Genomic DNA, 49683 nt, shown 5'->3' with positions numbered 1-49683 from the left:
CAAACCGTAGGCGATGCCCCCGGATCAATCCCGGAGCGAAGGAACCCCGAGCCTCAGCGAGGGGCCGTACGTCAGGGCAGAGACCTTTTGGTTACTTTTGGGGCGTTTGCCAAAAGTGACCCGCCGTAAGGGCGGAACCCCAAGAAGCCGTTACCGCAGCAACGGATATACACCCACCTCCCAAGAACACCCGATAACCGCCCACAAAAAAAATGCCCCAATCTCTCGACCAGGGCATTTTCAATTCAAATCAACCTACACAAAAAGCCTCAGTGCGAAACCGCCCCACTAGCCCCCAACCCAGTCTGCGAACGCACAAACTGCGGGAAGAACGCCGCACGCTCGTTCTCTGCCGCCACCGACTTATCGGTGATCGAGAAGAACCAGATCCCGATAAACGCAATGATCATCGAGAACAACGCCGGATACTCATAAGGGAAGATCGCCTTCTCATGATGCAGAATCTGCACCCAGATGGTCGGGCCAAGAATCATCAGACCCACCGCACTCACCAGACCCAGCCAGCCGCCAATCATGGCGCCACGGGTGGTCAGCTTCTTCCAGTACATCGAAAGCAGCAGCACCGGGAAGTTGCAGCTCGCCGCGATGGAGAACGCCAGACCAACCATGAACGCAATGTTCTGGCTTTCGAACAGGATGCCCAGGCCGATGGCCAGAACGCCCAGCGCGATGGTGGTGATCTTCGAAACGCGGATTTCATCCTTCTCGTTGGCCTTGCCCTTCTTGATCACGCTGGCGTACAGGTCGTGAGACACCGCCGAAGCACCGGCCAGGGTCAGGCCGGCCACTACTGCCAGAATGGTCGCGAACGCCACCGCCGAGATGAAGCCGAGGAACACGCTGCCGCCCACGGCGTTGGCCAGGTGCACCGCCGCCATGTTGTTGCCCCCGAGCAGAGCGCCCGCTGCATCTTTAAAGGCCGGATTGGTGCTGACCAGCAGGATCGCGCCGAAGCCGATGATGAAGGTCAGGATGTAGAAGTAGCCAATGAAACCGGTCGCGTACAGCACGCTCTTGCGGGCTTCTTTCGCGTCGCTGACAGTGAAGAAGCGCATCAGGATGTGCGGCAGGCCGGCGGTACCGAACATCAGTGCCAGACCCAGGGAGAACGCCGAGATCGGATCTTTGACCAGACCGCCCGGGCTCATGATCGCTTCGCCCTTGGCGTGAACCTTGATCGCTTCGGAGAACAGGGTGTTGAAGTCGAAGTTGACGTGCTTCATCACCATCAGCGCCATGAACGAAGCACCGGACAGCAACAGCACCGCCTTGATGATCTGTACCCAGGTGGTCGCCAGCATGCCGCCGAACAGCACGTACATGCACATCAGGATACCGACCAGAATCACCGCAACGTGGTAGTCGAGACCGAACAGCAACTGGATCAGCTTGCCGGCACCGACCATTTGCGCGATCAGGTAGAACGCCACCACCACCAGCGAACCGCAGGCAGACAGCGTGCGGATCTGGGTTTGCCCGAGGCGGTAGGACGCCACGTCGGCAAAGGTGTATTTGCCCAGGTTACGCAGACGCTCGGCGATCAGGAACAGAATGATCGGCCAGCCCACCAGGAAGCCGATCGAGTAGATCAGGCCGTCGTAGCCGGAGGTGAACACCAGCGCGGAAATCCCCAGGAAGGACGCCGCCGACATGTAGTCACCGGCAATCGCCAGACCGTTCTGGAACCCGGTGATCTTGCCGCCCGCCGCGTAGTAGTCGGCCGCCGAGTTGTTGCGCTTGGACGCCCAGTAAGTGATGCACAGGGTTGCGCCAACGAACGCCACGAACATGACGATCGCGGAAACGTTGAGCGGTTGTTTGTGGACTTCGCCGGTCAGGGCGTCAGCGGCCCAGACGGCTGGAGCAAACGCTGCGATGCTCAAAAGAGCCAGTAGACGCCGGATCATTGCTGAGCCTCCTTGAGAATCGCGTTGTTCAGGTCGTCGAACTCGCCATTGGCGCGGCGCACATAAATGCCGGTCAGGATGAAGGCCGAGACAATCAGTCCGACACCGATCGGGATGCCCCAGGTGATGGATGATTCGGGGCTGATTTTCGTCCCGAGCACTTGCGGCCCGTACGCGATCAGAAGGATGAAGCCGGAGTAGAGCCCGAGCATGATCGCCGAGAGTATCCAGGCGAACCTTTCTCTTTTCTTGACCAGCTCCTTGAAGCGCGGGCTGTTCTGAATCGAGAGGTAAATGCTGTCGTTCATTGTTTTTATCCTCGCAGCACAGATTTTTATTTTTGGAACGTATCCACTGTATGCGGCTGCGAGCCGGGTTCCAGACGACCTTAGTAGTAGAACGCCATGACGTTTTTGCCAATTTCCAGACCAGCCGAAAACGCCCACGCCTGCCTATTAATAGAGGACAAACAAAAAAGGCCGCCCGACGGTCATGTCGGGCGGCCCTGGGAAGCGCAGATTAGACGCTTCGGCTTAAATCACTTGGTCCAGTCGGCAACACGCTCAGGGTGCTTGGCAACCCAATCCTTGGCCGCTGCGTCAGGTTTTGCACCGTCCTGAATCGCCAGCATGACTTCGCCGATTTCGTCTTTCGAAGCCCACTGGAAGTTCTTCAGGAACTTGGCCACTTCCGGCGCCTTGGTCGCCAGTTCCTTGCTGCCGATGCTGTTCACGGTTTCAGCCGCGCCGTACACGCCTTTCGGGTCGTCGAGGAAGCGCAGTTTCCACTTGGCGAACATCCAGTGCGGCACCCAGCCGGTAACGGCGATGGATTCGTTTTTCTTCTCGGCACGGGTCAGCTCGGCAATCATGCCGGCGCCGGAACTGGCCTTGAGTTGATAACCCGTCAGGTCGTAATCCTTGATCGCCTGATCGGTCTTGAGCATAACGCCTGAACCGGCGTCGATGCCGACGATGCGCTTCTTGAAGGAGTCGTCGGTTTTCAGGTCTTCGATGGTCTTGGCCTTGACGTACTCCGGCACGATCAGACCGATTTTCGCGTCCTTGAAGTTCGGGCCGTAATCGACGACCTGATCCTTGTTCTTGGTCCAGTATTCGCCGTGAGTCACGGGCAGCCAGGCCGAGAGCATGGCGTCGAGTTTGCCGGTGGCAACGCCCTGCCACATGATGCCGGTGGCGACGGCCTGCAGTTTCACGTCGTAGCCGAGTTTCTGCTTGATCACTTCGGCCGCCACGTGGGTGGTCGCGACGCTGTCGGACCAGCCGTCAACGTAACCGATGTTCAGGGTCTGTTTTTCAGCGCTGGCGAAAGTGGAGCCCATCGCAAATACCAGAGCGGCACCTGCGCCTAAAAGTCGTCGCATCTTCATCGTTACTTCCCCGAAATGCTGCGCCCGACGGATGCCGGGCATCGTCAACGTGTTGTTATGGTGCTCGGCGCCCCCATCACGCCCGTTCGCGAACTCGTTCGAACATCAGCGGAGTACTGATGAGTCCGATCATCAACCTGACGCCCGTTAAGACCTGCTCTGCCAGCGACCTCGAAGCAACGAGAAACGACATCAGAAAGCCATTAACTGCCTCCGGATATTTGGCGCCAGACAATCCGCCCGAACTTTGCATGTCAAAATCGTGCGGGCCACCAACCTGCTTATAAATGCAGGTAACATGCGTCGCTTTGCAGCCACTCGGCCTGACCATGTCCGCAACTTCCCGTTTCCCCTTTCTTCCCTATCTGTTCGCCTGCCTGCTCGGGCTGTTTGCCCTGTGCGGCTTCTGGTACGGCCTCGGCAAACCGGTGATCCTGCCGGACGTCGCCACCCCGACCCACAAGCTGCAATGCGCCTCCTACACCCCGTTCGACAAAGACCAGTCGCCGTTCGACGTGCCGTTCAAACTGCGCCCGGAGCGCATGGACGCCGACCTCGCCCTGCTCGCCACCCGCTTCGAATGCATTCGCACCTACTCGATGACCGGCCTCGAAGCGCTGCCGGAACTGGCGCGCAAACATGGTTTGAAGTTGATGATCGGCGCGTGGGTCAACAGCAATCCGGTCGACACCGAGAAGGAAGTCGACTTGCTGATCGCCTCGGCCAACGCCAACCCGGATGTGGTCAGCGCGGTGATCGTCGGCAACGAAGCCTTGCTCCGTAAAGAGGTCACCGCGACCCAATTGGTGAAGCTGATCAACAAGGTCAAGAGCCACATCAAGCAGCCGGTGACCTACGCCGATGTCTGGGAGTTCTGGCTCAAGCACCCGGAAGTCGCGCCGGCGGTGGATTTCCTGACCATTCACTTGCTGCCGTACTGGGAAGACGATCCGTCGAACATCGACGCCGCGCTGCATCATGTGGCGCAAGTGCGTCAGGTGTTCGGCAACAAGTTCGCTCCAAAAGACGTGATGATCGGCGAAACCGGCTGGCCGAGCGAAGGCCGCCAGCGTGAGACCGCCCTGCCGAGCCGGGTCAACGAGGCCAAGTTCATTCGTGGATTTGTCACCCTCGCCGAACAGGAAGGTTGGCGTTACAACCTGATCGAAGCGTTTGATCAGCCGTGGAAGCGCGGCAGCGAAGGCGCGGTCGGCGGTTACTGGGGGCTGTTCGATGCGGATCGCCAGGACAAGGGCGTGTTGGCCGGGCCGGTGTCGAATGTGCCGTACTGGTCCCAGTGGCTGGCGGTCGGCGGAGTGATCTTCCTCGGCACATTGCTGCTGGGCGGTCGGGTTCGTACGACGCGCTCGGCGCTGATCCTGCCGTTGCTCGGCGCCCTCGCCGCCTGCTCCATCGGCGCCTGGGGCGATCTGGCGCGGGTGACCACGCGGTTTGCCAGCGAATGGCTGTGGGTCGGTTTGCTGACGATCCTGAATCTGTTGGTGCTGGCCCATGCCGCGCTGACCTTGAGCGCCCGCAATGGCTGGCGTGAACAGGCGTTCAACGCTTTCGAGCGACGGGCCGGCTGGCTGGTGGCGGCAGCCGGTTTCGCCGCTGCCGTGATGATGCTCGAACTGGTGTTCGATCCGCGTTATCGCAGTTTTCCGAGCATGGCCTTCATTCTGCCGGCGCTGGTTTACCTGTGCCGCCCGGTCAGCGTGGCCCGTCGGGAGATCGCCCTGCTGACCTTCATCATCGGCGCAGGCATTGCGCCGCAGCTGTTCCGTGAAGGATTGCAGAATCAGCAGGCGTGGGGCTGGGCGCTGGTCAGCGTGTTGATGGTGGCTGCACTTTGGCGCTGCCTGCGGGTTCGCAAAGCCTGATTCACAGAGAATACCCGCGATGACTGACGATCAGGCCTCGCGGGATTCCCGGACCAGTCGCAACCCGGCAATCACCACCGCAAACACCGCCAGCGTCGTGTTGTACAGCGCCAGCGCCGGCAACCCGAACACCAGCGCCAGCACCGCCAGCCACCACCCTGCCCGGCCCGGCACGACAAAACCGAGCACGGCTGCAGCGACCGCCGCCCAGCCCAGCAGCTGGAAATGAATCAGCAGGCCCAGGTTCGAGCGCACCGAGCATTCCCAGCGGCTCGCCTCATCCACGCAGATGCCCACCCACTGCGCATCCTCCATGAAGCCATAACGCGCGCCATAACTGGCAGCCAGCCACAACGGCAACAGAACGAGCAGCAGAATCACGGGCAAGCGGCGGGACATGGAACACTCCAATCGACGAAATCGGCGGCCAGCTTAATCTGCCGCCGCGCATACGCAAGGACTAACAACTCTTAACTGGTCATTCCTTCCTTGCAAAGTGTATCGTCCGGCTACTATTACTCCGAATTCTGTCAGTTTGGTGCCGTGGCATGGCACTTTGACGCAAACCCGGTGGTCATAGCCTGCGAACTTCATTCGGCACCTTCCTCTAAGGGATCCAGTCATGCTCCGTTCCTTGCGCTTCGCCGCCCTGTTTGGCGGCCTTATTCTGAGTGCGTCCGCGCTGGCGGTGGATATCGACGCCGCCAGCTATGGCTATCCCCTGACCAATCCGTTCGAGGCGACCATCGCCACCACGCCGCCGGACTTGCGCCCGGAACTGCCACTGGACGACGACATCGATCAGGCCGATCGCAGCATCACCCTGCGTCCCGAGCGCGAATTCATCCTGCCGGACAATTTCTGGCCGGTGAAAAAACTCACCTACCGCATCGCCACTCAGGACAAGGCCGCGCCGCTGATCTTCCTGATCGCCGGCACCGGCGCGCGCTACGACAGCACGCTCAACGAGTACCTGAAGAAGCTTTATTACAAGGCCGGCTACCACGTCGTGCAGCTGTCATCGCCGACCAGCTTCGACTTCATGAGCGCCGCCTCGCGTTTCGCCACCCCCGGCGTGACCAAGGAAGACGCCGAAGACATGTACCGGGTGATGCAGGCCGTACGGGCGCAAAACCCGAAACTGCCGGTCACCGACTATTACCTCAGCGGCTACAGCCTCGGCGCCCTGGACGCGGCCTTCGTGGCGCATCTGGATGAAACCCGGCGCAGCTTCAACTTCAAGAAAGTCCTGCTGCTGAATCCGCCGGTCAACCTCTACACCTCGATCACCAACCTCGACAAGCTGGTGCAGACCGAGGTCAAGGGCATCAACAACAGCACCACCTTCTATGAACTGGTGCTGAACAAACTGACCCGCTACTTCCAGCAGAAGGGCTACATCGACCTCAACGATGCGCTGCTCTACGACTTCCAGCAGTCCAAGCAGCACCTGAGCAACGAGCAGATGGCGATGCTGATCGGCACGTCATTCCGTTTCTCGGCGGCCGATATCGCGTTCACTTCGGACCTGATCAACCGTCGCGGCCTGATCACCCCGCCGAAATTCCCGATCACCGAAGGCACCAGCCTCACGCCGTTCCTCAAGCGTGCGCTGCAATGCGACTTCGACTGCTACCTCACCGAACAGGTGATCCCGATGTGGCGCGCCCGCACCGACGGCGGCAGCCTGCTGCAACTGATCGATCAGGTCAGCCTGTATGCGTTGAAGGATTACCTGCACGACAGCCCGAAAATCGCCGTCATGCACAACGCCGATGACGTGATCCTCGGCCCGGGCGACCTCGGTTTCCTGCGCCGGACCTTCGGCGATCGCCTGACCGTTTACCCGCTGGGCGGCCATTGCGGCAACCTTAACTACCGCGTCAACAGCGACGCCATGCTGGAGTTCTTCCGTGGCTAAATATCTCCTGCTGATTGCAGCGCTCCTCAGTGCAGGTATGGCCCAGGCCGACAACAGCAAAGCCAATGCACCGGTGGTCATCGACAGCGACGGTTTCAAGGAGCCGCTGTCTAAACTCAAGTTCAACCCGGGGCTGGATCAGCGCGAGTTCGAGCGTTCGACCCTCAGCGCGCTGAACGTCTATGACCCGCTGGAAGAGTGGAACCGCCGCGTCTACCACTTCAACTACCGCTTCGACCAATGGGTGTTCCTGCCGGTGGTCGATGGCTATCGCTACATCACCCCGAGCTTCGTGCGCACCGGCGTGAGCAACTTCTTCAACAACATTGGCGACGTGCCGAACCTGGTCAACAGCCTGTTGCAGTTCAAGGGCAAGCGCTCGATGGAAACCACCGCGCGCCTGCTGCTCAATACCACCATCGGCATCGCCGGACTCTGGGACCCGGCTACCGCCATGGGCCTGCCGCGCCAGAGCGAAGACTTCGGCCAGACCCTGGGCTTCTACGGCGTACCGGGCGGCGCCTACTTCGTGCTGCCGATCCTCGGCCCGTCGAACCTGCGCGACACCGCAGGCCTGGCCGTGGACTACACCGCCGAGTCCGCGATCAACTTCCTCAACGTCTCGGAAGTCAGCTCCAACCACCCGGAAGTGTGGGTACTGCGTGGCGTCGACAAGCGTTACCAGACCAGCTTCCGCTACGGTCAGCTGAACTCGCCGTTCGAGTACGAAAAGGTGCGCTACGTCTACACCGAGTCGCGCAAGTTGCAGATCGCCGAGTAAAAACGCCAGCCACAAAAAAGGCCATTCGATGCGAGTCGAATGGCCTTTTTGTTTGCCTCAGGATTTAGCCTTTCAGGGCTTTCCAGACTTTACCGATCACGGACACGCCCGCCAGCACCACCGCACCCGCGATGATCCCCGCCACGCCGTTCAACAGCATCGGCACCACAAACCCGGCGCCACCGGCCGCTGCCCCGACGCTTTCGATCCAGTGATGCACCACCGGCACGCCGTGGGTCAGGATGCCGCCACCGACCAGGAACATCGCAGCCGTGCCGATCACCGACAGGCTTTTCATCATGTACGGAGCAGCGCGCAGGATACCGTTGCCGATACTTTTGGCCATCTGCCCGGGCTTCTGAGTCAGCCACAGACCGAGATCATCGAGTTTGACGATACCGGCCACCAATCCGTAAACGCCCACGGTCATGACAATGGCGATGCCCGACATCACGATCACTTGCTGGGTCAGCGAAGCATCGGCCACGGTGCCGAGGGTGATGGCGATGATTTCCGCCGAGAGGATGAAGTCGGTGCGGATCGCGCCCTTGATCTTATCCTTCTCGTAGGCCACCAGATCGGTTGCCGGATCAGCCACGGCCTCAACCAACTGGGCGTGCTCGGCTTCATCTTCGGCCTTGCTGTGCAGGAACTTGTGCGCGAGTTTTTCGAAACCTTCGAAACACAGGTAGGCGCCACCGACCATCAACAGCGGTGTCACCAGCCACGGCACGAACGCACTGATCGCCAGCGCCGACGGCACCAGGATCAGTTTGTTGACGAACGAGCCCTTGGCCACCGCCCAGACCACCGGGATTTCCCGCTCCGCGCGTACGCCGGAGACTTGCTGGGCGTTGAGCGCCAAGTCGTCGCCGAGCACGCCGGCGGTCTTCTTGGCAGCCATTTTGGTCATCAACGCAACGTCGTCCAGAACGGTAGCGATGTCGTCGATCAGCACCAGCAAACTGCTTCCTGCCATGAATCATGTTTCCTTATGTGAATAATGCCGCGCAGCATACCGCGACTGTGGGCCACACGGGGCATTGTTGAGCGCCGCGCGAGGCCGGTGCTACCATGCGCAACCGCCAGAACAGGCAAGGAACCACCGGGTTTATGAGCACAATCCGCGAGCGCAACAAAGAACTGATCCTGCGTGCAGCCAGTGAAGAGTTTGCCGACAAGGGCTTCGCTGCGACCAAAACCAGCGACATCGCCGCCAAGGCAGGACTGCCCAAGCCCAACGTCTATTACTACTTCAAGTCCAAGGAAAACCTCTACCGCGAGGTGCTGGAAAGTATCATCGTGCCGATCCTGCAGGCCTCGACCCCGTTCAACCCGGACGGCGTACCGAGCGAAGTGCTGAGCGGTTACATCCGCTCGAAGATCCGCATCTCCCGCGACCTGCCTTTCGCCTCCAAGGTGTTCGCCAGCGAAATCATGCACGGCGCCCCGCACCTGAGCGCCGACCTGGTCGAGCAGCTCAACGGCCAGGCCAAGCACAACATCGACTGCATCCAGACCTGGATCGACCGCGGCCAGATCGCCCCGATCGACCCCAACCACCTGATGTTCAGCATCTGGGCCGCGACCCAGACCTACGCCGACTTCGACTGGCAGATCTCCGCCGTCACCGGCAAGGACAAGCTCGACGAAGCCGACTATGAAGCCGCAGCACAAACCATCATCCGGTTGGTGCTCAAGGGCTGCGAGCCGGACTGAAGTCCGCACCTCCAGACACAAACAAGCCCGCCTTCACATCATCCTGTGAGGGCGGGCTTGTGCGTTTCAGCGGCTATCCGGTTTTAGCCACTCAGGCCGCCACCCCCGCATCCGCCCGCAGATCCAGGGCCTCCACGGCCTTGATCGCGACCTGCTCATCGATGTCCGACAGATCGCCGCTGATGCCGATCGCACCCAGCACGTTCCCCGTCTGATCACGAATCAACACACCACCCGGTGCCGGCACGACACTGCCCTGCCCCATGCTGTTGAGCGCGGCGATGAACGCCGGGCGTTGTTGCGCGTCCAGCGCCAGCAGGCGTGAGCCCTTGCCCAGGGCGATGGCGCCCCAGGCTTTGCCGATGGCGATGTTCGGGCGCAGCAGGCTGGCGCCGTCTTCGCGCTGCAAGGTGACCAGATGGCCGCCGGTATCCAGTACCGCGATGGTCAGCGGCGCGGCGGAGATGGCCCGCCCTGCATTGATGGCTTCGTTGACCAGCTTGACTGCGACTTTCAAGGTTAAAGCGCTCATGGTGCCGTCCTCATTTTGTTATTGGGAAAGTCGTTGAACTGCGCGCAAGTGCCGCAGCCCGATGCAACAAATAGAACACAATGAGTTATTTTTTTGTATACAATAATTCTCGAAAAGCGCCTCATGCGACGAAAAGCCACAGCAGAACAGGCTTCCGACGAATGAAACAGGCGCTTGAGAAAATGGATTGACCTGCGCCGTCCGCCGTGAATACACTCTGCGCAAAGCCACTTGTATACAATTACAAAACGTAAAGAGGCACAAAACCATGAGCAAAATGAGAGCAATCGAAGCCGCCGTTCTGGTGATGCGCCGTGAAGGGGTTGATACCGCTTTTGGCATTCCAGGCGCTGCAATCAACCCGCTGTACTCCGCCCTGCAGAAAGTCGGTGGCATCGATCACGTCCTCGCTCGCCACGTTGAAGGCGCCTCGCACATGGCCGAGGGCTACACCCGCACCAAGGCCGGCAACATCGGCGTGTGCATCGGTACTTCCGGCCCGGCCGGTACTGACATGGTCACCGGTCTGTACAGCGCCTCCGCGGACTCGATCCCGATCCTCTGCATCACCGGGCAAGCCCCCCGCGCCCGTATGCACAAGGAAGACTTCCAGGCCGTCGACATCACCAGCATCGTCAAGCCGGTGACCAAGTGGGCGACCACCGTTCTGGAGCCGGGCCAGGTGCCTTACGCCTTCCAGAAAGCCTTCTACGAAATGCGCTCCGGCCGTCCGGGCCCGGTGCTGATCGACCTGCCGTTCGACGTGCAGATGGCTGAAATCGAATTCGACATCGACGCCTACCAGCCACTGCCGCTGGCCAAGCCGAGCGCGACCCGCGTGCAAGTCGAAAAAGCCCTGGCGATGCTCGATCAGGCCGAGCGTCCATTGCTGGTCGCCGGCGGCGGCATCATCAACGCCGATGCCAGCGAATTGCTGGTCGAGTTCGCCGAGCTGACCGGCATTCCAGTGATCCCGACCCTAATGGGCTGGGGCACCATCCCGGACGATCACCCGCTGATGGTCGGCATGGTCGGTCTGCAGACTTCGCACCGTTACGGCAACGCCACGATGCTGAAATCCGACGTGGTCCTGGGCGTCGGCAACCGCTGGGCCAACCGTCACACCGGTTCGGTCGACGTCTACACCGAAGGCCGCAAATTCATTCACGTTGACATCGAACCGACCCAGATCGGCCGCGTGTTCACCCCGGACCTGGGCATCGTTTCCGACGCCGCTGCCGCGCTGACCGTGTTCATCGAAGTCGCCCGTGAATGGCAAGCCGCCGGCAAGCTGAAAAACCGCAGTGCCTGGCTGCAGGACTGCCAGCAGCGCAAGGCCAGCCTGCAACGCAAGACCCACTTCGACAATGTGCCGGTCAAACCGCAGCGCGTTTACGAAGAAATGAACCAGGTGTTCGGCAAGGACACCTGCTACGTCAGCACCATTGGTCTGTCGCAGATTGCCGGCGCGCAGTTCCTGCACGTCTACAAGCCGCGTCACTGGATCAACTGCGGCCAGGCAGGCCCGTTGGGCTGGACCATTCCGGCAGCGCTGGGCGTGGTGAAGGCCGATCCGAACCGTAAAGTCGTGGCCCTGTCGGGGGACTATGACTTCCAGTTCATGATCGAAGAACTGGCGGTCGGCGCTCAGTTCAAACTGCCGTACATCCACGTCGTGGTGAACAACTCGTATCTGGGACTGATCCGTCAGGCCCAGCGCGGGTTCGATATGGACTACTGCGTGCAGCTGTCCTTCGATAATCTGAACGCGCCGGAACTCAACGGTTATGGTGTCGACCACGTCGCAGTCGCCGAAGGCCTCGGCTGCAAGGCACTGCGCGTGTTCGAACCGGCTGACATCGCCCCTGCCCTGCGCAAGGCCGAACAGCTGATCGAAGAGTTCAAGGTGCCGGTGATCGTCGAGATCATTCTGGAGCGTGTGACCAACATCTCCATGGGGACCGAGATCAACGCCGTCAACGAATTCGAAGACCTGGCGCTGGTCGGCAACGATGCGCCTACCGCGATTTCGTTGCTCGATTAACTGCTTTTGCTTGATCGTTCCCACGTCGAGGCGTCGAACCGTCTGCGTGGGAATGCAGCCGGGGACGCTCTGCGTCCCAAAGCGGACGCAGAGCGTCCATAGAGGCATTCCCACGCAGAGCGTGGGAACGAGAATCTAGAACGGGAGACCACCATGCCGCGTTTCGCAGCCAACCTGTCCATGCTGTTCACCGAACAGGATTTCCTTGCCCGTTTCGACGCCGCCGCCAAGGCTGGCTTCAGCGGTGTCGAGTATCTGTTCCCGTACGATTTCAGTTCTGCCGAAATCAAGGCCAGACTCGACGCCAACGGTCTGACCCAAGTGCTTTTCAACCTGCCGGCCGGTGACTGGGCCAAGGGCGAGCGCGGTATCGCGTGCCTGCCGGACCGGGTCGAAGAGTTCCGCGCCGGGGTTGATCTGGCCATCGCTTACGCACAGGTTCTGGGCAACACCCAGGTCAACTGCCTGGCCGGCATCCGTCCGCAGGGCGTGGACGATGCCACCGTTGAAAAGACCTTCGTCGCCAATCTCAAGTACGCCGCCGACAAGCTGCAAGCCGTCGGCATCAAACTGGTGATGGAAGCGATCAACACCCGCGACATCCCGGGCTTCTACCTGAACAACACGGCGCAGGCCCTGTCGATTCGCGAGCAGGTCGGCAGCGCCAATCTGTTCCTGCAATACGACATCTATCACATGCAAATCATGGAAGGCGATCTGGCCCGCACCCTGCAATCGCACCTGGCCGAGATCAACCATGTGCAGTTGGCCGACAACCCGGGCCGCAACGAGCCTGGCACTGGCGAGATCAACTACCGCTTCCTGTTCGAACACCTTGATCGCATCGGTTATCAGGGCTGGGTCGGCTGTGAGTACAAACCGCTGACCACCACGGAAGCAGGCCTCGGCTGGCTGAAGACCCACAACGCGATCTGACCCCCTATTTGCTTGAGCAAGACAAAAACAAGAGGATTTTCTCATGGCTAAAATCGGATTCATCGGCACCGGCATCATGGGCCACCCAATGGCGGCGAACCTGCAGAAAGCCGGTCACAGCCTGTTCCTGTCGGCGCACCACGACACCGCCCCTGCCGACCTGGTCGCCGCTGGCGCCGTCGCTCTGGCCAACCCACGCGAAGTGGCGCAGGAAGCTGAATTCATCATCGTCATGGTGCCGGATACTCCGCAGGTCGAAGACGTGCTGTTCCGCGCGGACGGCGTCGCTGCCGGCATCGGCAAAGGCAAAGTCGTGATCGACATGAGTTCGATCTCGCCGACCGCCACCAAGGCTTTCGCCGCGAAGATCAACGAGAAAGGCGCGCAGTACCTCGACGCCCCGGTGTCCGGTGGTGAAGTCGGTGCCAAGGCCGCGACCCTGAGCATCATGGTCGGTGGCGACGCCGATGCCTTCGAACGCGCACTGCCGCTGTTCCAGGCCATGGGCAAGAACATCACCCTGGTCGGTGGCAATGGCGACGGTCAGACCGCCAAGGTTGCGAACCAGATCATCGTTGCCCTGAACATTCAGGCCGTGGCCGAAGCCCTGCTGTTCGCTTCGAAAAACGGTGCCGATCCGGCCAAGGTGCGCGAAGCGCTGATGGGCGGTTTCGCTTCCTCGAAGATCCTCGAAGTGCACGGCGAGCGCATGATCAAGGGCACTTTCGATCCGGGCTTCCGCATCAGCCTGCACCAGAAGGACCTGAACCTGGCCCTGCAAGGCGCCAAGGAGCTGAACATCAACCTGCCGAACACCGCCAACGCCCAGCAAGTGTTCAGCACCTGCGCGGCCATCGGTGGCAGCAACTGGGACCACTCGGCGCTGATCAAGGGCCTGGAACACATGGCCAACTTCTCGATTCGCGACAAGAAGTAAGCCCTGCCCCGTCGCTCGTTCCCACGTCGAGGCGTCGAACCGTTTGCGTGGGAATGCAGCCCGGGACGCTCCGCGTCCCTGCCGAAGCGGACGCAGAGCGTCCATTGAGGCATTCCCACGCAGAGCGTGGGAACGATCACCCGCACTAACCAAGAACAATAAGAATGGGAGCCCGCCATGTCGGTCGATCCGCAACAACTGCTGCGCGAGCTGTTTGCCACAGCCATCGACGCGGCCCATCCGAATCAGGTCCTCGAAGCGCATCTGCCGGCCGATCGCACAGGTCGCGTGATCGTCATCGGCGCCGGCAAGGCTGCCGCGGCCATGGCGCAAGTGGTCGAGCGCTGCTGGGAAGGTGAAGTCTCGGGCCTTGTGGTGACCCGCTACGGTCACGGCGCCCCGTGCGAAAAAATCGAAGTGGTCGAAGCCGCGCACCCGGTGCCGGATGCTGCCGGGCTGGCGGTGGCCAAACGCGTGCTGGAACTGGTCAGCAACCTGACCGAAGACGACCGCGTGATTTTCCTGTTGTCCGGTGGCGGCTCTGCCCTGCTGGCGCTGCCGGCCGAAGGCATCACCCTGGCCGACAAACAATCGATCAACAAAGCCCTGCTCAAATCCGGCGCGACCATCGGCGAGATGAACTGCGTGCGCAAGCACCTCTCGGCGATCAAGGGCGGACGCCTGGGCAAAGCCTGCTGGCCGGCGACTGTTTATACCTACGCGATTTCCGATGTACCGGGCGACCTCGCCACGGTCATCGCCTCCGGCCCGACCGTGGCCGACCCGAGCACCAGCGCCGAAGCGCTGGCCATCATCAAGCGCTACGGCATCGAGATTCCGGCGTCCGTACGCAGCTGGCTGCAAAGCCCGGAATCGGAAACCGTCAAACCCGGTGATCCGAGCCTCGCCCGCAGTCACTTCCAGTTGATCGCCCGCCCTCAGCAATCGCTGGATGCGGCAGCGGTGAAATGCCGTCAGGCCGGTTTCAGCACGCTGATCCTCGGCGACCTGGAAGGCGAATCCCGCGAAGTGGCGAAAGTCCACGCCGGCATCGCGCGCCAGATCATCCATCACGGCCAGCCACTGGCAGCGCCGTGCGTGATCCTCTCCGGCGGCGAAACCACCGTGACCGTGCGCGGCAATGGCCGTGGCGGACGCAACGCCGAATTCCTCCTCAGCCTCACCGACAGCCTCAAGGGCCAGCCGGGCGTCTATGCGCTGGCCGGTGACACCGACGGCATCGACGGCTCGGAAGACAACGCCGGCGCGATCATGACCCCGGACAGCTACGCCCGCGCCGCTGCCCTGGGCCTGAGCGCCAGCGACGAGCTGGATAACAACAACGGCTACGGCTACTTCGCGGCGCTCGATGCGCTGATCGTCACCGAGCCGACCCGCACCAACGTCAACGACTTCCGCGCCATCCTGATCCTCGAGAGCTCTAAATCATGACGCCTGATAAAAAGGTCAAAATCCTCGCCACCCTCGGGCCTGCCGTCGACGGCATCGAAGACATCCGCGAGCTGGTCGAGGCCGGGGTCAACATCTTCCGCCTCAACTTCAGCCACGGCGATCACGCCGACCACGCCAAGCGCTATCAGTGGATCCGCGAAGTCGAGCGCCAGCTCAACTACCCGCTCGGGATCCTGATGGACCTGCAGGGGCCGAAACTGCGGGTCGGCAAGTTCGCTGACGGCAAGGTTCAGTTGCATCGCGGTCAGGCGTTCCGCCTCGATCTGGACGCAACGCCGGGCGATGAGCGCCGGGTGAACCTGCCGCATCCGGAGATCATCGCGGCGCTGGAAGCCGGGATGGATCTGCTGCTCGATGACGGCAAACTGCGTCTGCGGGTCGTCACCAAATACACCGACGCAATCGACACCACCGTGCTCAATGGCGGTGAATTGTCGGACCGCAAAGGCGTGAACGTGCCGCAAGCGGTGCTCGACCTGAGCCCGCTGACCACCAAGGATCGCCGCGACCTGAGCTTCGGTCTGGAGCTGGGTGTGGACTGGGTCGCGCTGTCGTTCGTGCAGCGTCCGCAAGACATCCTCGAGGCCCGCACGCTGATCGGCGACAAGGCGTTTCTGATGGCGAAAATCGAGAAGCCGTCGGCCGTCGAGCAACTGCGCGAGATCGCCGAACTGAGCGACGCGATCATGGTGGCTCGCGGTGACCTGGGCGTGGAAGTGCCGGCCGAGAGCGTGCCGCAAATCCAGAAGAACATCATCACCACTTGCCGCCAGCTCGGCAAACCAGTGGTGGTGGCGACGCAGATGCTCGAGTCGATGCGCTTCTCCCCGGCGCCGACCCGCGCCGAAGTCACCGACGTGGCCAACGCCGTGGCCGAAGGCGCCGATGCGGTGATGCTGTCGGCAGAAACCGCGTCCGGCGAGTACCCGCTGGAGGCCGTGCAGATGATGAGCAAGATCATCCGCCAGGTGGAGAACGGTCCGGACTACCAAACCCAGCTCGACGTCAGCCGGCCGAAAGCCGAAGCGACCGTGTCCGATGCGATCAGTTGTGCGATCCGCCGGATCAGCAACGTGCTGCCGGTGGCGGTGCTGGTCAACTACAGCGAGTCCGGCGCATCGAGTCTGCGTGCGGCACGGGAGCGGCCAAAGGCACCGATCCTCAACCTGACGCCGAACCTGCAGACCGCCCGCCGGCTGAGCGTGGCGTGGGGCATTCATTCGGTGGTCAATGATCGCCTGCGTCAAGTGGATGAGGTGTGCTCGACCGCGCTGGAAATCGCTCAGGCGCAAGGAATGGCCGAGCGTGGCGATACGTTGCTGATTACCGCGGGTGTGCCGTTCGGGCAGCCGGGATCGACTAATTCGCTGCGGATCGAAACATTGATTTAACCACTGACCAAGATCGTTCCCACGCTCCGCGTGGGAATGCGGCCCGGGACGCTCCGCGTCCCAAGAGCAGACGCAGAGCGTCCTTTGAGGCATTCCCACGCAGACGGTTCGACGTGGGAACGATCAGTACTGACTTTTTAGAACTGCCATGCCTGCCAATCATTTCAACACCCACTGCCCTGACTGGGCCGAGGCTTTGCTCAACGGCTTCAGTCAAATCTTCCTCCAGCGCCATCCGCTGTGTGGACTCCTGTGCCTTTTGGCCATTTTATTTACCGCGCCGGTGCTGTTCGCCGGCGCGCTGCTGGGCGCGGTCGCCGGATTGCTCACCGCGCAACGGCGCAACTACGCCAAGGCGGATCGTCAGGCCGGACTGTTCAGCTACAACGGCGTGCTGGTCGGCCTGTTGCTGAGCCTGTATTTCCCCTGGTCGCCGATGCTGCCGCCGCTGATTCTGGCGGCCGGTGGCCTGAGCGCGATGATCACGCAGCAGTGGCTCAAACGTGCACGCCTCACCGAATACCTGCCCGCCTACACTGCGCCGTTCGTATTGTTGAGCTGGGTGTTCCTGTGTTTCGCCGAGCCTTTATCCGCCGCACCGGCGCTTGAACTCAATACCGTGAACCTGCTCGGTGCCGCCCTGAAAGGCTTCGGTCAGGTGATGTTCCTCGACCATCCGTTGGCCGGTGGATTGATCGCCGCCGGTTTGCTGATCGCCGATCGCCGGGCCTTTGCCTGGGCGCTGCTGGCTTCGGTAATCGGTCTGGGTTCCAGCCTGTTGCACCACGACAGCCAGATCGCGTTGTTGGGCCTGGGCGGCTACAACGCCGTCCTCGCCGCCCTCGCCTTCAGCGCCCAGCGCCAACAACCGTGGCTGCCGCTGTTCGGCATCGGTCTGGCGCTGCTGCTGACGCCGCTGTTCAGTGCCCTGGGTCTGGCAACCCTCACGGCACCGTTCATTCTCGCCTGCTGGCTGCTGCGCACCGGCATTCGCCTGATGCAACAACCGCAGATCAGCGGCGCGCCTTGCGCTCGCGGGGAGAATCAACCTAGGCTGCGCTGATCTTTGATTCAGGCGTGATCCATGGACAGTAACCAGCACTGGCGTGAACAGCTTTACGTCATGATTTTCCAGAGCGACACCCCCGCCGGGCGACGTTTCGACGGCATCCTGCTGTTGATCATTCTCGCCAGCCTGGTGATCGTGATGCTCGACAGCATCGACAGCGTTCACCGCAATTACGCCGATGTGCTGGCGTATATCGAGTGGGGGTTCACCATCATCTTTGCCGGCGAGTACATCCTGCGTCTGTACTGCTCACCCAAACCGTTGCGCTATGCCTTCAGTTTTTACGGATTGGTGGATCTGCTGGCGATCGTGCCGGGCATCCTCGCGCTGTACTACAGCGATGCGCAGTACTTGCTGATTATCCGGATCATCCGGATGCTGCGAATTTTCCGCGTCCTCAAACTCAGTCCGTACCTCAAGCAAGCCAACTACCTGATGTCGGCGCTGCGTGGCAGCAAGCAGAAGATCGTGGTGTTTCTGGTGAGCGTCTGCACACTGGTGACGGTCTTCGGCACGTTGATGTACGTGATCGAAGGCCCGGAACACGGTTTCACCAGCATTCCCAAGGGTATCTATTGGGCTATCGTGACCCTGACCACCGTCGGCTTTGGCGACATCGTGCCGAAGACTCCGTTGGGCCAGGTGATTTCGTCGCTGGTGATGATCACCGGTTACTCGATCATCGCGGTGCCCACCGGGATCTTCACCGCCGAACTGGCCAATGCGATGCGTGGTGAACAGTTGCAACACGACTGCCCGGTTTGCCAGAAAAAAAGCCATGAAAGCGGCGCCGCATTCTGTTCGCGATGCGGTAATCCGTTATTCAAGAAAATGGAATAAGCAAAGTTCTTTTTAATCTTTAAGCGACTATGCGCGCCCCGCTATAGTCGCTGGCAAATGGCCTTATCATTGTCAAAAACACCCCCACAGAACAAGGAATGCGCAGTGAAAAAACTCTTTGGCACCTCACTTCTCGCCGCAGGTCTTGCCTTCGGCAGCGTGGCTCAGGCCGCACCGACCCTGCTCAACGTGTCCTACGACGTGATGCGCGATTTCTACAAGGACTACAACACTGCGTTCCAGAAACACTGGCAGGCCGAACACAACGAAAACATCACCGTGCAGATGTCTTTCGGCGGTTCGAGCAAGCAAGCCCGTTCGGTGATCGACGGCCTGCCGGCTGACGTCATTACCATGAACATGGCCACCGACATCAACGCCCTGGCCGACAACGGTCAACTGGTGCCGAAGGACTGGGTCACCCGCCTGCCAAACAACAGTGCGCCATTCACCTCGGCCACCGTGTTCATCGTGCGCAAAGGCAACCCGAAAGCCCTGAAAGACTGGCCGGACCTGCTCAAGGACGGCGTGCAGGTGATCGTGCCGAACCCGAAAACTTCGGGCAACGGCCGCTACACCTACCTGTCCGCCTGGGGCTACGTGCTGAAAAACGGCGGTGACGAGAACAAGGCCAAAGACTTCGTCGGCAAGCTGTTCAAACAGGCGCCGGTGCTGGATACCGGTGGCCGCGCCGCGACCACCACGTTCATGACCAACCAGATCGGCGACGTGCTGGTGACATTCGAAAACGAAGCCGAAATGATCGCCCGCGAGTTCGGCCGCGACCAGTTCGAAGTCATCTACCCAAGCGTCTCCGCCGAAGCCGAGCCGCCGGTGTCGGTGGTCGACAAAGTGGTCGAGAAGAAAGGCTCCCGCGCCGCTGCCGAGGAATACCTGAAGTTCCTGTGGTCACCACAAGGTCAGGAAATCGCGGCCGCCAACTACCTGCGTCCACGTGACCCGGCGGTATTGGCCAAGTACACCGACCGCTTCCCGAAAGTCGATTTCCTGTCGGTCGAGAAGACCTTCGGCGACTGGCGCACCGTGCAGAAGACCCACTTCAACGATGGCGGAGTCTTCGACCAGATCTACAACGGCCAGTAAGGCGTGAGCTGACATGAAAAAGGCGACCTGCAGAGGTCGCCTTTTTTGTGGGCGTTTACATCGGTGGCTTGACGCCGTCCTTGCCCGCCGAGATCGATTGCGCGGTCAGCGTGCCGTCCGCGCTCTGGGTCACGAAGGTGACGATCTTCACCCCGACCTTGAGCAGGCTGCGATCACCCGGCGTCAGGTTGACGATCGGCACATCCTCCGGCACCAGGATCTTCTGCTGGCCGCCCTTGTAGTTGACGGTCAGCACCCGGCCGTTGCTCACCACCAGATCGCCGACGCTGCCATTGGTCATGCTGGTGCCCTTGGCCAGGTCGAACGGCCGATGACCATCGCCGCTGCCGGCCAGCTCCGGCGGGAACACGTGAACCTCCAGCGCCTTGAGCGTGCCATCCTCCTGGGGAATGGCGGCCGAGCCGATGTAGCTGCCGGGCTTGATGTCTTCGATATTGGCCAGGGTGACCGCGCGGACCTTGGTGTCCGGGGTCAATTGGATCACGACGTTTTCACCGCTGTTGACGTGAACCTTGAGCGAGTCGGCACTGACCCCGGTGATCTCGCCGCGCACGCCCATGCGCATGCCGGGCGCTTCGGCGGCCTGCACAGCAGTGGCGCCGAGCAGACTGATCAGGACAATGGTTGTGGTGTGGCGAAGCAACTGACGAAACATCGCAATCCTCCGTTGATGAATGTTGAAACCCGGTCACAACATAAGCACGCTATCGAACAAGATGTAAGTGAATGTATCATCGACGCTCAACGGTCGGACGCAAGGTTCGCCGATGAACAATGGATTGTTCGGCGCCACCTGTTCCGCAACGGAATAACTGATATCGATCAGAAGCCTCTACTGCCGGCTCGGCCCGTCCCTTAGCCTCACCGCATTCCTTTTCGCTGGATCGAGAAACCCTATGACCGCCACAACTCACACAATGACCCGAGGCATGGTGCTGCTGTTCGCTTTCTGCTGCGGCGCCATCGTTGCCAACATCTACTACGCCCAGCCGATCATCGGCCTGATCGCGCCGGATATCGGTCTGAGCGACACCATGGCCAGTTTCATCGTGTCGCTGACCCAGATCGGCTATGCGCTGGGCCTGTTCTTCCTGGTGCCGCTGGCGGATCTGCTGGAAAACCGCCGCCTGATGATCATCACCACCGTGGTGGCGATTGCCAGCCTGCTCGGCGCGGCGTTTACCGATCAACCGAATGTGTTCCTGCTGATTTCGTTGCTGGTGGGGTTCAGCTCGGTGTCGGTGCAGGTGTTGATTCCATTGGCGGCGCATCTGGCGCCGGAAGAATCCCGTGGCCGGGTGGTCGGCGGGATCATGGGTGGTTTGCTGCTGGGGATTCTGCTGGCGCGTCCGGTGTCCAGCGTGGTCGCCGACCACCTCGGCTGGCGGGCGATGTTCATGATCGCCGCAGCCTTGATGGCGGCGATCAGCGTGGTGCTGGCGTTGACCGTGCCCAAGCGCCAGCCGGATCACAGCGCCTCCTACGGCCAGTTGCTGGGTTCGTTGTGGACGCTGCTGCGCAAACAACCGGTGCTGCGTCAGCGGGCGTTTTACCAGGCTTGCATGTTCGCCACGTTCAGCCTGTTCTGGACCGCCGTGCCGCTGGAACTGGCGCGCAACCATGGCCTGTCCCAGAGTGAAATCGCGATCTTCGCCCTGGTCGGCGCGATCGGTGCCATTGCCGCGCCGATCAGCGGACGCCTGGCCGATGCCGGCCACACCCGCATCGCCTCGTTGCTGGCCATGCTGTTCGCCAGCCTGAGCTTCCTGCCCGCCTTCATCCACCCGGCCTACAGCGTGATCGGCCTGGCCGTGACCGGTGTGGTGCTCGACTTCTGCGTACAGATGAACATGGTGCTCGGCCAGCGCGCGGTCTACTCCCTCGACGCCAAAAGCCGCGGCCGCCTCAACGCGCTGTACATGACCAGCATCTTCGTCGGCGGCGCCTTCGGCTCGTCGGTTGCCAGTGCGGTGTACGAGCATGGCGGCTGGTTGTGGATCGTGATTGTCGGCAGCGCGTTCCCGCTGCTGGCGCTGGTGCGGTTTTTGAGTGCTTCGCAGAAGACCGTTCTGGCAACGGCCTAGAACCTGAAAAGCCCTGTCGGATCGCTGATCCGACAGGGCTCGAGGTTCAATGCCGGACCAGCTTTTCCATGGCGGCATCCGCCAGAAAAGAAGAGCGGCTTTTGACATTGTGCTCACGCACATAGCGGTCAATGCGCTGGATGACATAGCCCGGCAACGTCACGTTGACCTTTTCGGTCTTGCCCATGTACGGCGAGATGTCCAGCTCCAGCATGCCCCAGCCCATGTCGGCGAATTCCGGGTTGTTGCGATGGGTCGCCGCCGAGGTCGGCATCGGAATCGAATCCCCATCCGCCGCGATTTCCTGCAGCATGATATGGGCAATCTCGACGGCCGCGTTGTAGGCATCCTCAAACGTATCCCCGGCAGTAATCGCGCCGGGAATATCGGGGATCTGAATCCCGATGGCGGTGTTCTCGTCACCCCACTCGATGCCGATTGGGTATTGCATTGTGAAATTGCCTCGCCCATTAAAGTAACTCTAGAGATACCTTTAGTAGCCTGCGGAAGGTTGTGACACAACGTTGGTGGTTTTGCAGGATGTTTTGACTACCTGTCGGCGGTGTTTCCGACGGGTAGGCTGGCCAGTGTCAAGGCGCGGGCGTTCGTTGAATATGTGCAGGGGTTGTTGGCGAAAAGCCATAAAACTCCTACTCGTTTCGTTTATTGCGATTTTCGCTTATTTCGAATAACGTTCCGGCATTCCTCATTTCCAAAGCCGGACTCGCCATGTCGACCGTTATTCATCCCTCCATCAGCCTCCCCGTAGAACGCGAAGTAAAAGCCGCCATTGAAGGGCAGCGTGCCCTGGCGGCATACCTCGCGACCCATTTCGAGACTCAGCACATCCAGATTTTCGACGAGCAGAACGAAGCTCATCGCGTCGAACTGCCCACCTCGGCCCTGCGCTTGCTGATCGACATTCTGGCGGAACTGGCAGCCGGCAACGCGGTGCAGGTCGTACCGGTGCATGCCGAATTGACGACCCAGGAAGCCGCCGACCTCCTCAACGTCTCACGTCCACACCTCATAAAACTGCTGGAAAGCGGCGAGTTGTCCTACCACAAAACAGGCAAGCACCGACGTGTGCGTTTTGCCGATCTGATGGACTATAAGACCCGGCGCACCACCGCCAGCGAGCAGGCAATGGCGCTTCTCGCAGAGCAAGCTCAGGCGTTAAGGACAGGATACGAGTGAGGCATTCCTCTTTTACCGCTTTATATGATGCATGCGTCTTGTACCCTGCCCCCTTGAGAGACTTCCTCATGTGGCTTGCCCTCTCGGGGCGATTTCGGGCGCGATGGACCCAGGAGATTCACTGCGAATGGAAACGCAATCTGTTGAAGAACCGTCCTGACCTGACGATGGAACAGCTGGATCGTACGTCCGGCCTGATGGATCAAGCGATACCCGACGCCTGTGTCCATGACTATGAAGACCTGATTGCCGGCCTCACCTTGCCCGACTGCGATGATCGCCATGTTCTGGCGGCGGCCATCCGCTGCGGCGCAAGTGTGATAGTGACCTTCAACCAGAAAGACTTTCCCTGCAAAACGCTAGAGCCTTTCGGCATCGAGGCGCAGCATCCGGACGAGTTCGTCGACAACCTCTTGGGGCTTGATCCGGCAGCAGTGGTTGCTGCGGCCCAAAAGCAGCGTCGGCAGCTGAAAATGCCTGCCATGGACGTCGAACCTTTTCTTGATCTACTGCAACGACAAGACCTGGTTAAATCAGTCCAGGCACTCCGCGGCTATCACGCAATCCTTTGAAAGCTCATTACCCCCACACAGCAAAACGGCGATCCAAAGATCGCCGTTTTTCATTACTGCCCGAACTGCTTGCCCAGTCCCGCCGGTACGCCGTGGATGTTGGTTTCTTCCCACGGGCCGTTGGGGCTGATCGAGCGGCTCCAGCCGTTGTTCCAGCGGTAGTAGGTGCGCTGACGGTAGAAGGTGTTGGTCTGGTCGTCGAGCACGTAAACGCCCAGTTTCTGGTCCCAGTGGCTGTTGCCGCCCGGTGGTGGGGCGAAGCTGGCGGAGGTGCGCGGGACAGGTTTGGCGGGTTTGGCCGGGATGCCCGGCTTGCTCGGCGTCGGGCTGGTCGACGGGGTCGGGCTGGGTTGTGACGGTGGGATCGGCGGCAGCCGTGTGGTGGGCTCCGGTCGTTGCACCGCACATGCGCTCAAGCCCAGGGCCAGTGTGAGGACTGTGATACGGGCGATGGCGTTCATGGCGGTGCGTTCCTGTTGTGTCCGGCTATTTGTCCGGGCTGTCGATGGTCAGTGTCTGCGGCGCGGTGGTGCTGCTGGCCAGAGGCCCGCTGCGACCGACCCACTCACCGGCGGTCGGCTGACCGGCACGGGAGATGCGCGCAACCAGTTGGACTTCGGGGAAGTTCGACAGTTTCAATTGCGGCATCATCGCGTCGGCATCACCCAGTTCGACGGTCACCGGCAGATCGGCGACGGTCAGGCGCTTGGCCGCCAGCGGTGCCGGCGGGCCCGAGGTGGCGCGGGCAAAAATGAATACGCTGTCACCCGGTTGCACTTTGGCTTTGAGCTCGCTGGCCAGATCCACACGCACTTTCAACAACGCCGCCGCTTTCGCCGCCGGTGCCTGGGCGACCTTGCCGCCGCTGGCCTGCAGTTTTTCGGTGGCGCGGGTGATACCACCCTGCAGAGCCTCGCGGGATTTGTCCTGTGGTGGCAGTTGCGCCAGCAGACGGTTCCAGTAGTCGATGGCCTCCTGATAACGCTCGCCTTCGAACGCGGCGATGCCCAGCAGGCCGAGACTGGTGACTTCTTTCGGATCGGCTTTCAGCGCTTCATCGGTCAGAGCCTGAACCTTGTCCGACCATTTTTTGTTGTCGGCGAAGTATTGGGCCTGCGCCCACTGGCCGAGCAGTTCCGGCTGACGACCGGCCAGATTGACGGCACGCTCGAACATCTTCGCCGCATCAGCCGGACGATCCTGGGCCATGTAAGTGCGACCGAGGAAATACACGCCTTCAGCCGAATCCGGCTGCGCAGCGACTGCGCGTTCCAGACGCTGAGTCATCTCTTCCATCGACTGCGGCGCCTGGGCGAATTCCCGGGTCAGTTCGACCTTGTCGCTCGCGCCAAAGTGCAGGTACAGACCGAGGCCCAACACCGGCACCAGCACGGCTGCCAGCAATGGCAACGGCTTGCCCAGACGCGAAACCCGCGCCGGCGCCACACCTTCGGTGTCGGCCAACAGTTCCCGGGCCGCTTCGGCGCGGCCGCTGTCCATTTGCGCGGCGTCGAGCACGCCTTCCGCCTGCTGCGATTGCAGCTCGGCGACGCGTTCCTGATACAGCGCGACGTTGAGAGCGGTTCGATCCTCTTCACGCTGGGCGCGACGTTCGCGCAGAACGGGGATCAACAGAAAACTCAGGGCGACCAGAAGCAACAGCCCTGCGGCAAGCCAGAAATCAATCATTCTTGGTTTTTATCCAACAGTTGGTCGAGGCGCTGACGCTCTTCAGGAGACAGCGATTGCGGCGTCTCGGCGCGTTGCCCGCGACGGCGGCGGACGATCACGGCAATCACCACGAACCCACCCAGCAACAGGCCGGCCGGGCCGAACCAGAGCAAAGCGGTCTTGGCATTGAGCGCCGGTTTGTAGCGGACGAAATCACCGTAGCGGTCGACCATGAAGTCGATGATCTGCTGATTGTCCTTGCCCTCGCCGAGCATGCGGAAAATCTCTTTGCGCAGGTCGGCGGCAATCGGCGCGTTGGAGTCGGCGATGTCCTGGTTCTGGCACTTGGGGCAGCGCAGTTCCTTGGTCAGCTCGCGGAAACGCTCGCGATCGCCTTCTTTGGCGAACTCGTAGGTGTCGATGGCGGCGTGGGCCACGCCGGCCAGGCTCAAGCCCAGCACCATGGCGGCTAAAAAGCGCTTCATGGCTTGGCCTCATCGACCAGCGCCTGATACTTGGCCGCCAGTTTTTCCCGCCAGACCTGCTCGTCGATCACCCCGACGTACTTGTCGCGGATGATGCCCTTGGCGTCGATGAAGAAGGTTTCCGGCGCACCGTAGACACCGAGGTTCAGGCCCAGCGAGCCTTCGTCGTCGCGGATGTCCAGTTGATACGGATTGTGGAATTCGGCCAGCCACTTCAACGCATCGGCGTTGGTGTCCTTGTAGTTGATGCCGTAGATCACCACGCCGCGCTCGGCGAGCTTGTTCAGCACCGGGTGCTCGACCCGGCAGGAAATGCACCAGGTGCCCCAGACGTTGACCAGTGCCGGTTTGCCGAGAATGTCAGCGCGGGTCAGGGTCTTGTCGCCCTGCACTGCCGGCAGCGAAAACTCCGGAAACGGTTTGCCGATCATCGCCGACGGCAGTTCCGCCGGATCCAGGTACAGACCGCGATAAAGGAATACGGCCACCAGCAGGAAAATCGCCAATGGCACCAGCATCAACCAACGTCTCATGCAGCGGCTCCTTCCATGCCCAGCGCTTCACGCACGCGGGCTTTGACCTTCACTCGATAACGCCGATCCAGCGCCGCCAGCAGACCACCGAAACCGGTCAGCAGACCGCCGAACCAGATCCAGCGCACAAACGGTTTCACATGCACCCGCACCGCCCAGGCGCCATCGCCCAGCGGTTCGCCCAGGGCGACGTAGAGGTCGCGGGTGAAACCGGCGTCGATCCCGGCCTCGGTCATCACCGAGTTCTGCACGGTGTACAGACGTTTTTCCGGGTGCAGCACGCTGATTTCCTGACCGTTGCGGATCACCCGGACGGTGCCCTTGTCGGAGGTGAAGTTCGGGCCTTCGAAGTGCTTGGCGCCTTCGAACACGAACTGATAACCGGCCAGATCCATCGACTCGCCCGGTGCCAGACGCAGGTCGCGCTCGGCACTGTTCTGGCTCGACAACACCACGCCCAGCGCACAGACGGCGATACCGAGGTGGGCGATCTGCATGCCCCAGTAACTGCGGGTCAGGGTCGGCAGGCCTTTGATCAGACCTTTGTGGCGGGTCTTGTCGAAGATGTCGCGCACGCCGGCCAGCAACACCCAGGCCGCGAGCAGGAACGTCGCGATGACGGCCCAGTTGAAATCGCCGTAAGCGACACCGGCCACCACCGCCAGGGCAACGCTGCCCAGCAGCACCGGGGTCAGCATGCTGACCAGCCATTTAACCGGGGTGTCTTTCCAGCGCACGATCACACCGACCGCCATCACCAACATCAACAGCGCCATCAACGGAATGAACAACGCGTTGAAGTATGGCGGGCCGACCGACAGCTTGGCGCCGCTGATCGCGTCGAGAATCAGCGGATACAGCGTGCCGAGCAGGATCATCGACGCTGCCACCACCAGCACCAGGTTATTGCCCAGCAGCAGGGTTTCTCGCGACCACAGATTGAAACCGACCTGGCTCTTGACCACCGGGGCGCGCAAGGCAAACAGGGTCAGCGAACCACCGACCACGAACAGCAGGAAGATCAGGATAAACACGCCTCGCTCAGGATCGGAGGCAAACGCGTGCACCGAGGTCAGCACGCCGGAACGCACGAGGAAAGTGCCGAGCAGGCTCAGGGAGAACGCGGCAATCGCCAGCAACACCGTCCAGCTCTTGAACACGCCACGTTTCTCGGTGACCGCCAGCGAGTGAATCAACGCCGTGCCCACCAGCCATGGCATGAATGAGGCGTTTTCCACCGGGTCCCAGAACCACCAGCCGCCCCAGCCGAGTTCGTAGTAAGCCCACCACGAACCGAGGGTGATGCCGATGCCGAGGAAAGCCCAGGCGACGATGGTCCACGGACGCGACCAACGTGCCCACGCCGCATCGAGACGACCGCCGAGCAGTGCGGCGATGGCAAACGCGAAGGCCACCGAGAAACCGACGTAACCCATGTAGAGCATCGGCGGATGGACGATCAGGCCGATGTCCTGCAGCAATGGGTTGAGGTCACGACCATCGGCCGGGATCTGCGGCAGGATCCGCGAAAACGGGTTCGAGGTGAGGATCAGGAACAACAGGAAACCGGTGCTGATCATGCCCATCACCGCCAGCACGCGGGCGAGCATGACTTGCGGCAGTTGCCGGGAGAACACCGACACCGCGAAGGTCCAGCCGCCGAGGATCAACGCCCACAGCAGCAGCGACCCTTCGTGGGCGCCCCACACCGCGCTGAACTTGTAGTACCACGGCAAAGCACTGTTGGAGTTCATCGCGACGTAAGCCACGGAGAAATCGTCGGTCATGAACGCATAGGTCAGGCAACCGAAGGCGAATAGCAGGAATGCGAACTGCCCCCACGCCGCCGGTTGGGCGAGGCCCATCCACAGACGGTCGCCGCGCCAGGCACCGAGCAACGGCACCACGGCCTGCACCAGCGCGAAACACAGCGCCAGAATCATGGCCAGATGGCCCAGTTCAGGAATGAAAATGCTGGATGTCATCGATCAACCCTCCTTCGCAGGGGTTGGCGCGGATTGACCGCTGTCCTTCAGGGCCTTGGTCACTTCCGGCGGCATGTATTTTTCGTCGTGCTTGGCCAGCACTTCATCGGCAACCACCACGCCGTCGGCGTTGAGCTTGCCCAGCGCGACGATGCCCTGCCCTTCGCGGAACAGGTCCGGCAGGATCCCGCGATAGGTGATGGTCACGGACTTGTTGAAGTCGGTGACCACGAATTTGACGTCCAGCGAATCCGTGGAGCGTTGCAGCGAGCCCTTCTCGACCATGCCGCCGGCGCGGATGCGGGTGTCCTGCGGCGCTTCGCCGTTGGCGATCTGGGTCGGGGTGTAAAACAGGTTGATGTTCTGCTGCAGGGCGCTCAGGGCCAGGCCGACGGCAGCGCCGACCCCGACCAGAATTGCCAGGATGATGATCAGACGCTTTTTACGCAGCGGATTCACTTGCCGTTCTCCCGGCGCAGACGACGCGCCTCTTGTTGCAGATAGCGCTTGCGGGCCGCGATCGGCGCCGCCACGTTGAGGATCAGTACCGCCAGACAGATGCCGTAGGCCGACCAGACATACAGGCCGTGATGGCCCATGGCGAGGAAGTCGCCGAATGACGCGAAACTCATCGAGCGGCCTCCAGGCTGTTCTGCACTTCTTCTTTCACCCAACTGGCGCGGGCTTCGCGCTTGAGCACTTCAAGGCGCATGCGCAGCAACAGCACGGCGCCGAAGAAACAGTAGAAACCCAGCACCGTCAGCAGCAGCGGCAGCCACATTTCGACGGGCATCGCCGGTTTTTCGGTGAGGGTGAAGGTCGCGCCCTGGTGCAGGGTGTTCCACCACTCCACCGAGTATTTGATGATCGGGATGTTGATCACGCCGACGATGGCCAGCACCGCGCAGGCCTTGGCGGCGCTGTCGCGGTTGCTGATGGCGTTGCCCAGGGCGATCACGCCGAAATACAGGAACAGCAGAATCAGCATCGAGGTCAGACGCGCGTCCCAGACCCACCACGAACCCCAGGTCGGTTTGCCCCAGATCGCCCCGGTGACCAGCGCCACGGCGGTCATCCAGGCACCGATCGGCGCGGCGCATTGCAGGGCGACGTCGGCCAGTTTCATCTTCCACACCAGCCCGACCACACCGCACACCGCCAGCATCACGTAGATCGACTGAGCGAGCATCGCGGCGGGCACGTGGATATAGATGATGCGAAAGCTGTTGCCTTGCTGATAGTCCGGCGGCGCGAAGGCCAGGCCCCAGATGACGCCAACGCAGATCAGCAACAACGCGGCGAGGCTCAACCACGGCAAAAACTTGCTGCTGATGCCGTAGAACCACTTGGGCGAGCCGAGCTTGTGAAACCAGGTCCAGTTCATACTGTTTCCATCACGGGTGCCGCTCATCGGTGTGAGCAGTCTCAGGGTCTTTGCTGGTTAAATTTTAACCAGACCTCATTATTCGCCGACGCTGATCTTCAGGCCAGCCGCTATTGCAAAAGGTGTCAGGGTTATCGCCAGGGCGGTCAGGCTGCCAAGCCACAACAGATAACCAAGCGCCGGCATGCCCTGCAACGCCGCCTGCAAGGCGCCACTGCCGAGGATCAACACCGGGATGTACAACGGCAGAATCAGCAGCGCCAGCAACAGGCCTCCGCGTTTCAGACCGACCGTCAGCGCCGCGCCCACCGCGCCGAGCAAGCTCAGCACCGGTGTTCCCAGCAGCAACGAAAGCAGCAATACCGGCAGACACGCAGCCGGCAACCCGAGCATCAACGCCAGTAACGGCGAGAGCAAAACCAGTGCCAGCCCGGAAAAAAGCCAGTGTGCCAGCACCTTGGCCAATACCAGAAGTGGCAGGGGGTGCGGCGAAAGGACCCACTGTTCAAGGGAGCCATCTTCGAAATCACTGCGGAAAAGCCCGTCCAGCGAGAGCAGGACCGACAACAGTGCCGCCACCCAGACTAACCCCGGGGACAAGTTTTGCAATACTTGAGTTTCCGGTCCGACGGCCAGCGGGAACAGCGCGATGACGATGGCGAAGAAAATCAGCGGATTGGCCAGCTCCGCCGGGCGGCGGAACAGCAGTCGGGATTCACGGGCAACCAGCAGGCCGAACACACTCATACCGCCCAATTCCCCAGGTCGATGTCGCGATAACCGGCCGGCATCCGGCTCAGCGTGTGGTGGGTGGTGAGCACCACCAGCCCTCCCCGTTCGCAGTGCCCGGCCAGGTGTTCTTCAAGCTGAGCCACGCCCTGCTTGTCGAGGGCGGTGAACGGTTCGTCGAGAATCCACAACGGTGGGCTGTCCAGATACAACCGCGCCAACGCCACGCGGCGCTGCTGGCCGGCGGACAGGCTATGGCAGGGTACATCCTCAAAACCGCGCAATCCAACCGCCGCCAGGGCCTGCCAGATCGCGTCGCGTTCGGCGGGTTGATGCAGGGCGCAGAGCCAGGCGAGATTTTCTTCCGGGGTAAGCAAGTCCTTGATCCCGGCAGCATGGCCGATCCACAGCAGGTTGCGCGCCAGTTCGCTGCGTTGTTCGCCCAGCGGCTTGCCGTTGAGCAGCACCTGACCGTCGGTCGGCTGCATCAGACCGGCCAGCAAACGCAGCAAACTGGTCTTGCCGCTGCCGTTGGGGCCGCTGATCTGCACCATATCGCCACTGGCCAGTCTCAATTCGAGATTGTCGAAGAGCAGTCTGAGATCACGTTCACACGCGAGGGCGACGGTTTGCAGGACAGGACTGGTCAAGGGATCACGGGCCTTATACGGTTCAAGTCGGCTCTGGCGCGGCCGTTAAAGAGTTGCAGCATAAATGCAATGACGGCTCAATCCAGAGAGCTGCGTCAAACAATTGCTATGTTTTTTGAACGAATGGAAGGACGGGCGGCATTATACATGGCGTCCCCCGCTCTCCCGAGTGCATTTTCCTCAGGTTGTGTCCGCGTATGACAGGCGAAATGAACATCCTCCCGCTCCCGCCCACCGCCCCGGCGACCGTTCGCCCGCAGGTGGGTGAGCTGCTGAAGTTGCTGACGCCGGTCGACGGGCTGATTGCCGCCGGCCAGAGCGCCAAGGCCGAGGTGTTGTCGCTCAAGCAGGCGGATCAGACCTTTCAATTGCTGCTCAAGGTGACGCTGGACAGCGGCCGTCAGACCACCGTGCAGGCGACCAGCAATCTGCCGCTGCCCCAGGGAACCAGTCTGGCGATCACCCAGCCGTCGGCGGGTAATCTGGCGATCACCGTGCAACAGGCCATCGCCAGCAGCGTCGCTACCCTCACCCGCATCGACACCGCGCAATTGCCGGTTGGCACGCTGCTGCAAGGCAAGGTGCTGACGGCTCAGGCCTTGCCACAGGTGCCGGGGCAGCCGACGGTGTACCGCTCGATGGTCAGCCTGCTCAACACCGCGTTGAGCGGCAGCACCTTGAGCATCGACAGCCCGCAACCGTTGCGCATCGGCACCTTGCTGTCGGCGCTGGTGCAGGACTCGCAGACCCTGAAGTTCCTGCCGCTGAGCAATCGCCAGGAACAACTGGCGGTCAGCCAGCAGCTGGTCAGCCAGCAAAGCCGTCAGGGCTCTCTCGACGGCTTGCTGAAAATGCTCCAGAGCCTGCCCCCCGCCACCGATCAGACGTCCCAGGATTTGCGCGCGGTCGTGGACAAACTGCTCGCCAATCTGCCGGACGTGCAGCAACTGAGCACCCCGAAAGGTCTGGCCCAGGCGCTGGCCAACAGCGGCGTGTTCCTCGAAACCAAACTGCTGACCGGGCAGAACCCGACGCTGGCCCCGGACATGAAAGCCGATCTGCTCAAGCTGATCGCCCAACTCACCCCCGGCCTGCCCGGCAACACCAATCTGAACGCGATCATCGCCGCCAACACGCTGGCCCAGGCGCTGCCCAGCTTCGTGCGCAACGCCCTCGGCATGCTCGGTCAAGTCAGCGCGAAACCGGTGCCGAGCAGTTTCCCGCTGCCCGACCGGCTGCTGCAAAGTCTGGAAGGTGAAGGCGATCTGGAACATTTGCTGCGCCTCGCTGCAGCCGCCGTGTCGCGCCTGCAAAGCCATCAGCTGTCGAGCCTGGAACAGACCGGCGTCACCGATGACGGTCGTCTGCTCAGCACCTGGCAACTGGAAATCCCGATGCGCAATCTGCAGGACATCGTGCCGTTGCAGGTCAAGTTCCAGCGCGAAGAAGCACCGGAGAAACAGGAAGCCAACGAGCAGCGCCGCGATGAGCGCGAACCGAAGCAGCAACTGTGGCGCGTCGATCTGGCGTTCGACATGGAACCGCTGGGGCCGATGCAGATTCAGGCGCAATTGATCAGCGGCAGCCTGTCCAGCCAATTGTGGGCCGAGCGGCCGTACACCGCGAGCCTGATCGAAAACAACCTGAGCGCACTGCGCCAGCGTCTGTTGGATTCCGGGCTGAACGTCGGCGACCTCGACTGCCACCTCGGCACCCCGCCGCAAGGCATCCAAACCCGCCTCGAACACCGCTGGGTCGATGAAACCGCATGAATGACACCACCGCTCCACGCCAGGCCATCGCCCTCAAATACGACGGCAGCCACGCCCCGACTCTCACCGCCAAGGGCGACGAAGAACTGGCCGAAGAAATCCTGCGGATCGCTCGCGATTATGAAGTGCCGATCTACGAAAACGCCGAGCTGGTGAAGTTGCTGGCGCGGATGGAACTGGGCGACAGCATCCCCGAAGAGCTTTACCGCACCATCGCCGAAATCATCGCGTTTGCCTGGAACCTCAAGGGCAAGTTTCCGGCGGGACAGGACCCGGACGCACCGATGGTCGAGAAAGACATCACCGAACGCGGCGATGATTACTGAAGGCAAAAAAAAACGCAGCCATCGATGACTGCGATTTTTTTCGCTGATTGTTCCCACGCTCTGCGTGGGAACACCCGCCCGTGACGCTCTGCGTCACCCTTCACACGCGGAACGCGGAGCGTTCCAAGATGCATTCCCACGCAGACGGTTCGACGCCTCGACGTGGGAACGATCCAGGGGTGACGACTAGTTCTTGTGCAGCTTGCGCATCAACTCCGCCTCAGCCTGGGTCAACCCGCAGGACTGGGTCAGCTCATCGACGCTCGCGCCCATCCCCACCAGTTTCGCCGCCTGGGCGAATGACAGGCTGGAAGGATCGCGCTGTTCGAGCTGGGAGAGTTTGTCCGGGATCGGACTGACCACCGCGCGCAGCTCGTGCAGGGCTTCGCCCATGCGCACGTTGCCGTTCTGGTAATCGTCGACACGTTTGGCCAGGTCCCTGATGCGCTGATCACGCAGCGCATCGCCCTGGGCCTGTTGCGCAGCGATCACGCGCTGCGCCTTGATGTACGCCAGAAACATCGCCAGCGTGCCTGCCCAGAACAGGAACAGGACAATGACCGCTACCTCGAGAATCAATCAGATGTTCTCCAGTTCCGACCACTCTTCTTCGCTCATCATCTTGTCCAGCTCGACCAGGATCAGCAACTCGTTGTTCTTGTTGCACACGCCCTGGATGAACTTGGCCGACTCTTCGTTACCGACGTTCGGTGCAGTCTCGATTTCCGACTGACGCAGGTAAACCACTTCAGCCACGCTGTCGACCATGATGCCCACGACCTGCTTGTCGGCTTCGATGATGACGATACGGGTGTTGTCGCTGATCTCACCGCTCATCAGGCCGAAGCGCTGACGGGTGTCGATCACGGTCACCACGTTGCCGCGCAGGTTGATGATGCCCAGCACGTAGCTTGGCGCACCCGGAACCGGAGCGATCTCGGTGTAGCGCAGGACTTCCTGAACGCGCATCACGTTGATGCCGTAGGTTTCGTTATCCAGCTTGAAGGTCACCCATTGCAGGATCGGATCTTCGGAACCCTTTGCCGCCGTAGCCTTGTCGTTCATACCCTAGCCCCTCGAAAAACCGCGCCTGGCGGTGTGTGTTTCGTTCGCCGGCATTTGAATGCCGGTACTGTCTTTATGTCGGTTTGTGGTTCGGCTTACTGCCGGACATGTGCTTTGCCCCACCGCTGGCGATCAACTCGGCCAGTGCGGAAACATCAAGCAAGGCGCACATGTGTTCAATCACCGTGCCGGCGAGCCATGGCCGCTGACCTCGGTGACTTCTCCATTTGATTTCATTCGGGTCCAGACGCAACGAGCGACTGACCTGATGCACCGCCAGGCCCCACTCGTAACCCTGCACCGAAATCACGTATTGCAGGCCCTGACGGAAGTCATCGCGGTAGCGATCCGGCATGACCCAGCGTGCGGTGTCCAGCACCTTCAGATTCCCGGCCTGGCTTGGCAGGATGCCGAGGAACCATTCCGGCTGACCGAACAGCGGCGTCAGCTCATGGCCGGCCAGCGAATAGATCGAGCCGAGGCACACCAGCGGCACCGCCAGCGTCAGCCCGGCCACGTCGAACAACAGGCATTCGAACGCTTCCGAAGCCCAGGCGGGACGACCGTCGGTTTCCACCGGTGGCGGCGTGTTGCTGGGTGGCAGATGCACTTCCACCAGTGGCGCAACCAAGGTCGGTTCGACCGGGGCTGGCGCAGGCGCTACAGGCTCGGGCTCTGGCGCCGCCGGAGCCTGTGGCGTTTGCAGAAGTTGGGTTTGCAGCAGCGGTGCCAGGGTCGATACCACGCGCACCGGCTCAGGCTCTTTGATCAACGTCGCAGGTGCCTTCGCTACCTCAGCGGCAGGCGCGGCAACCGGAGCCACCGGCCTGGCGGCTTTTTGCGCATCCCGGGCCTGCTCTTCAAGCACGGCGGCCTGGAATTCATCGAGCGCCGCAGCGGTCTCGATCACCTCGACCGGCGCTGCGATTTCCTGCTCGACCTCGTCCGTCACTTCCTGCAGCAAGCCGTCCAGATAGGACTGCAACGCCAGTTGCGGCTTGGACGTCAGCTTGATCGGCCGATTCATGCTCAGGCCACCTGCGGAACAAGTTGCTGCGCCAGCAGATGCTTGAGCAGCGCGCGGTAAGCCAGCACGCCACGGCTCTTGCCGTCGAACTGCGAAGGGGTGACACCGGCACGACTGGCGTCACGCAGACGGGTATCGACCGGGATGTAACCCTGCCAGATCTCGTCGGGGAATTTGTCGCGCAGCACGCGCAAGGTGCCCATCGACGCCTGGGTGCGGCGGTCGAACAGGGTCGGCACGATGCTGAACGGCAGCGCCTGTTTGCGCGAGCGGTTGATCATCGCCAGGGTGTTGACCATGCGCTCCAGGCCTTTGACGGCCAGGTGCTCGGTCTGCACCGGGATCACCAGTTGCTGACTGGCGGCCAGCGCGTTGACCATCAGCACGCCGAGCAATGGCGGGCTGTCGATGATCGCGTAATCGAAGTCCTGCCACAGCTGCGCCAGACTCTTGGCGATCACCAGGCCCAGGCCACTCTGCCCCGGCGACTGGCGCTCGAGGGTGGCCAGCGCGGTGCTCGACGGCAACAGGGAAATGCGTTCATCGCTGGTCGACAGCAGCAGTTGGCCCGGCAGGCCTTGCGGCACGCTGCCCTTGTGCAGAAACAGGTCGTAGTTACTGTGTTCCAGGCTGTCGGGGTCGTAACCGAAATAGCTGGTCATCGAGCCGTGCGGGTCGAGATCGACCACGACCACGCGCTTGCCCGCCTCTGCCAGCAAACCGGCTAAAGCGATGGAAGAAGTGGTTTTACCTACACCACCCTTTTGATTGGCGACTGCCCAGACTCTCATTCAGATCGTTCCTCCCGGCCGGGATACTCGGCCGAGACATGGTTCAGCGTATTAATGCGGGCGACGGAGAATTGACGGCACTCTCGCGTCCCGGCGTCTTGACCGGGGTCGGTGCAGTTTGTGTGCCAGCACGCTTCAACGCGGCGTCCGGTTGCGCATGAGCGGTTCCGGTGCCGGTGAGGCTGCGGCGCACATCGAGATTGCGCGACACCACCAGTACCACACGACGGTTTTTCGCCCGGCCTTCAGCGGTGGCGTTGTTGGCCACCGGCTGGAATTCGCCGTAGCCCACCGAGGCCAGGCGGCCAGGGTTCACACCCTGCATCGCCAGCATGCGCACGATGCTCGCCGAACGCGCCGAGGACAGTTCCCAGTTGGTCGGGTACTGCGCAGTGCGGATCGGTTGATCGTCGGTGAAGCCTTCGACGTGGATCGGGTTGTCGAACGGTTTGAGGATCGCCGCGACCTTGTCGATGATGTTGAACGCGATGTCGCTCGGCATCGCATCACCGCTGCCGAACAACAGGCTGGAGTTGAGTTCGATCTCGACCCAAAGCTCGTTGCCGCGCACGGTCATCTGGTTCGAGGAGATCAGGTCGCCGAACGCAGCGCTGATGTCATCGGCGATGCTTTTCAGCGGATCGCTGGCTCCGGCGATACCTGCGTCGACCTGTTCGGCGTCCTTGACCAGCGGCTTGGCCGGGGTAACGGTCTTCGGTCGTTCTTCGCCGATCGGAATCGGCTTTAGCGCACGGTCGGAGTCGGTGAAGACCCCGATCAGCGCTTCGGAGATGATCTTGTACTTGCCTTCGTTGATCGACGAGATGGAGTACATCACCACGAAAAAGGCAAAGAGCAAGGTAATGAAGTCGGCGTAGGAAACCAGCCAGCGTTCATGGTTTACGTGCTCTTCATGCTGGCGACGACGTGCCATGAGGTCAGTCCCTTAATCCATGAAGCCCTGAAGCTTCAACTCGATGGAGCGTGGGTTTTCACCTTCAGCGATCGACAAAATACCTTCCAACAACATTTCGCGATAACGCGACTGCCGCAACGCGATTGACTTGAGCTTGGCGGCCACCGGCAACAGGATCAGGTTGGCACTGGCCACACCGTAGATGGTGGCGACGAACGCAACCGCGATACCGTTGCCCAGTTGCGACGGATCGGCCAGGTTGCCCATCACGTGGATCAGACCCATCACCGCACCGATGATGCCGATGGTCGGCGCGTAGCCGCCCATGCTTTCAAACACTTTGGCGGCCTCGATGTCGCGGGCTTCCTGAGTGTAGAAATCCACTTCGAGGATGCTGCGGATCGCTTCCGGCTCGGCGCCGTCGACCAGCAGTTGCAGGCCCTTGCGCGAGTAGGCGTCGGGCTCGGCATCCGCCACGCCTTCCAGACCCAGCAGGCCTTCCTTGCGGGCGGTGAGACTCCAGTTGACCACGCGATCGATGCCGCCGGCCAGGTCCACCCGCGGCGGGAAAAAGATCCAGGCCAGAATCTGCATGGCGCGCTTGAACGCGCTCATCGGCGATTGCAGCAGCGCGGCACCGATGGTGCCACCAAGCACGATCAGCGCCGCCGGGCCGTTGGCCAGCGCGCCGAGGTGACCGCCTTCAAGGTAGTTGCCGCCGATGATGGCGACGAACGCCATGATGATCCCGATAAGGCTTAGAACATCCATCAGACGCACGCCTCGACCAAGTGCTTGCCGATATCGTCCAGGCTGTACACCGCGTCGGCGAGGTCAGCTTTGACGATGGCCATCGGCATGCCGTAAATCACGCAACTGGCTTCGTCCTGGGCCCAGACCGTGCTGCCGCCCTGCTTGAGCAGGCGCGCACCTTCACGGCCGTCGGCGCCCATGCCGGTCAGTACCACCGCCAGAACTTTGTCACTGTAGGATTTGGCTGCAGAACCGAAGGTGATGTCCACGCACGGCTTGTAGTTCAGACGTTCGTCGCCCGGCAGGATTTTCACCGCGCCACGGCCATCGATCATCATCTGCTTGCCACCCGGTGCCAGCAGCGCCAGGCCCGGACGCAGGATGTCGCCATCCTCGGCTTCCTTGACGCTGATGCGGCACAGCTTGTCCAGACGTTCGGCGAAGGCCTTGGTAAAGGCCGCCGGCATGTGCTGGATCAGCACGATCGGCGCCGGGAAGCTGGCCGGCAACTGGGTCAGGACCCGTTGCAGCGCGACCGGGCCGCCAGTCGATGTACCGATGGCGACGAGTTTGTAGTTTTTGCGTTTCGGGGCCGGCGACGAAGCGCTGGCCGCTGGCGCGCGAGTCGGTGCCGGCGCAGGGGCCGGACGGGCCGGAGCGCTGTGGCTGCCAAAGCTCGACGGCGCCGGCGCTGGGGTCGGCGCAGGTGCAGGCGCAGCGGCAGGCGCCGGCGCACTGTAGGCACTGAAACGACGGTTACTGCGCGAGATGCTGTGAACCTTCTCGCACAGCAGTTGCTTGACCTTCTCCGGATTGCGGGAGATGTCTTCAAAATTCTTCGGCAGGAAATCCACCGCGCCGGCATCCAGCGCATCCAGGGTGACCCGGGCGCCTTCGTGCGTCAGCGAGGAGAACATCAACACCGGTGTCGGGCAGCGCTGCATGATGTGCCGCACGGCCGTGATGCCATCCATCATCGGCATCTCGTAGTCCATGGTGATCACGTCCGGCTTGAGGGCCAGGGCCTGATCGATCGCCTCTTTACCGTTGGTTGCCGTGCCGACAACCTGGATGCTCGGATCCGCTGAAAGAATTTCCGAGACGCGGCGGCGGAAAAAACCCGAATCGTCCACCACCAGGACTTTGACTGCCATAAACACTCCATTAGGTGCGGCGGGACGTCGTCGCCCCGCCACCCCGGATTCAAATACGCCGTGCGGCGTAACGCTTGAGCATGCTCGGAACATCGAGAATCAGTGCAATGCGGCCGTCACCGGTGATGGTGGCGCCGGACATGCCCGGAGTTCCCTGGAGCATCTTGCCCAGTGGCTTGATGACCACTTCTTCCTGGCCGACCAGTTGATCGACGACGAAGCCGATCCGCTGGGTGCCCACCGAAAGGATCACCACATGGCCTTCGCGCTGCTCTTCGTGAGCGGCGGAGCTGACCAGCCAGCGCTTGAGGTAGAACAATGGCAGCGCCTTGTCCCGCACGATCACCACTTCCTGGCCGTCCACCACGTTGGTGGTCGACAGGTCGAGGTGGAAGATTTCGTTGACGTTCACCAGCGGGAACGCGAACGCCTGGTTGCCGAGCATCACCATCAGGGTCGGCATGATCGCCAGCGTCAGCGGCACCTTGATGACAATCTTCGAGCCTTGGCCCTTGGTCGAGTAGATGTTGATCGAACCGTTGAGCTGGGAAATCTTGGTCTTCACCACGTCCATGCCGACACCGCGGCCGGACACGTCGGAGATCTCGGTCTTGGTCGAGAAACCCGGGGCGAAGATCAGGTTGTAGCACTCGGTGTCGCTCAGGCGATCGGCGGCATCCTTGTCCATCACACCGCGCTTCACGGCGATGGCGCGCAGGACGTTCGGGTCCATGCCTTTGCCGTCGTCGGAGATCGACAGCAGGATGTGGTCGCCTTCCTGCTCGGCCGCCAGAATCACCTTGCCGCCACGGGCCTTGCCCGACGCTTCGCGTTCTTCCGGCGACTCGATGCCGTGGTCGACCGCGTTGCGCACCAAGTGGACCAGCGGGTCGGCCAGGGCCTCGACGAGGTTCTTGTCGAGGTCGGTCTCTTCGCCCACCAGTTCCAGGTTGATCTCTTTCTTGAGCTGACGAGCCAGGTCGCGAACCAGACGCGGGAAGCGGCCGAAGACTTTCTTGATCGGCTGCATCCGGGTCTTCATGACGGCGGTCTGCAAGTCGGCGGTGACCACGTCGAGGTTCGACACGGCCTTCTGCATCGACTCGTCGCCGCTGTTCAGGCCCAGACGCACCAGACGGTTACGTACCAGCACCAGTTCGCCGACCATGTTCATGATTTCGTCGAGACGTGCAGTGTCCACACGTACGGTGGTCTCGGCTTCGCTCGCCGGTTTTTCCGGTGGCGGCGTCGCCGGTGCACGAGCCGGAGCCGGTGCAGCAGCGGCGGCAGGCTTGGCCGGCTCGGCTTTCGGCTCAGGTGCTTTTGCAGCAGGTTTTGCCGCAGCGGCCGGGGCCTTCGCAGCAGGTGTTGCAACAGCCGAAGAATTACTGGCAGTCACGACGGCACCGGTGGCGACGTCAGTGAACTTGCCTTTGCCATGCAGATCGTCGAGCAGCGATTCGAACTCGTGATCGCTGATCAGATCGCTACCGGCCGCAGCCGCTGCCGGAGCAGCCGTTGCAGGGACCGAAGCAATCGCCGACTCCAGCGCATCAACGGCAAAGTTGCCCTTGCCGTGCAACTGATCGAGCAAGGCTTCGAATTCGTCGTCGGTGATGTCCGAGCTGTCGCCCGCCGCCGGAGCAGCAGGTGCAGCAGCAGCCGGAGCCACGGCGTCGGCCGCGAACTGGCCTTTGCCATGCAACTGGTCGAGCAGCGACTCGAACTCGGCGTCGGTGATTTCATCGCTGGCCGCTTCGGTGGAAGCAGGTGCAGCGGCAGCCGCCGGGGCTTCGGCTTCGGCCTTGACGGCGTTCAGCGAGTCCAGCAACTGTTCAAATTCGTTATCGGTGATGTCACCCGAATCACCTTCGACGACCAGTTCTTCGATCATCTCGGCAACCGGCGAAGCCGGGGCTTCATCCGCCGATTGCGGTTCGGCCAGACGCGCCAGGGCGGCTAGCAGTTCCGGGGTGGCGGCGGTGATCGGGCTGCGATCGCGGACTTCGCTGAACATGCTGTTCACCGCGTCCAGCGCTTCGAGCACCACGTCCATCAGTTCTGCATCGACGCGCCGTTCACCCTTGCGAAGGATGTCGAACACGTTTTCGGCGATGTGACAGCACTCCACCAGCTCGTTGAGCTGAAGGAAGCCGGCGCCCCCTTTTACAGTGTGGAAACCGCGAAAAATTGCGTTGAGCAGATCTGCGTCATCCGGGCGGCTTTCCAGCTCGACCAGTTGTTCGGACAGTTGCTCAAGAATCTCGCCGGCCTCAACCAGGAAATCCTGAAGGATCTCTTCATCGGCGCCGAAGCTCATTAATGGGGTGCTCCTACAGGTCTAAAAACCCAAAAAAACTCAAAATCCAAGGCTGGATAGCAAATCGTCCACATCGTCCTGACCGGACACAACGTCTTCTCGTTTATCGGCATGAATCTGCGGACCTTCACCCTGCGAGAGATGTTTTTGTGGATCTTTTTCAGCAAGCATCGCCGCACGGTCATGTTCGATGCCCGCAAAGCGGTCCACCTGGCTGGCCATGAGCACGAGCTTGAGCAGGTTGCTTTCGACTTCGGTGACCAATTGGGTCACGCGCTTGATCACCTGGCCGGTGAGGTCCTGGTAATCCTGGGCGAGCAGAATGTCATTCAGATTGCTCGACACCGCGCGGTTGTCCGCGCTGCTGCGTGCCAGAAAACCGTCGACCCGGCGCGCCAGTTCGCGGAACTCTTCAGCCCCGACCTCACGACGCATGAAACGGCCCCAATCGGCGCTCAAGGCCTGGGCTTCGTCAGCCAGGCCATTGACCACAGGGGTCGCGCTTTCCACCAGATCCATGGTGCGGTTGGCGGCAGCTTCGGTCAGTTTGACCACGTAGCCCAGGCGCTCGGTAGCGTCGGTAATTTGCGACACTTCCTCAGCCTGCGGCATGTGCGGATCGATCTGGAAATTGACGATCGCACTGTGCAGTTCACGCGTGAGCTTGCCCACTTCCTGGTACAGGCCACGGTCACGGGTCTGATTGAGCTCATGGATCAGTTGCACCGCGTCGCCGAACTTGCCTTTTTCAAGGCTTTCGACCAGTTCGACCGCGTGTTTTTTCAGGGTCGACTCAAAATCGCCCTGTGAAGATTCGTTATGCTCCATAGCTCCCCCGCGCGTTCATCAGCCGATGCGTTCGAAAATCTTCTCGATTTTTTCTTTCAACGCCTGGGCCGTGAAAGGTTTGACCACATAGCCGTTCACGCCGGCCTGGGCCGCTTCGATGATCTGCTCGCGCTTGGCTTCAGCGGTCACCATCAGCACCGGCAGGTGCTTGAGCTTTTCATCGGCACGCACGTGGCGCAGCAGGTCGATACCGGTCATGCCGGGCATGTTCCAGTCGGTCACCAGAAAGTCGATGCTGCCGCTGTTGAGCACCGGAATGGCAGTGGTGCCATCGTCGGCTTCAACGGTGTTGGTGAACCCCAGATCACGCAACAGGTTCTTGATGATCCGCCGCATCGTTGAGAAGTCATCAACGATGAGGATTTTCATGTCTTTGTTCAATTCGACCTCCAAGCAGTCTTAAACGCGCCCAGCACCTGGACGCGCCATTTCAATCAATCCGGCAAAACACTCGATGACTGTCTGGAGCACAACAGATCGAGACCGGTGCCGTTCACCACCGCACCAGCCTCGTTCGCAGTGTCCCCACACTGCCTTCAGCGCGCTCGCCACTCCCCCAAACGCCCCCGCAAGCGGGCCGCGCACTGGCTGTGTAACTGGCTGACCCGCGATTCACTGACGCCAAGGACTTCACCGATCTCCTTGAGGTTCAGCTCTTCGTCGTAGTACAGCGCCAACACCAGTCGCTCACGCTCCGGCAAATTGGCAATCGCGTCCGCCAGCGCGGCCTGGAAACGTTCGTCTTCCAGATCGCGCGACGGCTCCAGATGAGCACTGGCGCCATCCTCGTGCAGCCCTTCGTGTTCGCCGTCCTGCAACAGGTCGTCGAAACTGAACAGCCGGCTGCCCAGGGTGTCGTTCAAAATCCCGTAGTAATCGTCGAGACTCAATTGGAGTTCGGCCGCAACTTCGTGATCTTTAGCGTCACGGCCGGTTTTAGCTTCAATCGAGCGAATCGCGTCGCTGACCATACGGGTGTTGCGGTGAACCGAGCGTGGCGCCCAGTCCCCTTTTCGGACTTCATCGAGCATCGCACCACGGATCCGGATGCCCGCGTACGTTTCAAAACTGGCGCCCTTGCTGGCGTCGTATTTGGTCGAGACTTCGAGCAGGCCGATCATCCCGGCCTGGATCAGGTCTTCGACCTGCACACTGGCCGGCAATCGCGCCAGCAAGTGGTAGGCGATGCGTTTGACCAGTGGCGCGTAACGCTCGATCAGCTCGTACTGCGCGTCACGCGCCGACTTTTTGTAAAGGTTCATACCGCTGGCGGTCATAGCACAGGTCCTGCCGTTTGCTGCACGAGGCGCTCGACGAAAAATTCGAGGTGGCCGCGCGGGTTGGCGGGCAGCGGCCAGGTGTCGACCTTCTGTGCGATCGCCTTGAACGCCAGCGCGCACTTGGAACGCGGAAAGGCTTCATAGACCGCACGCTGCTTCTGCACCGCCTTGCGCACGCTTTCGTCGTAGGGCACTGCGCCGACGTATTGTAGGGCGACGTCCAGGAAGCGATCCGTGACCTTGGTCAACTTGGCGAACAGATTGCGACCTTCCTGCGGGCTCTGGGCCATGTTGGCCAGGACGCGGAAGCGGTTCATGCCGTAGTCGCGGTTCAGCAGTTTGATCAGCGCGTAGGCGTCGGTGATCGAGGTCGGCTCGTCGCAGACCACCAGCAACACTTCCTGGGCTGCGCGCACGAAACTGACTACCGAGTCACCAATACCCGCAGCGGTGTCGATCACCAGTACGTCGAGGTTGTCGCCGATGTCGCTGAACGCCTGAATCAGGCCGGCATGCTGGGCCGGGCTCAGGTGAACCATGCTCTGGGTGCCGGAAGCGGCCGGCACGATGCGGATCCCGCCGGGGCCCTGCAACAGCACGTCGCGCAGCTCGCAGCGGCCTTCGATCACGTCGGCCAGGGTGCGTTTGGGGGTCAGGCCCAGCAGAACGTCGACGTTCGCCAGCCCCAGGTCGGCGTCCAGCAGCATGACCCGACGGCCAAGCTCTGCCAGCGCCAGGGACAAGTTCACTGACACATTAGTCTTGCCGACGCCACCTTTGCCGCCGGTCACCGCGATCACCTGTACGGGATGCATGCTGCCCATGTTATTTCTTTACCTTGTCTTGCATAGACGGAGGCCACATTACTGGCTGCGCGTTCACAACCGGAACAATGCATGGCAGACCATCGATGTAGGTACAAAAACGGTTCATTACCTCAGCCAACCTGCTTGGTCGGACTGTGGTAGATATCAGCGAACATGTCAGCCATGGCTTCTTCGCTGGGTTCTTCCTGCATTTGCACACTGACGGCGCGGCTGACCAGTTGATGACGGCGCGGCAGATGCAGATCATCCGGAATACGCGGCCCATCGGTCAGGTAGGCGACCGGCAGTTCGTGACTGATCGCCAGGCTCAGCACTTCGCCAAGGCTGGCCGTCTCATCCAGTTTAGTCAGGATGCAGCCGGCGAGCCCGCAACGCTTGTAACTGTGATACGCGGCGGTTAGAACCTGTTTCTGGCTGGTGGTTGCCAGCACCAGATAATTTTTCGACCGAATGCCACGACCGGCCAGACTTTCCAGCTGCATGCGCAGCGCCGGATCGCTGGCTTGCAGGCCGGCGGTATCGATCAGCACCACGCGTTTGCGCAGCAGTGGATCCAGCGCCTGCACCAGGGACTGGCCCGGATCGACGTGGGTCACCGACACATTGAGGATGCGACCCAGAGTCTTGAGCTGCTCCTGCGCGCCGATACGGAAACTGTCCATGCTCACCAGCGCGATGTTCTGCGCGCCGTACTTGAGCACGTAACGGGCGGCCAGTTTGGCCAGGGTAGTGGTTTTGCCCATGCCGGCAGGACCGACCATGGCAATCACCCCACCCTCTTCCAGCGGCTCGACTTCCGGCACGGCGATCATCCGCGCCAAGTGCGCCAGCAGCATGCGCCAGGCCTGACGGGGTTCGTCGATCTCGGTGATCATCGACAGCAGATCACGGGACAGCGGGCCGGACAAACCGATGCGTTGCAGACGACGGTACAGATTGGCCTGAGCCGGACGGCTGCCTTGCAGCTGGTTCCAGGCCAGGGTGCCGAGTTGCACTTCCATCAGTTCGCGCAGGCTGTTGAGCTCGAAACGCATCGAGTCCAGAGCACGCGGATCAACGCCAGCGGAAACCGCTGCAGGCGCCGGTGCCGGACGGGCCGGAGCTTCGTAGGTCGGTTCGGTCAGCGGTTCGGCAGCGGTCAGCGGCAGGCCGGCCGTCAACGGCAGCCCGGCGAACAGCTGGCGATTGGTGTTGCCGTCGGCTTCGCCACGCAGGCTCAGTTCGGCCTGGGCGGTGACGATGCGCGACTGGGTCTTGCGCAGTTCATCCTCGAGCTCCATGTTCGGAACACGCGGGGCCAGCGCCGACAGTTTGTAATCGAGCGCCGCCGTCAGCTCGACGCCGCCGGCAATGCGGCGGTTGCCAATGATGGCGGCATCAGCGCCCAGCTCATCTCGAACCAGCTTCATGGCCTGACGCATATCGGCGGCGAAAAAACGCTTAACTTGCATAAACCACTACCTCAGCCGTTGGGCCCTACTGTCGCAACGATGGTCACTTGCTTGTTGTCCGGAATTTCCTGGTAGGCCAGCACATGCAGTCCGGGAACTGCCAGGCGACCAAAGCGCGAGAGCATCGCGCGAACCGGGCCTGCTACCAACAGGATCACCGGCTGACCTTGCATTTCCTGGCGCTGCGCCGCTTCGATCAGCGAACGCTGCAGCTTCTCGGCCATGCTCGGCTCCAGCAGAACGCCCTCTTCCGAGCCTTGTCCTGCCTTCTGCAGACTATTGAGCAATATTTGTTCCAACCTTGGCTCCAGCGTGATAACTGGCAGCTCCGACTCAGTCCCTACAATGCTTTGGACGATGGCGCGGGATACGCCGACCCGCACAGCGGCCACCAAAGCGGCGGTATCTTGACTCTTGGCGGCATTGTTGGCGATGGCTTCGGCAATGCTGCGGATATCGCGCACCGGCACGTGTTCGGCCAGCAACGCCTGCAATACTTTGAGCAACTGCGACAGCGTGACCACACCCGGCACCAGCTCTTCTGCCAGTTTCGGCGAGCTCTTGGCCAGCAATTGCATCAATTGCTGCACTTCTTCGTGGCCGATCAGTTCACTGGAGTGCTTGTACAGAATCTGGTTCAAGTGGGTCGCAACCACGGTGCTGGCATCGACCACGGTGTAACCGAGCGATTGCGCCTGGGCGCGCTGGCTGACTTCGATCCACACCGCCTCCAGGCCGAAAGCCGGATCTTTGGCGGTAATGCCGTTGAGCGAGCCGTAGACCTGACCCGGGTTGATCGCCAGTTCGCGATCCGGGTAGATCTCGGCTTCGGCCAGGATCACGCCCATCAGGGTCAGGCGATAGGCGCTCGGCGCCAGATCGAGGTTGTCGCGGATGTGCACGGTCGGCATCAGGAAGCCCAGATCCTGCGAGAGCTTCTTGCGCACGCCCTTGATCCGCGCCAGCAATTGCCCGCCCTGATTGCGGTCCACCAGCGGAATCAGGCGGTAGCCGACTTCCAGGCCGATCATGTCGATCGGGGTCACGTCATCCCAGCCCAGCTCCTTGGTTTCCATGGCGCGGGCCGGCGACGGCAGCAGTTCCTGTTGACGCTTGACCTCTTCCAGCGCGATGACCTTGGCCACGTTCTGCTTCTTCCAGAACAGGTAAGCGCCACCGGCCGCCAGTGCAGCCATGGTCAGGAACGAAAAGTGCGGCATGCCCGGCACCAGGCCCATGACCGCCATCAGACCGGCCGCCACCGCCAGCGCTTTGGGCGAGGCGAACATCTGGCGATTGATCTGCTTGCCCATGTCTTCCGAGCCGGAAGCACGGGTCACCATGATCGCCGCCGCTGTAGATAACAACAGTGATGGCAATTGCGCCACTAAACCGTCACCGATGGTCAGCAAGGCGTAAACCTTGCCCGCGTCAGCGAAAGTCATGTTGTGCTGGAAGATACCGACGGCCATGCCGCCGATCAGGTTGATGAACAGAATCAGCAAACCGGCGATGGCGTCACCGCGCACAAACTTGCTGGCACCGTCCATCGAACCGTAGAACTCGGCCTCCTGGGCCACTTCCTGACGACGGGCCTTGGCCTGCGCCTGATCGATCAGACCGGCGTTGAGGTCGGCGTCGATCGCCATTTGCTTGCCGGGCATCGCATCGAGGGTGAAACGCGCGCTCACCTCGGAAATCCGCCCGGCACCTTTGGTTACCACGACGAAGTTGATGATCATCAGGATCGCGAAAACCACGATACCGACCACGTAGTTACCGCCGATCACCACCTCACCGAAGGCCTGAATCACCTTACCGGCAGCAGCGTGGCCGTCCTGACCGTGGAGCATCACCACCCGCGTCGACGCCACGTTCAGCGCCAGTCGCAACAGCGTCGCCACCAGCAGGATCGTCGGGAACACCGCAAAATCCAGCGGCCGCAAGGCGTACACGCAGACCAGCAGCACGACGATCGACAGGGCAATGTTGAAGGTGAAGAACACGTCGAGCAGGAACGGCGGCACCGGCAACATCATCATCGCCAGCATGACCAGCAGCAACAGCGGCACACCCAGATTGCCTCGACTGAGGTCGGCAACATTCGAGCGAGCAGTGTTGAATAACTGAGAGCGATCCACCGGTTTTCCCCGTTCCTTTAAAGCAAACTTTTGACGCCCGAAGCAGGCGCAGGGCGGCTACTGCAAGAAGCCTTCCAACTTTTGCCAAGGCGTGAAACAGAGGGGGTGATGAATGCACAAAGGGGCGGCACGCACGTCGTGCGCCCGCCCCTGTTCAGCGATGTTCACTGAGATGAAATCCCGATAGTCAACTGGCTACCGGAATGTGCGCCGAAGTGATCGGACCGAAAGAGAGGGCTGCATTATCCAGATAGCGCGTGCCCCTGAACACGCTGTGACCACCAACATCGACAACGTCCTCCTCCGTATACATCAGTACCACCATGGTGACAGGCGCGACATCAGTGGACTTCGCATGACCCTCCATCAGATTCAATGACCATTCGAAACGCATGAATGGCAGGTCGCTGATTTCAATCGGAGGAGCCCCCGCATCCAGCCGAAAGTACTGCCGCGTCGTGATGCGCAATTGGTTGCCGACTACCGTGAACGATGGTTTTCCATATCGTTGTTCTACGGGCCCGCCATTACTCGCCCACTGGTCCATGTAATGACCGGGGTCGGTAAATAGAGCGAACAACGACGGGTTATCGCGGATATTACCGGCTGCGCCAAAGAAGTCGTTGTAGGAGTGGTGATACGCAAACCCGGCCAGTTCAGGCCGGATCGCATTGCTGGGATTATCCAGATAACTCGGAATGAACTGATTGGCCATGACCAGAAAGTTGAGAAAGTCCAGCTTCAGGTCGAACGTCACCTCATAGAAAATGGCCCGCTCGCCTGCGTCCCTTTCCAGCTTCCCTGAAACGAACTCCATCTCCATGCCCGGCAGTTTTCGGTAAACGCGACTTGTCATGATCTACCCCGGATTTCCAGTGAATGAGTTATCAACCACTGCGTTCGCAGAGTGCGAACAGGCAACGGCGTGAATTCCGGATTTATAAGGCGCCTGGGAACAACACGCGTCTACTGTCAGAACTAACAGGTCGCGGGACATTTCAGACCGACGGCACCCATTGTCTTTTAAACGCTGGTGTTTAAACGAAACCTTCAGACACGCCTTACAGGCTACGAATTCTTGCGCCGCTGCCTACGGCTACGCCAGAATCCGCCGGCTTGTGCGCTGTGGGGTCGGGTTCTATTGTGGGTCGGTCGCTGACGAATCAGCGATCGGGTTTAGCGACTCGGCTCAATTTAAAGGTGCACCAGCGTTCCTGGCTTCGTTGCGGATCTGTATGTCTGCAATTTCGTTATGGTGGCTGTATGCGGGAGACCCTTGCGGTCTGCCGGGTGCCTTTGACCGGTTCGCTAACCTGCGTACAGCCGCCACCCTTCCTGTTTAGCGACAGGATTTGGCGGCTCCACTTCAAAGGAGCTTCACCATGATCAAACCAACACCCAACCCACCCGAAACCGATCCCGCCTCGCCCTACGAATCCCTCGATTCCAGAAAGCTTCACGAAGCCGCCGACCGCGCCCTCGATCACTATCTCTGCCCGCCCGGCTCCACGCCACCACCGCGCAAAACCCGCAGAATGTACGCCGTCACCGCGGACTTCAAAAACGAAGAGCTGCTGGCCGATGCCTGCGAAACCCTCGCCTCGGCCAGAACAATCGTCAATGACTTCACCCATCTCATGCCCGCCTCGCAGCGCAGGACATTGGTGGGGATTGCGCAACTGATCATGCTCGGCGAGCTGGCAGTGAATCGGGTGCTGGATAATCTGGAATTGCCGAATTAACGCGTCGCCA

The 49683-nt window shown here is 61.3% G+C and carries 51 protein-coding genes; 18 read left to right on the top strand and 33 right to left on the bottom strand.

Translation table 11 applies throughout. From position 1 onward, the window contains the following. Positions 1-269: 269 nt before the first annotated feature. The 3 genes from AC07Y2_RS25810 to AC07Y2_RS25800 all read right to left on the bottom strand — a co-directional run bounded on the left by AC07Y2_RS25810 (position 270) and on the right by AC07Y2_RS25800 (position 3318). Positions 270-1928, bottom strand: a complete 1659-nt coding sequence (locus tag AC07Y2_RS25810; protein WP_074687559.1) for a cation acetate symporter — start codon at positions 1926-1928, stop codon at positions 270-272. Beyond that, positions 1925-2236 (bottom strand): DUF485 domain-containing protein, encoded by a 312-nt coding sequence (locus AC07Y2_RS25805; RefSeq protein WP_011333111.1) that lies wholly within the window; start codon positions 2234-2236, stop codon positions 1925-1927. Before AC07Y2_RS25805 ends, AC07Y2_RS25810 begins: the two co-directional genes overlap by 4 nt. 230 nt (positions 2237-2466) lie before the next feature. Further along, positions 2467-3318: a glycine betaine ABC transporter substrate-binding protein gene (locus AC07Y2_RS25800; RefSeq protein WP_039769782.1), complete on the bottom strand. Its 852-nt coding sequence runs from the start codon at positions 3316-3318 to the stop codon at positions 2467-2469. 287 nt (positions 3319-3605) lie between these two features. Between AC07Y2_RS25800 and AC07Y2_RS25795 the strand changes: the two genes are divergently transcribed. Next, positions 3606-5201, top strand: coding sequence for a glycoside hydrolase family 17 protein (locus AC07Y2_RS25795; protein ID WP_103385700.1), 1596 nt, complete (start codon positions 3606-3608; stop codon positions 5199-5201). A 30-nt stretch (positions 5202-5231) separates the two neighbouring features. Here AC07Y2_RS25795 and AC07Y2_RS25790 read toward each other — a convergent pair whose 3' ends face one another. Beyond that, positions 5232-5600 carry a hypothetical protein gene (locus AC07Y2_RS25790; RefSeq protein ID WP_039769778.1) on the bottom strand — a complete coding sequence of 123 codons (369 nt, stop codon included), beginning with the start codon at positions 5598-5600 and terminating at the stop codon, positions 5232-5234. 223 nt (positions 5601-5823) lie between these two features. Here AC07Y2_RS25790 and AC07Y2_RS25785 point away from each other — a divergent pair, with 223 nt between their 5' ends. Both AC07Y2_RS25785 and AC07Y2_RS25780 read left to right on the top strand, forming a co-directional pair. Further along, positions 5824-7122: a serine/threonine protein kinase gene (locus AC07Y2_RS25785; protein WP_039769776.1), complete on the top strand. Its 1299-nt coding sequence runs from the start codon at positions 5824-5826 to the stop codon at positions 7120-7122. Continuing rightward, entirely contained in the window at positions 7115-7903 is a 789-nt protein-coding gene (locus tag AC07Y2_RS25780) for an MlaA family lipoprotein (RefSeq protein WP_007959292.1), read from the top strand. Before AC07Y2_RS25785 ends, AC07Y2_RS25780 begins: the two co-directional genes overlap by 8 nt. A gap of 64 nt (positions 7904-7967) precedes the next feature. Here the strand turns inward: AC07Y2_RS25780 and AC07Y2_RS25775 are convergent, their stop codons facing one another. Then, positions 7968-8882 carry a DUF808 domain-containing protein gene (locus AC07Y2_RS25775; RefSeq protein ID WP_007959291.1) on the bottom strand — a complete coding sequence of 305 codons (915 nt, stop codon included), beginning with the start codon at positions 8880-8882 and terminating at the stop codon, positions 7968-7970. A gap of 134 nt (positions 8883-9016) precedes the next feature. Between AC07Y2_RS25775 and AC07Y2_RS25770 the strand changes: the two genes are divergently transcribed. Then, positions 9017-9622, top strand: a complete 606-nt coding sequence (locus AC07Y2_RS25770; protein WP_007959290.1) for a TetR/AcrR family transcriptional regulator — start codon at positions 9017-9019, stop codon at positions 9620-9622. A gap of 91 nt (positions 9623-9713) precedes the next feature. On the opposite strand, the gene AC07Y2_RS25765 is transcribed toward AC07Y2_RS25770, so the two are convergent. Beyond that, positions 9714-10154, bottom strand: a complete 441-nt coding sequence (locus AC07Y2_RS25765; RefSeq protein WP_103385701.1) for a GlcG/HbpS family heme-binding protein — start codon at positions 10152-10154, stop codon at positions 9714-9716. A 268-nt stretch (positions 10155-10422) separates the two neighbouring features. Between AC07Y2_RS25765 and gcl the strand changes: the two genes are divergently transcribed. From gcl to AC07Y2_RS25725, 8 genes are all read left to right on the top strand, one after another. Next, the gene (gcl, locus tag AC07Y2_RS25760; RefSeq protein WP_074687556.1) at positions 10423-12198 is read left to right on the top strand and encodes a glyoxylate carboligase; all 1776 of its coding nucleotides are present in this window, start codon (positions 10423-10425) and stop codon (positions 12196-12198) included. 153 nt (positions 12199-12351) lie between these two features. Beyond that, positions 12352-13134, top strand: a complete 783-nt coding sequence (hyi, locus tag AC07Y2_RS25755; protein WP_011333102.1) for a hydroxypyruvate isomerase — start codon at positions 12352-12354, stop codon at positions 13132-13134. Between the two features lie 43 nt (positions 13135-13177). Next, a complete protein-coding gene (locus AC07Y2_RS25750) occupies positions 13178-14071 on the top strand; it encodes a 2-hydroxy-3-oxopropionate reductase (RefSeq protein ID WP_103385702.1) in 894 nt (297 codons plus the stop codon). 177 nt (positions 14072-14248) lie between these two features. Beyond that, positions 14249-15523, top strand: coding sequence for a glycerate kinase type-2 family protein (locus AC07Y2_RS25745; RefSeq protein WP_064594446.1), 1275 nt, complete (start codon positions 14249-14251; stop codon positions 15521-15523). Further along, a complete protein-coding gene (pyk, locus tag AC07Y2_RS25740; protein ID WP_103385703.1) occupies positions 15520-16935 on the top strand; it encodes a pyruvate kinase in 1416 nt (471 codons plus the stop codon). Before AC07Y2_RS25745 ends, pyk begins: the two co-directional genes overlap by 4 nt. Before the next feature lie 148 nt (positions 16936-17083). Beyond that, entirely contained in the window at positions 17084-17998 is a 915-nt protein-coding gene (locus tag AC07Y2_RS25735; protein WP_103385704.1) for an urea transporter, read from the top strand. A 21-nt stretch (positions 17999-18019) separates the two neighbouring features. After that, positions 18020-18844, top strand: coding sequence for an ion transporter (locus tag AC07Y2_RS25730; protein WP_039769763.1), 825 nt, complete (start codon positions 18020-18022; stop codon positions 18842-18844). Positions 18845-18949: 105 nt separating this feature from the next. Next, positions 18950-19948, top strand: a complete 999-nt coding sequence (locus tag AC07Y2_RS25725) for a sulfate ABC transporter substrate-binding protein (protein WP_103385705.1) — start codon at positions 18950-18952, stop codon at positions 19946-19948. A gap of 55 nt (positions 19949-20003) precedes the next feature. Here the strand turns inward: AC07Y2_RS25725 and AC07Y2_RS25720 are convergent, their stop codons facing one another. Further along, positions 20004-20624 (bottom strand): DUF5666 domain-containing protein, encoded by a 621-nt coding sequence (locus tag AC07Y2_RS25720; protein ID WP_103385706.1) that lies wholly within the window; start codon positions 20622-20624, stop codon positions 20004-20006. A gap of 241 nt (positions 20625-20865) precedes the next feature. Here AC07Y2_RS25720 and AC07Y2_RS25715 point away from each other — a divergent pair, with 241 nt between their 5' ends. After that, positions 20866-22053 carry an MFS transporter gene (locus tag AC07Y2_RS25715; RefSeq protein ID WP_103385707.1) on the top strand — a complete coding sequence of 396 codons (1188 nt, stop codon included), beginning with the start codon at positions 20866-20868 and terminating at the stop codon, positions 22051-22053. Positions 22054-22099: 46 nt separating this feature from the next. Here AC07Y2_RS25715 and AC07Y2_RS25710 read toward each other — a convergent pair whose 3' ends face one another. Further along, positions 22100-22504, bottom strand: a complete 405-nt coding sequence (locus tag AC07Y2_RS25710) for a type II toxin-antitoxin system HicB family antitoxin (RefSeq protein WP_103385708.1) — start codon at positions 22502-22504, stop codon at positions 22100-22102. A gap of 278 nt (positions 22505-22782) precedes the next feature. On the opposite strand from AC07Y2_RS25710, the gene AC07Y2_RS25705 reads away from it, so the two are divergent. Together AC07Y2_RS25705 and AC07Y2_RS25700 are read left to right on the top strand one after the other, a co-directional pair. Next, positions 22783-23250: a helix-turn-helix domain-containing protein gene (locus AC07Y2_RS25705; RefSeq protein ID WP_007959254.1), complete on the top strand. Its 468-nt coding sequence runs from the start codon at positions 22783-22785 to the stop codon at positions 23248-23250. Then, the gene (locus tag AC07Y2_RS25700; RefSeq protein WP_103385709.1) at positions 23247-23822 is read left to right on the top strand and encodes a PIN domain-containing protein; all 576 of its coding nucleotides are present in this window, start codon (positions 23247-23249) and stop codon (positions 23820-23822) included. Before AC07Y2_RS25705 ends, AC07Y2_RS25700 begins: the two co-directional genes overlap by 4 nt. A 53-nt stretch (positions 23823-23875) precedes the next feature. Here the strand turns inward: AC07Y2_RS25700 and AC07Y2_RS25695 are convergent, their stop codons facing one another. The 10 genes from AC07Y2_RS25695 to ccmA all read right to left on the bottom strand — a co-directional run bounded on the left by AC07Y2_RS25695 (position 23876) and on the right by ccmA (position 31259). Beyond that, entirely contained in the window at positions 23876-24283 is a 408-nt protein-coding gene (locus tag AC07Y2_RS25695) for a hypothetical protein (RefSeq protein ID WP_039769751.1), read from the bottom strand. A 25-nt stretch (positions 24284-24308) separates the two neighbouring features. Then, positions 24309-25511, bottom strand: coding sequence for a c-type cytochrome biogenesis protein CcmI (gene ccmI, locus AC07Y2_RS25690; protein WP_007959249.1), 1203 nt, complete (start codon positions 25509-25511; stop codon positions 24309-24311). Next, positions 25508-25978, bottom strand: coding sequence for a cytochrome c-type biogenesis protein (locus AC07Y2_RS25685; RefSeq protein WP_011333089.1), 471 nt, complete (start codon positions 25976-25978; stop codon positions 25508-25510). Before AC07Y2_RS25685 ends, ccmI begins: the two co-directional genes overlap by 4 nt. Further along, positions 25975-26511, bottom strand: coding sequence for a DsbE family thiol:disulfide interchange protein (locus tag AC07Y2_RS25680; RefSeq protein ID WP_103385710.1), 537 nt, complete (start codon positions 26509-26511; stop codon positions 25975-25977). Before AC07Y2_RS25680 ends, AC07Y2_RS25685 begins: the two co-directional genes overlap by 4 nt. Then, entirely contained in the window at positions 26508-28496 is a 1989-nt protein-coding gene (locus tag AC07Y2_RS25675) for a heme lyase CcmF/NrfE family subunit (protein ID WP_064594418.1), read from the bottom strand. Before AC07Y2_RS25675 ends, AC07Y2_RS25680 begins: the two co-directional genes overlap by 4 nt. A gap of 3 nt (positions 28497-28499) precedes the next feature. Continuing rightward, positions 28500-28955, bottom strand: a complete 456-nt coding sequence (gene ccmE / locus AC07Y2_RS25670; RefSeq protein WP_011333086.1) for a cytochrome c maturation protein CcmE — start codon at positions 28953-28955, stop codon at positions 28500-28502. After that, positions 28952-29128 (bottom strand): heme exporter protein CcmD, encoded by a 177-nt coding sequence (gene ccmD / locus AC07Y2_RS25665; protein WP_011333085.1) that lies wholly within the window; start codon positions 29126-29128, stop codon positions 28952-28954. The genes ccmE and ccmD overlap by 4 nt, the downstream gene beginning before the upstream one ends. After that, positions 29125-29880, bottom strand: coding sequence for a heme ABC transporter permease (locus AC07Y2_RS25660; protein ID WP_039769743.1), 756 nt, complete (start codon positions 29878-29880; stop codon positions 29125-29127). The genes ccmD and AC07Y2_RS25660 overlap by 4 nt, the downstream gene beginning before the upstream one ends. A gap of 78 nt (positions 29881-29958) precedes the next feature. Further along, on the bottom strand, positions 29959-30627 hold the full coding sequence (gene ccmB / locus AC07Y2_RS25655; RefSeq protein ID WP_011333083.1) for a heme exporter protein CcmB: 669 nt from the start codon (positions 30625-30627) through the stop codon (positions 29959-29961). Beyond that, positions 30624-31259 (bottom strand): cytochrome c biogenesis heme-transporting ATPase CcmA, encoded by a 636-nt coding sequence (ccmA, locus tag AC07Y2_RS25650; protein ID WP_007959232.1) that lies wholly within the window; start codon positions 31257-31259, stop codon positions 30624-30626. Before ccmA ends, ccmB begins: the two co-directional genes overlap by 4 nt. A gap of 197 nt (positions 31260-31456) precedes the next feature. On the opposite strand from ccmA, the gene fliK reads away from it, so the two are divergent. After that, complete coding sequence (gene fliK, locus AC07Y2_RS25645; protein ID WP_103385711.1) at positions 31457-33031, top strand: flagellar hook-length control protein FliK; 1575 nt, start codon at positions 31457-31459, stop codon at positions 33029-33031. Then, positions 33028-33357, top strand: a complete 330-nt coding sequence (locus AC07Y2_RS25640; RefSeq protein ID WP_039769740.1) for an EscU/YscU/HrcU family type III secretion system export apparatus switch protein — start codon at positions 33028-33030, stop codon at positions 33355-33357. Before fliK ends, AC07Y2_RS25640 begins: the two co-directional genes overlap by 4 nt. Before the next feature lie 186 nt (positions 33358-33543). Here the strand turns inward: AC07Y2_RS25640 and AC07Y2_RS25635 are convergent, their stop codons facing one another. The 15 genes from AC07Y2_RS25635 to AC07Y2_RS25565 form a co-directional block, all read right to left on the bottom strand. Continuing rightward, the gene (locus AC07Y2_RS25635; RefSeq protein ID WP_039769738.1) at positions 33544-33936 is read right to left on the bottom strand and encodes a DUF2802 domain-containing protein; all 393 of its coding nucleotides are present in this window, start codon (positions 33934-33936) and stop codon (positions 33544-33546) included. Further along, positions 33937-34422 carry a chemotaxis protein CheW gene (locus AC07Y2_RS25630; protein WP_007959223.1) on the bottom strand — a complete coding sequence of 162 codons (486 nt, stop codon included), beginning with the start codon at positions 34420-34422 and terminating at the stop codon, positions 33937-33939. 73 nt (positions 34423-34495) lie between these two features. Next, a complete protein-coding gene (locus tag AC07Y2_RS25625) occupies positions 34496-35449 on the bottom strand; it encodes a CheW domain-containing protein (RefSeq protein ID WP_103385712.1) in 954 nt (317 codons plus the stop codon). 2 nt (positions 35450-35451) lie between these two features. Continuing rightward, positions 35452-36240 (bottom strand): ParA family protein, encoded by a 789-nt coding sequence (locus AC07Y2_RS25620; protein WP_007959220.1) that lies wholly within the window; start codon positions 36238-36240, stop codon positions 35452-35454. Positions 36241-36283: 43 nt separating this feature from the next. Then, on the bottom strand, positions 36284-37174 hold the full coding sequence (gene motD, locus AC07Y2_RS25615) for a flagellar motor protein MotD (RefSeq protein WP_011333075.1): 891 nt from the start codon (positions 37172-37174) through the stop codon (positions 36284-36286). Between the two features lie 12 nt (positions 37175-37186). Next, on the bottom strand, positions 37187-37927 hold the full coding sequence (locus tag AC07Y2_RS25610) for a flagellar motor protein (protein ID WP_039769734.1): 741 nt from the start codon (positions 37925-37927) through the stop codon (positions 37187-37189). Next, positions 37927-39063 carry a protein-glutamate methylesterase/protein-glutamine glutaminase gene (locus AC07Y2_RS25605; protein ID WP_103385713.1) on the bottom strand — a complete coding sequence of 379 codons (1137 nt, stop codon included), beginning with the start codon at positions 39061-39063 and terminating at the stop codon, positions 37927-37929. The genes AC07Y2_RS25610 and AC07Y2_RS25605 overlap by 1 nt, the downstream gene beginning before the upstream one ends. A gap of 49 nt (positions 39064-39112) precedes the next feature. Continuing rightward, on the bottom strand, positions 39113-41383 hold the full coding sequence (locus AC07Y2_RS25600; RefSeq protein ID WP_039769731.1) for a chemotaxis protein CheA: 2271 nt from the start codon (positions 41381-41383) through the stop codon (positions 39113-39115). Positions 41384-41422: 39 nt separating this feature from the next. Further along, the gene (locus AC07Y2_RS25595; protein ID WP_011333071.1) at positions 41423-42211 is read right to left on the bottom strand and encodes a protein phosphatase CheZ; all 789 of its coding nucleotides are present in this window, start codon (positions 42209-42211) and stop codon (positions 41423-41425) included. An 18-nt stretch (positions 42212-42229) separates the two neighbouring features. After that, positions 42230-42601, bottom strand: coding sequence for a chemotaxis response regulator CheY (locus AC07Y2_RS25590; RefSeq protein ID WP_003183998.1), 372 nt, complete (start codon positions 42599-42601; stop codon positions 42230-42232). A 167-nt stretch (positions 42602-42768) separates the two neighbouring features. Further along, entirely contained in the window at positions 42769-43509 is a 741-nt protein-coding gene (gene fliA / locus AC07Y2_RS25585; protein ID WP_007951959.1) for an RNA polymerase sigma factor FliA, read from the bottom strand. After that, on the bottom strand, positions 43506-44336 hold the full coding sequence (fleN, locus tag AC07Y2_RS25580; RefSeq protein WP_003222917.1) for a flagellar synthesis regulator FleN: 831 nt from the start codon (positions 44334-44336) through the stop codon (positions 43506-43508). Before fleN ends, fliA begins: the two co-directional genes overlap by 4 nt. 113 nt (positions 44337-44449) lie before the next feature. Next, on the bottom strand, positions 44450-45790 hold the full coding sequence (gene flhF, locus AC07Y2_RS25575) for a flagellar biosynthesis GTPase FlhF (RefSeq protein ID WP_007951958.1): 1341 nt from the start codon (positions 45788-45790) through the stop codon (positions 44450-44452). Positions 45791-45801: 11 nt separating this feature from the next. Further along, positions 45802-47931 carry a flagellar biosynthesis protein FlhA gene (gene flhA, locus AC07Y2_RS25570; RefSeq protein WP_064378626.1) on the bottom strand — a complete coding sequence of 710 codons (2130 nt, stop codon included), beginning with the start codon at positions 47929-47931 and terminating at the stop codon, positions 45802-45804. A 187-nt stretch (positions 47932-48118) separates the two neighbouring features. Then, positions 48119-48787: a hypothetical protein gene (locus AC07Y2_RS25565; RefSeq protein ID WP_039769729.1), complete on the bottom strand. Its 669-nt coding sequence runs from the start codon at positions 48785-48787 to the stop codon at positions 48119-48121. A 526-nt stretch (positions 48788-49313) separates the two neighbouring features. On the opposite strand from AC07Y2_RS25565, the gene AC07Y2_RS25560 reads away from it, so the two are divergent. Beyond that, on the top strand, positions 49314-49673 hold the full coding sequence (locus AC07Y2_RS25560; protein WP_039769728.1) for a DUF6124 family protein: 360 nt from the start codon (positions 49314-49316) through the stop codon (positions 49671-49673). Positions 49674-49683 lie beyond the last annotated feature (10 nt).

It is taken from the genome of Pseudomonas sp. GW456-12-1-14-TSB6 (assembly GCF_059424205.1).
Note: the sequence above shows the minus strand (reverse complement) of the source record. Positions and strands in the feature narration are given on the sequence as shown.

Bases quoted from the DNA above. Each gene is read 5' to 3' on its own strand.
- AC07Y2_RS25720 (WP_103385706.1), bottom strand. From the start codon at position 20,624: ATGTTTCGTCAGTTGCTTCGCCACACCACAACCATTGTCCTGATCAGT.
- AC07Y2_RS25805 (WP_011333111.1), bottom strand. From the start codon at position 2,236: ATGAACGACAGCATTTACCTCTCGATTCAGAACAGCCCGCGCTTCAAG.
- AC07Y2_RS25810 (WP_074687559.1), bottom strand. From the start codon at position 1,928: ATGATCCGGCGTCTACTGGCTCTTTTGAGCATCGCAGCGTTTGCTCCA.
- AC07Y2_RS25630 (WP_007959223.1), bottom strand. From the start codon at position 34,422: ATGAACGACAAGGCTACGGCGGCAAAGGGTTCCGAAGATCCGATCCTG.
- gcl (WP_074687556.1), top strand. From the start codon at position 10,423: ATGAGCAAAATGAGAGCAATCGAAGCCGCCGTTCTGGTGATGCGCCGT.
- AC07Y2_RS25730 (WP_039769763.1), top strand. From the start codon at position 18,020: ATGGACAGTAACCAGCACTGGCGTGAACAGCTTTACGTCATGATTTTC.
- AC07Y2_RS25620 (WP_007959220.1), bottom strand. From the start codon at position 36,240: ATGAGAGTCTGGGCAGTCGCCAATCAAAAGGGTGGTGTAGGTAAAACC.
- ccmI (WP_007959249.1), bottom strand. From the start codon at position 25,511: ATGATTGATTTCTGGCTTGCCGCAGGGCTGTTGCTTCTGGTCGCCCTG.
- AC07Y2_RS25610 (WP_039769734.1), bottom strand. From the start codon at position 37,927: ATGGATGTTCTAAGCCTTATCGGGATCATCATGGCGTTCGTCGCCATC.
- AC07Y2_RS25790 (WP_039769778.1), bottom strand. From the start codon at position 5,600: ATGTCCCGCCGCTTGCCCGTGATTCTGCTGCTCGTTCTGTTGCCGTTG.
- AC07Y2_RS25785 (WP_039769776.1), top strand. From the start codon at position 5,824: ATGCTCCGTTCCTTGCGCTTCGCCGCCCTGTTTGGCGGCCTTATTCTG.
- ccmB (WP_011333083.1), bottom strand. From the start codon at position 30,627: ATGAGTGTGTTCGGCCTGCTGGTTGCCCGTGAATCCCGACTGCTGTTC.
- AC07Y2_RS25705 (WP_007959254.1), top strand. From the start codon at position 22,783: ATGTCGACCGTTATTCATCCCTCCATCAGCCTCCCCGTAGAACGCGAA.
- AC07Y2_RS25800 (WP_039769782.1), bottom strand. From the start codon at position 3,318: ATGAAGATGCGACGACTTTTAGGCGCAGGTGCCGCTCTGGTATTTGCG.
- AC07Y2_RS25685 (WP_011333089.1), bottom strand. From the start codon at position 25,978: ATGAAGCGCTTTTTAGCCGCCATGGTGCTGGGCTTGAGCCTGGCCGGC.
- AC07Y2_RS25595 (WP_011333071.1), bottom strand. From the start codon at position 42,211: ATGGAGCATAACGAATCTTCACAGGGCGATTTTGAGTCGACCCTGAAA.
- AC07Y2_RS25625 (WP_103385712.1), bottom strand. From the start codon at position 35,449: ATGAATCGGCCGATCAAGCTGACGTCCAAGCCGCAACTGGCGTTGCAG.
- AC07Y2_RS25600 (WP_039769731.1), bottom strand. From the start codon at position 41,383: ATGAGCTTCGGCGCCGATGAAGAGATCCTTCAGGATTTCCTGGTTGAG.
- AC07Y2_RS25695 (WP_039769751.1), bottom strand. From the start codon at position 24,283: ATGAACGCCATCGCCCGTATCACAGTCCTCACACTGGCCCTGGGCTTG.
- AC07Y2_RS25710 (WP_103385708.1), bottom strand. From the start codon at position 22,504: ATGCAATACCCAATCGGCATCGAGTGGGGTGACGAGAACACCGCCATC.
- AC07Y2_RS25715 (WP_103385707.1), top strand. From the start codon at position 20,866: ATGACCGCCACAACTCACACAATGACCCGAGGCATGGTGCTGCTGTTC.
- ccmD (WP_011333085.1), bottom strand. From the start codon at position 29,128: ATGAGTTTCGCGTCATTCGGCGACTTCCTCGCCATGGGCCATCACGGC.
- pyk (WP_103385703.1), top strand. From the start codon at position 15,520: ATGACGCCTGATAAAAAGGTCAAAATCCTCGCCACCCTCGGGCCTGCC.
- AC07Y2_RS25795 (WP_103385700.1), top strand. From the start codon at position 3,606: ATGCAGGTAACATGCGTCGCTTTGCAGCCACTCGGCCTGACCATGTCC.
- motD (WP_011333075.1), bottom strand. From the start codon at position 37,174: ATGGCACGTCGTCGCCAGCATGAAGAGCACGTAAACCATGAACGCTGG.
- AC07Y2_RS25660 (WP_039769743.1), bottom strand. From the start codon at position 29,880: ATGAACTGGACCTGGTTTCACAAGCTCGGCTCGCCCAAGTGGTTCTAC.
- AC07Y2_RS25565 (WP_039769729.1), bottom strand. From the start codon at position 48,787: ATGACAAGTCGCGTTTACCGAAAACTGCCGGGCATGGAGATGGAGTTC.
- hyi (WP_011333102.1), top strand. From the start codon at position 12,352: ATGCCGCGTTTCGCAGCCAACCTGTCCATGCTGTTCACCGAACAGGAT.
- fliA (WP_007951959.1), bottom strand. From the start codon at position 43,509: ATGACCGCCAGCGGTATGAACCTTTACAAAAAGTCGGCGCGTGACGCG.
- AC07Y2_RS25560 (WP_039769728.1), top strand. From the start codon at position 49,314: ATGATCAAACCAACACCCAACCCACCCGAAACCGATCCCGCCTCGCCC.
- AC07Y2_RS25680 (WP_103385710.1), bottom strand. From the start codon at position 26,511: ATGAGACGTTGGTTGATGCTGGTGCCATTGGCGATTTTCCTGCTGGTG.
- AC07Y2_RS25675 (WP_064594418.1), bottom strand. From the start codon at position 28,496: ATGACATCCAGCATTTTCATTCCTGAACTGGGCCATCTGGCCATGATT.
- AC07Y2_RS25745 (WP_064594446.1), top strand. From the start codon at position 14,249: ATGTCGGTCGATCCGCAACAACTGCTGCGCGAGCTGTTTGCCACAGCC.
- flhF (WP_007951958.1), bottom strand. From the start codon at position 45,790: ATGCAAGTTAAGCGTTTTTTCGCCGCCGATATGCGTCAGGCCATGAAG.
- AC07Y2_RS25735 (WP_103385704.1), top strand. From the start codon at position 17,084: ATGCCTGCCAATCATTTCAACACCCACTGCCCTGACTGGGCCGAGGCT.
- fliK (WP_103385711.1), top strand. From the start codon at position 31,457: ATGACAGGCGAAATGAACATCCTCCCGCTCCCGCCCACCGCCCCGGCG.
- AC07Y2_RS25640 (WP_039769740.1), top strand. From the start codon at position 33,028: ATGAATGACACCACCGCTCCACGCCAGGCCATCGCCCTCAAATACGAC.
- fleN (WP_003222917.1), bottom strand. From the start codon at position 44,336: ATGGGCAGCATGCATCCCGTACAGGTGATCGCGGTGACCGGCGGCAAA.
- AC07Y2_RS25605 (WP_103385713.1), bottom strand. From the start codon at position 39,063: ATGGCAGTCAAAGTCCTGGTGGTGGACGATTCGGGTTTTTTCCGCCGC.
- AC07Y2_RS25775 (WP_007959291.1), bottom strand. From the start codon at position 8,882: ATGGCAGGAAGCAGTTTGCTGGTGCTGATCGACGACATCGCTACCGTT.
- AC07Y2_RS25750 (WP_103385702.1), top strand. From the start codon at position 13,178: ATGGCTAAAATCGGATTCATCGGCACCGGCATCATGGGCCACCCAATG.
- AC07Y2_RS25765 (WP_103385701.1), bottom strand. From the start codon at position 10,154: ATGAGCGCTTTAACCTTGAAAGTCGCAGTCAAGCTGGTCAACGAAGCC.
- AC07Y2_RS25590 (WP_003183998.1), bottom strand. From the start codon at position 42,601: ATGAAAATCCTCATCGTTGATGACTTCTCAACGATGCGGCGGATCATC.
- AC07Y2_RS25770 (WP_007959290.1), top strand. From the start codon at position 9,017: ATGAGCACAATCCGCGAGCGCAACAAAGAACTGATCCTGCGTGCAGCC.